The sequence below is a fragment of the Streptomyces candidus genome, from assembly GCF_014207445.1.
Taxonomy (GTDB): domain Bacteria; phylum Actinomycetota; class Actinomycetes; order Streptomycetales; family Streptomycetaceae; genus Streptomyces; species Streptomyces candidus.
The window spans coordinates 57672-113790 of the sequence record NZ_JACHEM010000009.1; the positions used below are offsets into that span (position 1 = coordinate 57672).

Here is a 56119-nt window from a genome sequence, read left to right on the forward strand (position 1 = left end):
CGGCTCCTTGGTCCTGGTCCAGGGCCTCATGGCGGTCCTCTTCGTCCAGTGCGTGCTCCTGATGCACTGCCTGAACCGCGGTCTCGCCCACCGGCTGCACGGCGCCCCCGCCCCGTGGCGCTCCGCCCTGGTGTCGGTGGCGCTGGGCGCGGTGGTGGTGACCTCGGCACTGACCCTCCAGGCCACCGGCGGGCTCGCCGCGCGGAACGACAACGGTTCCGCGCTGTCCATGCTTCTCTTCTACGGCCTGATCCCCACGATGATGTCCGTGTACGCCCTGTCGAGGGTCCGGTGGCTCATCCTGGGGACCGCCGTGGCGGCCGCGGTGGTGGGCTCCGCGGCGGGACTGGCGACGGGCCGCCCCGAACCCGCGGCCGTGACGGTGGTCTCCGTGCTGCTGGCGGGCGTGTTCTGCCTGATCACCTATCGCTCGTCGCTCTGGTACATGGCGATGATCTGGGAACTCGACCGGGCCCGGGACACCGCGGCCCGCCTCGCGGTCGCGGAGGAGCGGCTGCGGTTCGGCCGGGACCTGCACGACGTGATGGGGCGCAACCTGGCGGTCATCGCGCTGAAGAGCGAGCTCGCCATGCAGCTCGCCCGGCGCGGCCGGCCGGAGGCGGCCGAGCAGATGGCCGAGGTGCAGCGGATCGCGCAGGAGTCGCAGCGCGAGGTGCGGGAGGTCGTACGGGGGTACCGGGAGGCCGACCTGCGCAACGAGATCGAAGGGGCGCGCGGAGTGCTGGCCGCGGCCGGCATCACGTGCACGGTGGCCGACGCACCGGCCGCCGGTCTGCCCGCGGGGGTGCAGTCCGCGCTCGGCTGGGTCGTCCGCGAGACCACCACCAACGTCCTGCGGCACGGCAACCCGAAGAGCTGCGCGCTGCGCCTCACCTCGGACGGGGTCGGCGCGGTCCTGGTCGTCGAGAACGACGGGGCTACGGCCGGGGCCACCGTCGGTGCGACCGGCTCCGGTCTGGCCGGGCTGCGCGAGCGGCTCGCCGCCGTGGGCGGCACGCTGGCCGCGGGGGCGACCGGCGACGGCATGTTCCGGGTGACGGCCGTCGTGCCGCTGAGCGCACCGGACGAACCCGCTCCCCCCGACGGAGGGAAGACCGGCCACATGAGCCCGCAGCACGCACAGCCGCCCGCGCCCGCCACCGGCGCGAAGTTCCTGAAGCTCCCCGGCCGCCCGAAGGCCGGTGCCGCGTGAGTGCCGTGCGCATCCTGCTCGCCGACGACGAACACCTCATCCGGGGAGCGCTCGCCGCGCTGCTGGCCCTGGAGGACGACCTGGAGGTGGTGGCCGAGGCGGCCACCGGGAACGAGGCGCTGGCGATGGCGCTCCAGCACCGGCCCGACATCGCCGTGCTGGACCTGCAGATGCCGGGGCTGGACGGTGTGGCGGTGGCCACACGACTGCGGACCGACGTGCCGGACTGCCGGACCATGATCGTGACCAGTCACGGGCTGCCCGGCCATCTGAAGCGGGCGCTCGCGGCGGGTGTGCGGGGGTTCGTGCCCAAGACGGTGAGCGCCCAGCGACTGGCCGAGATCATCCGTACCGTACGGGCCGGAAACCGTTATGTGGACCCGGAGTTGGCGGCCGACGCCATCGCGGCCGGGGACTCGCCGCTGACCGTGCGGGAGGCGGAGGTGCTGGAGCTGGCCGCGCACGGGGCGCCGATCGCGGAGATCGCCGCGCGGGCGGCGCTGAGCCAGGGCACCGTACGGAACTACCTGTCGTCGGCGGCGTCGAAGCTGGGGGCGGAGAACCGTCATACGGCGGTGCGTCTCGCACGGGAGCGCGGTTGGGTATAGTTGTTCTCGCGCCACGGCGCAGCGCGGACGTAGCTCAGTTGGTAGAGCGCAACCTTGCCAAGGTTGAGGTCGCCAGTTCGAACCTGGTCGTCCGCTCCGTCCGAGAAGGCCCCGGTCATGACGACCGGGGCCTTCTTCGTGCCCGCTACGACCAGGTCAGGCCGGTCAGCCGCTCGTACGCCTCGACGTACTTGGCGCGGGAGGCGTCCACGATCTCCTGCGGGAGGGCGGGCGGCGGGCTGTCGGACCCGGGGTCCCAGCCGGAGGCGTCCGAGGTCAGCCAGTCGCGGATGAACTGCTTGTCGAAGGACGGCTGCGCGCGGCCCGGCTCCCAGCTGCTCGCCGGCCAGAACCGCGAGGAGTCCGGGGTGAGGACCTCGTCGGCGATGACGAGGCGGTCCTGGCCGTCGGCCACCGTCTCGTACCCGAACTCGAACTTGGTGTCCGCGAGGACGATGCCCCGGTCGCGGGCGATGTCGCGGGCCCGGCCGTACACGGCGAGGGTCGTCTGGCGCAGCAGGGCGGCGGTCTCCGCGCCGACCTGGCGGGCGACCTCCTCGTAGCTCACGTTCTCGTCGTGGTCGCCGACGGCCGCCTTGGTGGCGGGCGTGAAGATCGGGCCGGGCAGTTCCGAGCCGTTGACCAGGCCCTCGGGCAGGGCGAGACCGCAGACCGTGCGGGACTCGCGGTACTCGACGAGACCGGAGCCCGTCAGGTAGCCGCGTGCCACGCACTCGACGGGGACCATGCGCAGCGACTTGCAGACCAGGGTGCGGCCCGCCCAGTCGGCCGGGGCGCCCGCCGGGACGTCGGTGGACAGGACGTGGTGCGGGACGAGGTCCTGGAGCTGGTCGAACCACCACAGCGACAGCTGGGTGAGAATGCGCCCCTTGTCGGGGATGACGCTGGGCAGCACCCAGTCGTAGGCGCTGGTGCGGTCGCTGGCGACCATCACGAGGTCGCCCGCCTCGTTCCGGTACAGGTCGCGCACCTTGCCGGTGTGCAGATGTACCAGGCCCGGCACCTGCTGGGGCTCGGGCTTTACTACGAATCCGGACACGGTTCCTCCCCGTGGTTATGGCCGATCGAGCACGATTCTCCCGTACGGGAGGGGGAAAGACCCGGTCAGGGTGGGGTCCGCCCGCCCGGGGCCCGTGCGGTCGCCTCCCGGGGGAAGGATCAGGTGCCCTTGGCGATGCGGTCCAGGAGGTTCGCCGTCGCCTTCTGGATGCGGGAGTCGACGTGACCGGGACGGTCCAGCGCCGGGGACCAGGCGAAGGTTCCCGACGCGAAGACGAGTGCCCCGCTGGGCGCGCGATACAGCGACGTCTCCTGGTGACGTAGCGCACCTTCGCTGTCCCGGTAGGGGGAGTGCGCGAGCAGGATGCGGCCGCAGTGCGGGGGGAGGGCGGTGCGCGGGAAGTAACGGTCGGCCTCGCCCGCGACCAGGCCCTCGATCTCGTCGCCCTCGCCGGCGCCGGAGTTCTCCCACAGCCAGTGCTCCGCGTTGCGCACGACGAGTGCGCTGGGCTCGGGGACCCGCCCCGCGTACTGGATGCCCAGCAGCTGCTGCTCGGGCCTGTCCACCTCGCGCCACAGCGCCGCTTTTCCGGGGGCGCGGCGCTTGTGGCAGGTCAGCAGGCGGTCGGGGACGCCGGAGGGCGAGGGTGCGAGGTCGACCTGCCAGTACATGGTGTTGGCGGAGAGGAAGACCAGGGAGGTGCCCTCGTCGCGGGCGCGCTCGGCGGCCCGTCGCATGGGCACCGACCAGTACTCGTCGTGGCCGGGAAAGATCAGGCCCCGGTAGCGGGTGGTGTCGATGCGGCCGGCGTGCAGGTCGCGGGCGTCGGCGTAGGCGAGGTCGTAGCCGTACCGCTCGGCCCAGCGGATGAAGTCGTAGGCGTGCCCGACGTGCAGGGGCAGGCCCTGGCCCGCGTACGGCCGGTCGAAGGAGACGGTGGTGGCCGCGTCCTCCTCGCCGAGGAGGCGCCCCCGCTCGTCCCAGGCGTGGTAGAGGCTGGCGCCGGTCCGGCCGTCCTCCGGGTAGAGGTTGTACGCCTGCCAGGTGATGTCGGGCATCAGGAGCAGGTAGTCGGCGGGGCGGTCGTCGCGGACCGTGAACGGGATGTGCGAGCGGTGGCCGTCCGCGCTGGTCAGCACGGCGACGTACGCGCCGAGGCTCCAGTACTCGGGGATCTGCAGCCGCCAGGACTGCCACCAGTGGTGGCACGAGACCGTGCGGTCGGCGGCCAGCGGGGCGGGCTGGACGATGCCGGACAGCCGGGGGCTGGTGTCCACCTTGGTGGCGCCGGCGCCGCTGTAGTGGCCGATCCGGTAGACGTACACGGAGAATTCCTGCGGCGGGTTGACCGTGACGTGGAAGTCGACGGACCCGCCGGGGGAGACCGATCCGGACGAGGTGAAGCCCTTGATCTGGCAGTTCACGTCGTCGGCCGTACGGGGCCCGGAGGTGCGGCGCGGCTGTGGGACCCGGGCGCCGGTGGCCGGGTCCAGCTCCGCGTACCAGGGGACGACCGCGCCTTCCTCGTCCAGGTACTGGTCGCCGCCGCGCAGCCACGGCAGCGGGCCCTGGCCGAACGGATCCGAGACGGCGTGCGCGAGCGCCCCCGAGTCCCAGCGAATCTGCTCCGACCCCACGTCACATCCCTCCCTCGGTCCCCCGAGAAAACTCCGGTTTCCCGGAGCCACAGGGGTGCAGCACCTGTCAGCTCCAGGACCCCAGCACATCACATAACGCGCTCACTCCGTCACCGTTCGTCGCGAATTGGCGTGAAACGGAACCGGGTACTCCGTTCGTGGGACCTGTCGGCGGGTCTGCGGCGGCACGCGGACACGGTGTGCTCAACGGAGCTCATACCAGCCGCACCGGCTTCTCCGGTCGTACACCGACCGCGGCCAGCCAGCCGCGCAGCGGGACCGGATCGCCGTCCTCCACCAGGCTGAGAACGGGCCCGGTGAGGTCGGAGCGGCGCTTGCCGCCGACGAGCAGGGAGGGCCCGTCGAGCCAGTCCAGGCCGGGGGCCGCGCCCGCGGTGTCCACCGCCGCACAGCAGACCATCGCGGTGACGTGGTCGGCGAGCAGGTCGCGCCCGGTGCGCGGCGGCTGGATCGGGAAGACCGGCAGCGGGCCCTCCGCCCAGGCCCCGCTGTCCTCCCGGCCCCCGCCGACAGGCACGGGCACGGCCGGCGGTGCGGCGGCCTCGTCGCGGGCGGCCTCGGCGGCGATACCGGCGGCGAGGGCGTCGGTGCGCTCCTCGTCGGGGCGGCCGTCGTCGGGGCCGGGGGCCTCGGTCAGCGGCACGGGAGCGGCGGCGAGGTGGTCCAGGACGCGGGCCAGCGTGGGGCTGCCGGCGGCGGGCGTACGGTCGCGGCCGGTGCCGTCGTGCCGGGAGCCGGCACCGACGGTGTCCAGAGCGTCCAGGACGCGGTGCAGCCGGGCGGCCTCGGTACGCCATTTCCGGTCGACGACTTCCTCGGGGTACGCCTGCCAGTCGACCGGGGACCAGTCGGGGCCCGGGGTGGCCGGGCCGCCGTGGAACAGCCGGGCGGCCAGCAGCGAGATGGTCCCGTCCACGGTGCCGGGCTCCTCCAGGAGGTCGCAGGCGGGGCGCTCGCCGAGCCGGGACGCGAACTCGTTGGCGAGGCGGTCGCGGCGGGACAGCTCGGTGAGGGCGGAGACCACGCCGGCGTCGAGCCGGGAGGGCCAGCGGCCCATCCGCCAGGCGGGCAGCGCGACCCGGGTCAGCAGCCGGTCCCAGCCCGCGTAGGCGAGGCCGACCTGCTCCTGGGCGACGATCCGCAGCCCATAGTCCACCGCCCGTGCGCGCTCGGACGCGGCTGCGGCGACGCCCCGTTCCAGCTGCGTGATGTGCTCGCGGCAAGCGACGAGCAGGAGCCGGGAGATCCGTCCCAGGGGTGCCAGCGCGATACGCCGTACGACACCACGGCCGGGCTCCGCGGTCACCGCGACGGCCGCGTCCAGGCCCCGCACGAAACGACGGGCGGCGGCTATGTCGGGGTGCGCGGCGGGGCCCGTACCGGCGACGACCGGGGCGAGGACGGCCCGCAGCTCGGCGACGCGCATCCACCACAGGAAGGGCGAGCCGATCACCAGAACGGGGGCTGGGGCGCCGGGCCCGCTGCGTATGGACTCACCGGCTACTGCTCCCCCGGCGAGGGGCTCCGCGCCTGTGACGGACGGTCCACCGGCGACGACTGCGCTCCCGGCGGCCGGGTGCGAGCGGTCCTCCAGCCAGCTGTCGCAGTCGGGAGTCAGGGCTATCGCGGACGGGGCGGGCACCTCCAGCCGCTCCGCCAGGTCCCGCACCAGCCGGTACAGGTCGGGGGCGGACGACTCGGACAGCTCCACGGTCGGCGTCACGGCTGGCCGCGCACGCACGATCACCGCGGAGACCACCAGGGCGACCAGCAGCACGACCAGCGCGACCCCGGACACCGCCCAACGGGCCGCGTCCCAGCCCGCGCCCGTCAGCCGCCCGGACGCGCCGCCGACCAGCAGCACGACGGCCACGGCGGCGGGCAGCAGGGACACGGCGAGCGCCCGGCTGCGCACCCGCAGCACGGCGAGCGCCCTGGCCCGCGCGGCCTGCGCACCCTGTTCCGCACCCAGGACGTCCGGGGCGCGCGGCGCACTGCCGGGTCCCCTACCGGAGCCGGGAACTGCTCCGGAGCCGGACCCTGTTCCAGAACCGGACCGAGAACCGGGGCCAGTGGAACTGGCACCGGAGTCAGACACACCGGACACGACCGGATTCACCCCCTCTGCCCTGCGACGGGTTGTTCATGCCCCCACTGTGGCACCCGCCTCTGACATCGCAATGTCGGTGGGCCAAGTGCCGGAACGCCTGCGCGGCACCCTAGTTGGGGCTTCGGCACCCGTCATCCGGATGGGCGAGCCGTCACCCGATGGAATGGCTTTGGGTAAAGGTGCTGGCTTCTGGGGTGAACCCCGGAACGGGATACGGGGCGGGGGGGAGAGGGCACGGGACGCGCAACCGGCGGAAGCGCATGCGGGTGGGCCGGACGTGCGACCGGGGCCGAACACGTGGGGGTGGCAGCCGGCATGGGGGGGTGGGAGCCGGTGCATCGGTGGCGCCGGACGGGTGCGAACCGGGGCCGGGCACGCCGAACAGCCGGAGCCCGACCGGGCTCCGGCTGCTCTCACCCGCTGTCCCCGCCGCTTCCTGACGGGGCTCCTGCTCAGCCCTGCGGGGCCCGCGCGTCCGCCGCCGCCTTCGCCGCGATGTCGGTGCGGTGCTGCGAGCCGTCGAGCCTGATGCGCTCCACCGCCCGGTACGCCCGCTCGCGGGCCACCGTCAGGTCGGCGCCCGTGGCCGTCACCGACAGCACTCGGCCACCGGCGCTCAGCACCGCGCCCGAGGCGTCCTGCTGGGTGCCCGCGTGCAGGACGTACGCCTCGGGACCGTCCTGGGCGGCCACCTCGTCGAGGCCCTCGATCCGGTCGCCGGTGCGCGGGGTGCCGGGGTAGTTGTGCGAGGCGACGACGACCGTGACGGCCGCCTCGTCGCGCCAGGCCAGCGGGGGCTGGACGTCCAGAGTGCCGTTGGCCGCGCCGAGCAGCACGCCCGCGAGAGGCGTACGGAGGCGGGCGAGGACGACCTGGGTCTCGGGGTCGCCGAAGCGGGCGTTGAACTCGATGACCCGCACCCCCCGGCCGGTCATCGCCAGTCCCGCGTACAACAGCCCGGAGAACGGCGTGCCGCGCCGCCGCAGTTCGTCGACGGTCGGCTGGAGAACGGACTCCATGACCTCGTCGACGAGCTTGGGGTCGGCCCAGGGCAGCGGCGAATACGCGCCCATGCCTCCGGTGTTGGGGCCTTCGTCGCCGTCCAGGGCCCGCTTGAAGTCCTGTGCGGGCTGCAGCGGAAGGACGGTGACGCCGTCCGTGATCGCGAAGAGCGACACCTCGGGCCCGTCCAGGAACTCCTCGATGACGACCCGTTCGCAGGCGAGCGCGTGCGCCCGCGCCTGAGCGACGTCGTCGGTCACGACGACGCCCTTGCCCGCCGCGAGGCCGTCGTCCTTGACGACGTACGGGGCCCCGAACGCGGCCAGTGCGGAGTCGATCTCCTCCGGCGTCGTACAGACGTAGCTGCGTGCGGTGGGCACACCGGCCGCGGCCATCACGTCCTTGGCGAACGCCTTGGAGCCTTCCAGTTCGGCCGCCTCCTTGGACGGCCCGAAGCACGGGATCCCGGCTTCGCGCACGGCGTCGGCGACCCCCGCGACGAGCGGGGCCTCCGGGCCCACGACGACGAGACCGGCGTCGAGTTCGGTGGCGAGGCGCGCCACGGCGGCCCCGTCGAGGGCATCGACCGGGTGCAGCTCCGCCACTTCTGCGATGCCGGCGTTGCCGGGGGCGCAGTAGAGGGCGGTGACGTCGGGGTCGAGGGACAGAGAGCGGCACAGGGCGTGTTCGCGGGCGCCGCCGCCGATGACGAGGACCTTCACGGGGTGCAGCCTAGAGCCTGTACGAAGACCGGAACGCACGGGGCTGGAGATCCTGCCGACGCAGAGCCGGATCATCCTTTGTCGTTTACTACGACAAAGGCCCGGTGAGGGGGCCTCTGACGCCTCGCGCCGGACGCGCCCGCGTCAGATCGGCCGACCGGTGTCACGCGGCCGACCGGTGTCACGCGGCCGACCGGCCCGCGTCGGACCGCGAGGACAGCCGGGTCGAGTACCCTCCCCGCGACCTGCGTCACGCCTACCGGCCGGATGCGGCGTGACGCTTCCCGGCCGACCGCGTCACCTCCCCAGCCCACCCGCGCTACGCGTCCCCAGCGGCCCGCGCTACTCGTTCACGTACTCCTCGACAACAGTCGCTCCCAGTTCCCGCACGATCAGGTCGTGCCCGGACAGCGCCGAGTCGACGAGATCCGGGTCGTCGTCCTCCGGCATGTCGTCCTCGACGGACACCGACTGCCGCTGCACGGCATCGGGACGCGACGGCGTCTCAGCAGCGGACGGGCGCCCCTGGTACTGCCCCTGCGAGGGCTGTGCGGGCGCCTGCGGTACCGCTGCGCCCGACTGCGTCGGGGCTCCTCCGCCGTCCCCCTGCGGGGGCGCCGCTCGATGAGGCCGGGGTGCGGCCGGGGCCGGAGTCGGAGGGGACGCGGGAGCACCTCCGTAACCGCCGCCGCCACTGTTCCCACCGCCGAAGCCGCCACCGCCGCCGAAACCACCGCCGCCGTAACCCCCGGGAGGACCGGTGGGCTGGCCGCCTCCGCCGCCGTTCGCGTCGACGACGGACTCGATCCGCCACTGCACCTGGAAGGATTCGGCCAGGACCTGCTTCAGCACGTCCTCACTGCCGCTGCTGGCGAAGTTGTCGCGGGCGCCGGCGTTGATGAACCCCACCTGCAGGGTGGTTCCGTCGAAACCGACGACCTGGGCGTTCTGGCTGAGCAGGATCCAGGTGAACCGGCGCTTGTTCTTGACCGCCTCCAGGATCCCGGGCCACATGTTCTGCACCTGGGCGGCGCCCTGCGCGGCGGCCGCGCTGGGACCCGCCGCCGGAGAGGGAGCAGCGGCGGGGGCCTGCGGCTGACCCGGCCGCGGCGCGACGGGCTCGGGCCGGCCCTGCCCCGGAGCGGACGCGGTGGGCCACCCGCCGGGCCGGCGGGCGGGGGCCGCGGGTGTCTCGGCGGCCGGCGCGGGCGGGGTCGGGGCGTGAGCGGCCGGCGCCCGGGAAACCGGAGCCTCGGGGACGGCTGTCCGAGCGGGCGGCGCCTGGGCAGCCACGGGGGCCGGAGCCACCGGCCCAGCAGGCGCCGCGGGAGCACCGGAAGCAGAAGCCACCGGGGAAGCGGAAGCAGCAGGGGCGACCCCGTGTCCACCCCCCGCACCCATCCCGGGCGCACCCCCCGGCATGGGTGCCGCGTGCGCCTCGGGCCCGGGCACATACCCCGTCGCGGGCATTCCCGGCATCGCTCCGCCGGGAACGAATCCGCCCCCGGCGGGGCCACTGCGCTCCAACCGGTCCAGCCGCGCCTGTACGGAACGCTCGTCGTCGAAGGCCGCGGGCAGCAGCACTCGCGCGCAGATCAGCTCCAGTTGCAGCCGGGGCGAGGTCGCCCCGCGCATTTCGGTCAGCCCGGTGTTCACCAGGTCCGCAGCCCGGCTCAGCTCTGCGGCACCGAAGACGGACGCCTGTGCCTGCATCCGTTCGACCACGTCGACGGGGGCGTCGATGAGCCCCTTCTCCCCCGCGTCCGGCACCGCCGCCAGGATCACCAGGTCCCGCAACCGCTCCAGCAGGTCCGCCACGAACCTGCGCGGGTCGTTACCGCCCTCGATCACCCGGTCCACGACCTCGAAGGCCGCGGCCCCGTCCTGCGAAGCGAACGCGTCCACCACCGAGTCGAGGAGCGACCCGTCGGTGTAGCCGAGCAGGGCGGTCGCCATGGCGTACGTCACACCGTCCTCGGCCGCACCCGCCAGCAACTGGTCCATCACGGACATCGAGTCACGCACGGAACCGGCCCCCGCCCGCACGACCAGCGGCAGCACCCCGTCCTCGACCGGAATGCCCTCCTTCCCGCACACCTCGCCGAGGTAGTCCCGGAGCGTGCCCGGCGGCACGAGCCGGAACGGGTAGTGGTGCGTCCTCGACCGGATCGTCCCGATGACCTTATCGGGCTCGGTGGTCGCGAAGATGAACTTCAGGTGCTCCGGCGGCTCCTCGACCACCTTCAGCAGGGCGTTGAAGCCCGCCGAGGTGACCATGTGTGCCTCGTCGATGATGTAGATCTTGTACCGGCTGCCGGCCGGCCCGAAGAACGCCTTCTCCCGCAGGTCGCGCGCGTCGTCCACACCACCGTGCGAGGCGGCGTCGATCTCGATCACGTCGATGGACCCGCGGCCGTTGCGCGCCAGGTCCTGACAGGACTGGCACTCCCCGCACGGGGTGGGCGTCGGCCCCTGCTCACAGTTGAGACAACGCGCCAGGATGCGCGCGCTGGTCGTCTTTCCACAACCCCGCGGCCCGCTGAACAGGTACGCGTGGTTGACCCGGTTGTTCCGCAGGGCCTGCATCAGCGGGGCAGTGACATGCTCCTGCCCGATGACCTCGGCGAACGACTCGGGGCGATAGCGGCGGTACAGCGCAAGGGACGACACACATACGAGGTTATCGGGACCCACTGACAACCGGCCCCGCCCCGGCCCGGAGGGCACCTCCCCGGGAACGCAAAGACCCCCCACGCACCCGCCAGAGCCAACCTACCCTTGCTGCCTTCCGGCCCTGGGGGAGTTCAGTCAGATAGCGCCACGTGAGGGGCTGATGCCCACCCTAGCCGATCCCCTCCCCCCAAATCGACCCGCCCCCACCTGCACATCCCCCGAACCCCCTCTCGAACCCCCGCCCGCCGAACACGGTCGCAAGCACTCCCCAACGTCTTGTATTGTTTGCGGCGGAGGATTCGCCTAGTGGCCTAGGGCGCACGCTTGGAAAGCGTGTTGGGGGCAACCCCTCACGAGTTCGAATCTCGTATCCTCCGCCGGCCAGAGGCCCGGACCAGTTCGATGGTCCGGGCCTCTGTCGTTCCCGGGGCCCGTCCGCGATCCCGACGGTGCGACTCAGACACAGCCCCGCCCGGGCTCCGCCGTGCAGGCGGCGACCGGTCGCGCGCCGTCTCCGGCCGGTACCGGCGCTGCGGGGACCCCGGAGGGGGATACGGGGGCTGGCACCACCTCTGATCGGCCGGGCGGCACCATCCTCATCGGACGCCGGTTCCGGGATCGTTCTTCTCATCAGCACGGAACGTTGCGAAACGTCCCCACCGCGATGATTCGAGGCCCGCCATGACCACCGTCTCCCTCTCCTCCCCCGCTCCTGCGGAGGCCGCGCCCGTCGGCGGCTTCCTCCGCGCGCCGTTCGCCGCCGCCACGTACCGGGAGATCGGGTACGTGCTCACCTCGTTGCCGGTGGCGGTCGTGGGGTTCGCCTTCGCCGTGTCGATGTCCGCGGCGGGGGCCGGGCTTCTCGTCACCGTCCTCGGGCTGCCGGTGCTGGCCGCGATGCTGGCCGGGGCGCGCGGACTCGGCGCAGCCGAACGCGGCAGGGCTCGGCACGGGCTCGGACTGACCGTGGAGGGGCCGGAGCCGGTGGCACGGGCGGAGCGGCGCGGTTTCTTCGCGGCGATGGCCAACCGGCTGGTGGACGCGGCCGGCTGGAAGGCGCTGCTGTTCCAGGTACTGATGTTCCCGTGGCGCGTCTTCAGCTTCGTGACGACGGTGACCGTCTGGTCCGTGGGCTGGGCGGTCGCGCTGCTGCCCGCGTACAACTGGGTCTTCGCCCGGTACGTCGACGGCTGGACCGGCTACCGGGTGTACGACTTCACCTCCGGCGGCGTCCGGCACACGTACGACGTCACCTCGCCCGTCCAGCTCGCCGCGGTGTCCTTGGTGGGGCTCGCGATCGTCGTCCTCACCCCGAAGGTGGTGCGCGCCCTGACGAGCGTGGACCGGGCGGCGGTGCGGGGGCTGCTCGGACGGTGAGCGCACCCGGGGTGGAGCGCGGGGCCCTGACCCGGCGACTCCGGTCCGGGCCCCGCGTTCCGGGCCGGGCGGGCCCGCCTGGCGTCCGGTCCTTCGGCCGCCCCGTCCCGGGTGCCCGCCCGCCTGCGCCGTACGGGTGCACGGCGAAGGGGCGGGGAGGACCGGTTCCGGTCCTCCCCGCCCCGTGCCGTGCGGCGGGCGTCATTGCGCGGTGCTGTGGGCCGTGCGCCGTGGGCCGCTCTGCGGCGGCTTCAGCTCGGCGGCCCGCGGCCGTCCCCAGGCGTCGGCCCGCAGGGCAGGCCCTGGTGTCGGGCGCAGGTGTCGGGCCCCGGTGGCTCGCCGCCGTCCCCGGGTCAGGCCTGGGTGTCCGCCTTGCGGCGGCGGACGACGAAGACCGCGCCGGCGCCGAGTGCGATCGCCGCGCCGGCCGTGAGGGCGAGCTGCGAGGTGCCGGAGGCACCGGTCGCGGCGAGGTTGCCGGAGGCGTCCGTGGTGACCGGGGTGGTGGACCGGCCGCCCTGCGGGAGGATGACCTCGGTGGTGTCCTTCACCTTGCCGGGCTTGGACTCGGTGACCTTGCCGGGCTTGCTGCCCGCCGCGAGGATCGAGAAGTTGTACTCCCTGAGGTCGTTGCCACCGCAGGAGCCGTCGGTGTTCCAGTAGTCACCGGCGACGAAGCCGTAGCCGTCGGCCGCCGGGGCCTTGGCGTCGACGATCAGCCGCAGCTTCAGGTCGGCGGACGCGCCGTCCTTCAGGTGGGTGATGGTGCCCGCGTACGAAGCTGCCTCGACGTCCTTGAAGGAGTTCGAGCCGGCCGGGGCGGCCTGGAGGCGCAGCAGCGAATCGACTTCGCCGGAGCCGGACTTCGGGTCGGCGAAGACGGCGGCGAACGGCTGGACCTCGTCGAGTTCCTTGCCGGTGCCGTTGGTGACGCGGAGGGTGAAGTTCACCGTCGTACCGGCGACGACCTTCGACGGCAGGCCGTTGAGGGTGGTGGTGAGGGAGCTGTCGACGACGCACTCGTCGTCCTCGCCCGGCTCGACGGGCGGTTTGGTCGGGTCCACCGGGGGCTTCGTCGGCTCCACCGGCGGCTTCGTCGGGTTGACGGGGGGCTGGGTCGGGTCGGGCTTGGCGGCCTCGGCCTCGGCGGCCTTCAGCGCCTTGTCGGCGAGGTCCTTGGCCGTCTTGGCGGTCTCCAGGGCAGTCGCGGCAGTACCGAGCTTGCGGACCGCCTCGACCCGGGCGTCGTCGTTGGCCTTCACGGCGACCCGGTAGGCGCTGTCGGCCGTCTCCTTGGCGGTGGCCGCCTCGGCGGCCGCGGACTGCGCGTCCTTCACGGCCTTCTCGGCTTCGGCCTTCGCCTCGTCGGTGGCGTCGGTGTCCTTGTTGAGCTTCTCCAGCGCGGCCTCGGCCCCGGCGAGCTTCTCGTCGGCGGCCGTCTTCAGGCCGACGGCGGTCTCGGCGGCCTTCTTCGCCTCGTCGGCCTTCAGCTTCAGCGGTGCCGTGTCGGACACGGCCGCCTCCACGGCGGCGGTGGCGGTCCGGTGGGCGGCTACGGCGGCGTCGTAGGCCTTCTGCGCCTCCGCGGCGGCCTCGGCGAGCTTCTTCAGCTCGGCCTCGGTCGGCTTGGCCTGCTGCCCCTGTGCCTGGGCGAGCGTCGTCGGGTCGGCGGCGAACGCCTGACCGGCCGACAGGAGCAGTACGGGCGTGGTGACGGCGGCGGCCACGGCCGTCGCGAGCATGCGGCGAATCTTCACGCGAGCCTTTTCTTCTAACGGTGAGCGGTCCGAAGCGGACCGGAAGCACGTGGGAGAGCGAAAGAGTGGGGCGCCGCTGCGGAGCCCTGCTCACGCGGGCGGCTGCTCGGAGATCGTACGGCCGGGCAAGGAGCCGGCGTAGGGAGATTCCACACGCGGTGACCGAACGGCGGGACAACCCGCGCACCGAACGCGGACGTTCCGGTCAGTTGCCCGCGGGCCTGCCGGTTTCTCTGTGAGGTGTTTCACAAACGGAAGCGCGGGCGGGTGGCAGCGGAAGGGCCGCAGCGCCCGGTCGAGGCCGGCGCCGGTGAGGTCGCCGAACGCCGCCGGACGCGGGCGCCACGGGGTCGAGGCCGGGGAAGGTGGCCGGCTGGCCCCGCCGGCCCTCCGCCAGACCTCCCACCCGCACGCCAGGTGCCGAACACGACCCCGCGCACCCGCACGCCCGGTGTCACGCAGAACTCCGCACACGCACCCCCGGTACCGCACGCCAACTCCGTGCACGCGCGCCCCGGGTGACTCAGGGGCGCCATTCGGCTGCCGCCGCGGGCGGTCGGAGTGACACGTATCGACACTCAGGCCCACGAGTTACGACGCAACCATTCCCAGAAGCCTCAAGAATCGCTAACTTCCCCTCACATTTGTTCGCACCGAGAGGACTCCTGTGAACGCTTCATCCCGCAGTCGCAGAGCCGTGGCAGCCGTCGCATCCCTGGCGATCGCCACCCCCCTCCTGCTCGCCGCCGCATCTCCCGCCACCGCACAGCGCGGCGGCCCGAACGCGGGCAAGGAGGCCGCCAAACTGGCGAAGAAGCTGGTGAACGACTCCTCAGGCCCGGGGGCCTACCAGCACCTGAAGCAGTTCCAGGCGATAGCCGACTCGGCGGGCGGCAACCGTGCCGCGGGCTCGCTCGGCCACGACGCGTCCGGCGCGTACGTCTTCAGCCTGTTGAAGAAGGCGGGCTACGACGTTCATTACGAGGCGTTCGAGTTCACGTCCATCGTGACGCAGGCCGAGAAGCTGTCGGTGGTCACGCCCGCTCCGCGCGACGTGAAGATCATCGCGATGTCGTACACGAAGTCCACCCCGGCCGGCGGCCTGAACGCGGCGGTCGCGGCCGTACCCGTGGACGCCACCACGGGCTGCGAGGCGGAGGACTACGCTGCCGGATTCGCCGGAAAGATCGCCCTGATCAAGCGCGGCGGCTGCAGCTTCGCGCAGAAGCAGGCGACGGCGGCGACGGCGGGCGCAGCCGCCGCGATCATCTACAACAACGAGGCGGGCGACCTCAACGGCACCCTCGGCAGCCCCGAGGACGGCAAGATCCCGACCGGCGGCATCTCCCAGGCAGACGGCGAGGCGCTGGCCGCCGATGTCGCCAAGGGTCCGGTCACGGTCAACCTGGACATCCGCCAGTCGCAGTCCAAGAAGACCACCCGGAACGTCATCGCGGAGACCAAGGGCGGCAACGCCGCCAACACGGTCATGCTCGGCGCGCACCTGGACTCGGTCGCCGAGGGCCCGGGCATCAACGACAACGCGTCGGGTTCGGCGGGCCTCATCGAGGTCGCCCTCAAGCTCGCCAAGGCCACCAAGAACGGCAAGCAGCCCGCCAACAAGGTCCGGTTCGCCTGGTGGTCCGCGGAGGAGCTTGGCCTGCTCGGCGCCGAGGACTACGTCGCCAAGCTCACCCCCGAGCAGCGCGCGAAGATCAAGCTGTACCTCAACTTCGACATGATCGCCTCGCCGAACTTCGGCCAGTTCGTGTACGACGGCGACGACTCGGACGGCGTCGGCGCGGGCCCCGGCCCGGAGGGCTCGGCCCAGCTGGAGAGGGACATCACCGACTTCCTCGACAGCAAGAAGTTCCCGCACGAGGGCACCGACTTCAGCGGTCGCTCCGACTACGGCCCGTTCATCGAGGTCGGCATCCCGTCGGGCGGCACATTCACCGGCGCCGAGGGCATAAAGACGCCGGCGCAGGCCGCGAAGTTCGGCGGCGAGGCGGGTGTCGCGTACGACAAGTGCTACCACTCGAAGTGCGACGACATCACGAACATCAACCAGAAGGCGCTCGACATCAACGTCGACGTCATCGCCAACGCGGTCGGCACCTACGCGCACGACCTGAGCTCGCTCGGCAAGCCGGTCGTCTCCAAGCCCACCACGGGCGGCGACAGCGGCTCGGGAGGCCACTCGGGCCACGGGCACGACGCGCTGACGTCGTAACGCACGAGGGACTGTCGGGCGGTGGCACGACCCGGGGCTTCCCCGCGGCCGGGCCACCGCCCGCGCTCCCGCCGCAGCACGGTGTCGAACCGCTGCGGCGCAGGACAGCGCACGGAGGCTCCCAGGCACGACGTCGACCGCCGGCGCCGGCAGGCCCGGCGAGTGGCCCCTGCGCCCTCCCTCCGGCTTCTGCCCTCGGCTGCTCCCCACGGTTTCCCGCGTGGGCTTTTCGCCGTGGCTTCTCCCCCTACGCGACCGCTGCCGCCGCTCCCGCCGACCGGGCCGGGCACAGGTCGAAATGGCTGATCCGGCAGGTGTCCGCCGGTATGGCCGACCCCAGGTTGACGGCCGTCCCGTCACCCGCGATCCGCCACCGCTTACCGGCCGGAACGGACCCGACAGCGCGCTCGCCCGGCTCGATCAGGATCCACTTCCCGCGCACCGTCCGATGCCACTCGGCCGACGCCCCGCACCGCTTGCACGAGGTGCCGCCGGAGGTGCGCGGGTCGGGAACCGCCCTCAACTGCCGCGCAGCCGTACCCAGTTCGATCGCCGCCACCGCCAGCACCTCCGCCAGCGGCACCGGATCCCGGCCGCCGTCGGCCCGCGCGCACGACGCGCACACGGCTCGCCCCAGTACCGACCGCCACCTGCCGTGCGGCCCACCGCACGCGTCACATCCGTACGAAGCAACCATGACCCCCACCCGCAAACCGTGTCGTTTACAGCTGACACCGAGAATGCTTCCACAGGGGTCTGACAATCAGTCCTGCGAACTGCATCCGCCCAGGTCAGAGGCGTGGGTGCGGCTTCGGTACGGTTCCGCTCCCCGCTCCGGCACGCCGGTCGCCGTGCGCACAGGGCCCCACTTCTCGGTACCGTTTCCCGCCTGCCTATGCTCAACTCATGGCGGAAACGGCCCAGTTCGAGACGCACCGCGCGCATCTGCGCGCCGTGGCCTACCGCATCACCGGCTCGGTCTCCGACGCCGAGGACGCGGTGCAGGAGGCCTGGTTGCGCTGGCACGCGCTCGACGACGGGACCGCCGACAACCCCCGCGCGTACCTCACCACCACCGTCAGTCGCATCTGTTACGACCAGCTGACCTCGGCCCGCGCCCGCCGCGAGCGCTACGTCGGGCCCTGGCTGCCCGAGCCACTGGTCGCCGCGCCCGCCGCCGACGGGCCCGAGGAACGCGCCACCCTCGACGAGTCCGTCAGTACGGCCGTGCTCGCCCTCCTGGAGACCCTCACCCCCGCCCAGCGCACCGCGTTCGTGCTGCACGACGTCTTCGACGTGCCGTTCCCGGAGATCGCCGAGGCGCTGGGCAAGTCACCGGCGGCGGTCCGGCAGCTCGCGTCGCAGGCACGCAAGCACGTACGGGACGGCAAGCCGCGCCGCACCGTCGACCGCGCCGAGCACCGGCGGGCCGTGGACTCCTTCCTCGCCGCGGTCACCGGTGGAGCCGACCTCGACGCGCTGCTCACCGTCCTCGATCCGCAGGTCGTGTGGCGTTCCGACGGCGGCGGCGTCGTCACCGCCGCCCGCAAGCCGCTTGTCGGAGCGGAACGGGTCGCACAGTTCACCGGGCGCCTGTACCGCGACTTCGGCGCGGGGACCATGCGCCTGCTGCCGTACGAGGTCAACGGCGCGCCCGGACTGATCCTGGACGCGAGTGCGGACGGCTGGACGGGAGCGTTCTCCTTCACCGTCGGCGCGGACGGCCGGATCACCGGCATCGACGTCGTCGTCAACCCGGAGAAGCTCCGTCACCTGGACATCCCGGCGATGTGAGGGGTGCCGGCCCGAACGCGGGTGCACGGTCCCGACCGCGCGTCGCAGGAACGGGGCCGTGTTTCACGTGAAACACGGCCGAGCCGGCCTCTGTTTCTACTCGCCCGCGTGCGCCTCGCGCACCGCCGCGATGTCGATCTTCTTCATCGCGTACAGCGCCTTCGTCGCCCGGGTCGCCTTCGCACCGTCCTCGTCAGCGATGAGTTCGGTCACCTCCTTGGGCGCGACCTGCCAGGACACACCGAACCTGTCCTTCAGCCATCCACAGGGGCCTTCCTCGCCCCCGTTCTCGGTGAGCCTGCTCCAGTAGTGGTCGGTCTCCGCCTGGTCGTCGGTCTCGATCACGAAGGAGACCGCCTCGTTGAACGTGAACTGCGGGCCGCCGTTCAGCGCCATGAACTTCTGGCCGTTCACCTCGAACTCGACGGTCAGGACCGAACCCGCAGGACCGGGCCCAGCCTCCGTGTAATGCAGGGTCTGTCCGCGCGAGCCGTCCTTGAAGACCGACAGGTAGAAGTCCGCCGCCTCCTGTGCCCGGCCGTCGAACCACAGGCAGGTGGTCAATCCGCGAGTACTCATCGTGTGCTCCTCACCGGAACCGCTAGCGGAACCAGAAGTGAATCCGTCTGCCAGGAAAGACTCCGGCCGCCCGCGAAACTCATCGCCGGAAGCACCGGCCCGTGCCCTCTCAGCGCCTTCGGCGCGATGTGCCGAAGATCGACCGGCTGATCTCCCGGCCGAGCTGCGTCCCGATCGACCGGGTGAGGGACTTGAACATCCCGCTGCCGACGACCTGTTCCAGCAACGACGGATCGGCACGCTCAGGGGGCGCCGTCCCCGCGGGCACCTCCGCCGGCGCCTGCAACTTCTCGTACGCCGATTCCCGGTCCACCGCCTGTGCGTAGCGCCCGTACAGCGGCGACGACCTGGCCGCCCGGTCCAGCTCGGTCTCCGCCACCGGCCCCATCAACGACTGCGGCGCCCGCATCCGTACGGCCGCCACGGGCGTCGGGGCGCCCCGCTCGCTCAGCACGGTGACGACCGCCTCGCCCGTGCCCAGGCCCGTCAGCACCTCCTCCAGCGCATACGGGGACCTCGGGAAGGTCTTCACCGTCGCCCGCAGCGCCTTCTCGTCGTCCGGCGTGAAGGCCCGCAGCGCGTGCTGCACCCGGTTGCCGAGCTGGGCCAGGACGTCCGCCGGGACGTCCTTGGGGGTCTGCGTCACGAAGAAGACACCCACCCCCTTCGAGCGGATCAGCCGCACCGTCTGGGTGATCGATTCCAGGAACGCCTTCGACGCCCCGTTGAACAGCAGATGCGCCTCGTCGAAGAAGAAGACGAGCTTCGGCCGGTCCAGGTCGCCGACCTCCGGCAGGTCGTGGAAGAGATCCGCGAGCAGCCACATCAGAAAGGTGGAGAAGAGCTGCGGATTCCGCTGCACGGCCGCCAGCTCCAGCACCGACACCAGTCCGCGCCCGTCCGGCGCCCGCCGCAGCAGTTCGTTCGTGTCGAACTCCGGCTCCCCGAAGAACTCCCCCGCCCCCTGCTGCTCGAACACGGTCAGCGCCCGCAGGATCACACCGGCCGTCACCGTCGACAGCCCGCCGATCCCCTTGAGCTCGGGTCTGCCCACGTCCGACACAAGGAACGCGACGACCGCCCGCAGGTCCTTCAGGTCGACGAGTTCGAGGCCCTTCCGGTCGGCGTAGTGGAAGATCAGTTCGAGCGACTGCTCCTGCGTCCGGTTGAGGCCGAGCACCTTCGACAGGAGTACGGGACCGAAGCTGGTGACCGTGGCGCGCAGCGGGATGCCGGGCCCGGTGCCGCCCAGCGCGTAGAACTCGCACGGGAAACCGGCCGCCGCCCACTGCTGTCCGACGGCCGCCGCCCGTTCCCGCACCTTCTCGTTCTCCTCGCCCGGGGCGGAGATCCCCGACACGTCGCCCTTCACGTCGGCGAGAAAGACCGGAACTCCCTGCGCGGACAGCTGTTCGGCGATCAGTTGCAGGGTCCTGGTCTTGCCCGTGCCGGTCGCGCCCGCGACGAGACCGTGCCGGTTCAGCATCGCGAGCGGGATGCGGATCTGTGCTTCCGGGAGGCACCTGCCGCCCCACAGCAGCGCCCCGAGATCCAGGGCGGGTCCGGTGAAGGCGTATCCCTCAGCCACGGTCTTCGCCCCGGAGCCCGAAGCGGAAGCCGAGGCAGGGGCCGACGCGGGCGCCGAAGCACTGCCCGGGTCACCGGAAGGGGTTACTCCGCTCATCGTTTGCTCCCGTTCTGGCGCTGGATACGACCTTTGCACCCCTGCCTCATGGCTGCGCCCGGAGCACCTCGCCCGGTAGGCTTTCCGTGTGATCTTCAAGCGCATCGGAAACGGCCGGCCGTACCCCGACCACGGCCGGGAAAGCACCCGCCAGTGGGCGGACGTCGCGCCGCGCCCGGTCCGCCTCGATCAGCTCGTCACGACCAAGGGGCAGCTGGACCTGGAGACCCTCCTCGCCGAGGACTCCACCTTCTACGGCGACCTCTTCGCACACGTCGTGAAGTGGCAGGGCGACCTCTACTTGGAGGACGGGCTGCACCGCGCCGTCCGCGCCGCGCTCCAGCAGCGCCAGGTGCTCCACGCGCGCGTCCTCGACCTCGGCTGACCCGGCCGGGCCGTCCACGTGACGGCCCGCTCGACCCGCCCGCGCGCGGCAGACCCCGCACCCGCCCGAGCCCCGGCCGGACCCCGCGCACCCGGCCGGACCCCCGCACCCGGTCGGCGCCGTGCCCCCGTGACCCGCCCCGTGCGGATCCGCCTCAGCCGGGACGACCACGCGCGGCCTTCCCTCACCCGACCGGACGACCGCGCGGTCGCCGGTCGTACGGCACTCGGGTGTCCCATTGGCCCTTTTGGGTCGGTCATTGACCCATTCGTTGATCATTTAGTACGCAAGTCGGCCGGACCGCACTACGCTGCGCCCATGAGCATGCTGACTCCCCCCGGCATGGGCGGAAAGTACCGCGTCACGGGTAACACCTACCCTCGGATGCGCCGCCCCCGTAACCGACGCCGGATCGTCCTCCTGGCGGTGGCCGCCGTCGCGGCCCTCGGTCTCGTCGGCTGGGGAACGCTGCAGCTCATCGACGTGTTCACGGGCGGTGAGAAGACGGCCGTCGCGCGGGGCAAGCAGCACGACTGCAAGCCCGCCACCACCGCACGGGCCGTCACCGCGGCCAAGCCGCCCAAGCCCTCCGACATCAAGGTCAACGTCTACAACGCGACCGCGCGCAGCGGTCTCGCCAAGCAGGTGGGCGAGGAGCTGAAGAAGCGCGGCTTCCAGGTCGTGAAGTTCGCCAACGCCCCCAAGGAGTACGACAAGAAGGTCAAGGGGGCCGCGCTGCTGATCGGCGCGCCCAAGTCCCTCGACGTCCAGCTCCCGGTCCTCGCCACCCAATTGAAGGGCGCCGAGAAGAAGGCCGACGCCCGCGCCGGGCAGGAGGTCGACCTGGTCATCGGCGACAAGTTCAAGTCCCTGGACGCCAAGAAGGACGCGGACACGGCGCTGGCCGCCCTGGCCAAGCCCGCCCCCGCGCCCTCCGGTGACAACTGCTAGAAGCTCGACGGCACCGGCCGCCCGGCACCTGCTCGGGCCCGACGCCGCGGCCCGGCACCTGCTCGGTCTCGGCGTCGGCCGCAGCTCCGCGCCGCCGCGACGGGTGTCCGCCGCTGCGGATGCCTAGTCCGCGGTGCCGTACATCCGGTCGCCCGCGTCGCCGAGGCCCGGCACGATGTAGCCGTTCTCGTTGAGCCGCTCGTCGACGGAAGCCGTCACGACCGTCACGGGCGTCCCCGCCAGCTCGCGCTCCATGACCTCGACGCCCTCGGGCGCGGCCAGCAGCACGACCGCGGTGACGTCGTCCGCACCACGCTTGATGAGCTCACGGATCGCGGCGACCAGGGTGCCGCCGGTGGCGAGCATCGGGTCCAGTACGTAGACCTGGCGGCCGGAGAGGTCCTCGGGCATCCGGGTCGCGTACGTCTCCGCCTGCAGGGTCTCCTCGTTGCGGATCATGCCGAGGAAGCCCACTTCGGCGGTGGGCAGCAGCCGCACCATCCCGTCGAGCATGCCGAGGCCGGCCCGCAGGATAGGGACGACCAGGGGGCGCGGGTGCGACAGCTTGACGCCCGTGGTCGGGGTGACCGGCGTCTCGATCTCGACCTGCTCGGTGCGCACGTCCCGGGTGGCCTCGTAGGCGAGCAGGGTGACCAGCTCGTCGGCGAGGCGCCGGAAGGTGGGGGAATCGGTGCGCTTGTCGCGCAGCGTGGTGAGTTTGTGCGCCACGAGAGGGTGGTCGACGACGTGTATCCGCATGTTTCCACAGTATCCGGACGTGCCGGGGGCGTGCCCGTCGCCGCCCTGCGGTCGCATCATCCCCGCATTCGGAGGGAAGGTGAAGGCGTACCCAGCCCCGCCTCACAGGGACGGTCCGCCCGATGACACAGCAGCCAGACCAGGACGTCGCACAGACCACCGCCCGGCAGACGGCGCAGTCGGCGGAGGAGAACGACGCGGCCCGCAGGCGCCGACGCGCCCAGTTCCTGCGCGAACTCAACGAGGCGAAGGAACTGCGCGACCGCGTCCAGCCGCGGCGGGCGCGGGCGGCCAGGATGCGGCAACAAATGCGGATGCGCACCTTCCGCTGGTAGCCGCCGCGCCCGCGGACGTTCCCGGGACACCCCGGAAAGCTGCACGGAAGCGGCGGGGAACGGGCGGGAAAGACGGGGGAAAAGCGCCCCCGTACGTCGTACCCGGCGGACTGATGCACGACGCAAGAGCCGAAGACCTCTCGCTCGGCCGCGGTTTCTGCCACGATTCCGAGTGGGCGGGGCCGAGCGGAGCACCGCTGAATCGTCACACCTCTGATCAGTGGGAGTCACGGTGTACATCGCCGCACTGCTCGCGCGCACCGAAGACGGTTGGCAAGCGAGCGACACAGAGCTCGACGACGTCGAAACGCTGTCGGATCTCGTCGAACTGGCCCGAGAGGGCTCGGTCGACGACGACACGGTGATCGTCTACATCGAGCAGGAGGACGCCTGGTTCGGCGTCGTCCGCACCGACGACCTGGAGGACCCGCGGATCTACGTCTCCGACGCAGCCGCCGCGGCCCGTTCCTCGTACGGGGAGATCCTCACCGACGAACTGCTCGGCGGGAACGGCGACGACGCCGCCGCCGACCTGGACGCGCTGGACCTCGACGGCACCGAGGACGGCGAAACCCCCGAGCGCACCGGCGAGGAGAGCGCCGGCGAACCGAGCGGCGAGGCGGCCGAGGGCCTCGCCCACGACAGCGGCCCCGCAGTCCCGGTCACGGCGGGCCCGGTCGGTGACCGGCAGATCCTGGCCGACCTGGGCCTGGGCGAGAAGCAGCTCCTGGGCCTGGACAGCGAGGCGCTGTCCGAGATCACGGACGCACTGGGCGCCGCGGAAATCCTGGAGGCAGTGCGCTAGTGCGGCACGTCGCGATTCCCGGACACGATCCGGAGCACGAGGCCGGGCAGTCCTCCGTACGAGGACACGACCCGGAGCACGATCCCGTACGGGATCCGTGGCGTACCACGATGACGCTCGCCCTGGCCGAGGCGGCAGCGGCGGCGGCGGCCGGGGACGTACCGGTCGGCGCCGTCCTGCTGTCCCCGGCCGGGGACGTGCTCGCGCTCGGGCACAACGAGCGTGAGCGGCACGGCGACCCCACCGCGCACGCCGAGGTGCTGGCGCTGCGCAGGGGTGCCCGGAAGCTCGGCGAGTGGCGCCTCCAGGGGTGCACGCTCGTCGTCACCCTGGAGCCGTGCACGATGTGCGCGGGCGCGATCCAGCAGTCGCGGATCGAGCGGGTGGTGTACGGGGCGCACGACCAGAAGGCGGGCGCCGCGGGATCGCTCTGGGACCTCCTGCGGGACCGGCGGCTCAACCACCGGCCCGAGGTGATCGCGGGGGTGCGGGAGGAGGAGTGCGCGGCGCAGCTGACGGCCTTCTTCCGGGACCGGCAGCCGGACCGGCGGACATGACTGCCGTCCGACCGGTGGGCGCGGCGGCCGGACCGGCGGGCGCGAGTTTCGAAGCACTGCCCGCGGTGGGCTAGACTCTGTCTCGGTAGCGTGTCCGAGTGGCCTAAGGAGCACGCCTCGAAAGCGTGTGATGGTGCAAGCTATCCGTGGGTTCAAATCCCACCGCTACCGCCATCGAAGAGCCCCTCCGGGAAACCGGAGGGGCTTTCTTCATGTCTCGGCGCCGAACGGGGTCCGTGAGCCTGGAACGGGTTGCGCCCGGAAGGGGCCCGGCGGCGCGGTGCGGGCTTGCGCGCGCGGAGCGGAGAGAGCGAGAACGCAGAGAGGGGGACGGGGGAAGCGGCACCGGGGGGACAAGCCGCTTCCCCCGATGAGAACGGGCCTCGGTGCCCGCGCCACGGTCGGGGGACCGCACGGCACGGACCCCGCCATGAGGCCTGTTCCTCGCCCGGGGGACTCCTGCCGGATCCCGCCGGGCTCACGGACGATCCTGCCCCTGCCGCAAGCGCGACATCCACGCCAAATGGCCCGTACCCAAGGGTCCTCGGTCCCTCGCGAAGGCGGGTGCGAGGGCGCGAGGGCCCGCTGGTCGAGCGCGTACCGCCACTTGAGTTGTGCGTCCGTACGGTTAGACTCTCGCGACTGCTCAGCGGGCCACAGGGGAGGGTCTGGGCGTGGACATCAAGAAGGCCATTCTGTACATTCTGATCGTTTTCGTGCTTTACACGATCATCGTCTCCCCGGAGAAGGCCGCCAACATGGTCGGGCTAGGCTTCCAGGGCCTGTCCGACGCGGCCCGTGGCATCGGCACGTTCATGACCAACCTGGTGAACTGACCAATCCGGTGGATCCTCCGGCCCGGAGAAGTGACCAGCCCGGTGAAGTGAGCCCGTCCGAGCAGCAGTAGGCCGCTCCTCTTCCCCAAGGAGTGCTCCGTGATCCGCCATCTGGTCCTGCTCAAGCTCAACGAAGGCGTCGACCGCGGCGAGCCGCGTGTGCAGGCCAGCGCGAGGGCCTTCGCCGAACTCGGCGCCGTCATCCCGGAGCTGGAGTTCTGGGAGTGCGCCTGGAACATCAGCGACCGTCCCATCGCGTACGACTTCGCCATCAACTCCGCGGTCGCGGACACCGACGCACTCACGCGTTACGTGGAGCACCCGGCTCACCAGGCCGCCGCCGCGCAGTGGCGCGAGTTCGCCACCTGGGTGATCGCCGACTACCCCTTCTAGTCGCCGGGCCACCGCCGTACCGGCCGTCGGCATCCCTGCCCGCGCCCACCGCCGGGCCCCCGGCCGACCGCAGAAACGCCCGACCCCGCATCTCCCCGATGCGGGGTTTTTGCGTATCTGCGCCCGATATTGCACACAACACGACGTTATGTGGTGCTTGCTTACGGTGCACATGTCTTGTGATGCTATGACCGCTTTTGACGGATGAATGAAACGAAGTGTCAACGTAGCGACCGAAAAAGGGGTGGCGTGCACTGTGCCGGCCAGTACTGCTCCGCAAGCGCCGCCCTCGCAGGGGACGTCCCCCGAAGGGGCCCCCACCGACGCCGCTCCCCCCGACGTCGTCCTCACCGAGACCCCGGAACGCATCCCCGGTGCCCCCGCCGCCCGCACCCGGGGGGCCGACACCCGGGCCCTCACCCAGGTCCTGTTCGGCCAGCTCAAGGGGCTCACCCCGGGCAGCCGCGAGCACGCCCGGGTACGGGCCGCCCTCATCGAGGCGAACCTTCCGCTCGTGCGGTACGCCGCCGCCCGCTTCCGCTCCCGCAACGAGCCCATGGAGGACGTCGTCCAGGTCGGCACCATCGGCCTGATCAACGCCATCGACCGGTTCGACCCGGACCGGGGTGTGCAGTTCCCGACCTTCGCGATGCCCACCGTCGTCGGCGAGATCAAGCGGTACTTCCGTGACAACGTGCGTACCGTGCACGTCCCCCGCCGCCTGCACGAGCTGTGGGTTCAGGTCAACGGAGCCACCGAGGACCTCACCACCGCGCACGGCCGCTCCCCCACGACCGCCGAGATCGCCGAACGGCTCAAGATCTCCGAGGAGGACGTGCTGGCCTGCATCGAAGCGGGACGCAGCTACCACGCCACCTCCCTCGAAGCCGCCCAGGAGGGCGACGGCCTGCCCGGCCTGCTCGACCGCCTCGGCTACGAGGACCCCGCACTGGCCGGAGTCGAGCACCGGGACCTCGTACGGCACCTGCTCGTCCAGCTCCCCGAGCGCGAGCAGCGGATCCTGATGCTGCGCTACTACAGCAATCTGACGCAGTCCCAGATCAGCGCCGAGCTGGGCGTCTCCCAGATGCACGTGTCGCGGTTGCTCGCCCGCAGCTTCGCGCGGCTGCGATCCGCAAATCGGATCGAGGCTTAATCCCCAGGGGTACACCCGGCCGAAAGCTGCTGGGGGAAGAAAAGCCGCACACCCCCTCTTTCCTGCATGTATTTGTCGACTTGGCGCTACAGCGCGTTGCCGACATGTGACATTCTGCTGGAACCGCGTTTGCCGCAGCTCCGCCTCCGGTATTCAGGTGGAGGCTGCTTCCTCCGACGGGAAGCGTCTGCCGCTACCGTCCGCGACCCTAAGAGGGGGTGGCATGTCCGTAGAACAGGGCAGTTCGAAGGTGCTCATCAAGGATGCGCCCGACATGCTCGACCATGCTCCGGTGATCCCTGCGATTCCGCTCCAGCCGGCGGCCGAGCAGGCAAAGCCCGCTCTGGCGGCGGCTGTTGACGGGCCGTCCGTTCAAGCAGCACCGGTCGTCACCCAGCCGGAAGCACTCGACACCCGTACGCTCTCCCGCTCCCTGTTCCTGCGGCTCGCCGTCCTCGAGAAGGACAGCCCGGAACGCACGTACGTCCGTGACACCCTCATCGAACTCAACCTCCCGCTCGTGCGGTACGCCGCCGCGCGCTTCCGCTCCCGCAACGAGCCGATGGAGGACATCGTCCAGGTCGGCACCATCGGCCTGATCAAGGCGATCGACCGCTTCGACTGCCAGCGCGGCGTGGAGTTCCCCACCTTCGCGATGCCGACCGTCGTGGGCGAGATCAAGCGCTTCTTCCGCGACACGTCGTGGTCGGTACGGGTGCCGCGCCGGCTCCAGGAGCTGCGACTGGCCCTCACCAAGGCCAGCGACGAGCTCGCGCAGAAACTGGACCGCTCGCCCACCGTGCCCGAACTCGCCGCGGTGCTCGGGGTGTCCGAGGACGACGTGGTCGACGGCCTCGCCGTGGGCAACGCGTACACGGCCTCGTCGCTGGACTCGCCCTCCCCGGAGGACGACGGCGGCGAGGGCTCCCTGGCGGACCGGCTCGGTTACGAGGACACGGCGCTCGAAGGCGTCGAGTACCGCGAGTCGTTGAAGCCGCTGCTGGCCAAACTGCCGCCGCGCGAGCGCCAGATCATCATGCTGCGGTTCTTCGCGAACATGACGCAGTCGCAGATCGGCGAGGAGGTCGGCATCTCCCAGATGCACGTCTCACGGCTGCTGACCCGCACCCTCTCCCAGCTCCGGGAAGGGCTGATCGCCGACTGACCCGGCGCCCCTCGGGCCGCCGAAGTCGCTGACCCCGTCTGCCGCATGACGAGGCGCCAGGCGGGCTGTCGCGATGTGACTCGGCGTGGACGGTGGGACTGGCGCGGGCCCGCCGTACCGCCCGAGGGCGAGCTGGACTTCGTACCGCCGCAGGCGTCCGACGCGCCTCACGACCTGGCCGTTCGGCATCCGTCGGCAACCCGCCCTCGCACAGCAGGGGTTGATGGTTGCGGGCCGTACGACGTCGGCCGCGTCCTTCGCGTCCGGCGGTACGTCGGCGGACGTCTCCCCCGGGCGCCGGCAGCGCTGCGGGCGGCCGTGGCGGAACAGCGCGTCCGGGAACGTCGGCGTTCTCGACACGCTGCATCGGCGCGTTCGGCGGGGCCGTGCACGTCGTCCAGCCGCCGCCCGGTCCGTGGACCGGACCGGGACCGTGACGTACACCGGGCGCGTGGACCCGGCGGGCGCCGCTGGGTATGCACAGGGACCCGCGAGGTCACCGCCGCCGGGTGCTGAAGAAAGCCGAAAGGTCAGCCGAGGGCGAGCCAGGCCACCGCGGCCAGTACGAGCACGACGGCGACGATGCCGATGATCAGCCCTGTCCTGGGACCCGACGCCTGTGCGGCCGGCTGGGAACGGCGCTGCTGCGCGGGCTCCTCGTCCACGAACGCGCGGAACATCTGCGTGCTGCCCGCCGGGTCGTAGTTGCCCTCGGGACCTTGGCCCTGGGGGGCCTGGGGGTTGTGTGCCATGCGCGAGACCCTAGCGAAGGTGGGGGCCCGAGCGACAGCCCAACCGCCCATATGTACTGAGCTGCGGCTTTACGCGGCCCCACGGACTCCTTGACCGACCGGTCACGGAGCCTTTTGGATTCCTTTGCCCCAGAGGCCCGAAATTAACTTGTCTGAAGCAACCATCTAGTCATACGGTTGCCTAAAGCAACAAGATGCCCCTCGGGGCGACAGCGTGGATCTGGACGTACAGCAGTTCCGGGAGGTGCCGTGGCCGCAAAGAGCCAGTACGAAGAGCTGGCCCGCCAGCTCAGTGCCATAGGTGCCGTGAAGAGAGGGCTCGCCCGCATCCTGCCCGTCGAGTGCCCGCCCGGCTCCGCCGCGGTACTCACCCTTCTCGAACGGCACGGCAACATGCGGCTCAGCCGGCTCGCCGAGCTCATGGCCATCGACATCTCGGTGACCAGTCGACATGTCGCCCATGTCGCCGAGCGTGGCTGGATCGGCCGCTCGCCCGACCCGGGCGACAAGCGGTCCCGCATCCTCCACCTCACCGATGCGGGGAGCGCCGTGCTGCACGAGCTCTCCCTGCGCACCACCGACGTCCTCGCCCACACCCTCGGGGACTGGTCCGACGACGAGGTCGGACAGCTCAACACCATGCTCGCCCGGCTGCGCGACAGCTTCGGCGACTGCCGCTCGTGGACCTCCGCACCGCACGACTGCGGCGCACTCGCCCCGTCGGGCGGCCCCCTCACGACTTCCGCGATACCCGCAACACCTGCGTAAAGGAAAAGGATTCAATTGGCTACGACCACACCGACCGGTGTGCGGGGCGGCCACGCCAAGCACGGAGCCCACCCGGCTCCTGCTCCCGACAGCGCCGCACCGATGACACACCGCCAGATCATGGAAGCCCTGGCGGGCCTCCTGCTCGGCATGTTCGTCGCGATGCTGTCGTCGACCATCGTGTCGAACGCCCTCCCCGAGATCATCCGCGACCTCGACGGCACCCAGTCCGCGTACACCTGGGTCGTCACGGCGGCGATGCTGTCGATGGCGGTCACCACCCCCATCTGGGGCAAGATGGCCGACCTCTTCAGCAAGAAGCTGCTCGTCCAGATATCCCTGGTGATCTTCGTGATCGGTTCGGCGCTGGCCGGCCTGTCGCAGAACACCGGGACCCTGATCGCCTTCCGTGTCCTGCAGGGCATCGGAACCGGTGGTCTGGTCGCGCTCTCCCAGATCGTCATCGCCGCGATGATCCCGCCGCGCGAGCGCGGCCGGTACTCCGGCTACATCGGCGCCACGTTCGCGGTCGCCACCGTGGGCGGCCCGCTGCTCGGCGGCGTCATCACCGACACCTCGTGGCTCGGCTGGCGCTGGTGCTTCTACGTAGGCGTGCCCTTCGCCGCCTTCGCGCTGATCATCCTCCAGAAGACGCTGCACCTCCCGGTGGTCAAGCGCAAGGTCAGGATCGACTGGCTCGGCGCGTTCTTCCTGGCCGCCTCCGCGTCGCTGCTGATGATCTGGGTGACCCTCGCGGGCGACAACTACGACTGGATCTCCTGGCAGACCTACGCCATGGTCGGCGGCTCGATCGTGCTCGCCGCGCTGTTCATCGTCGTCGAGACCAAGGCCGCCGAGCCGCTGATCCCGCTGCGCTTCTTCCGCAACCGCACGATCGCGCTGACCGCCGCGGCGAGCCTCTTCGTGGGTGTCGCGATGTTCGGTTCGACCGTCTTCCTGAGCCAGTACTTCCAGCTCGCCCGGGACAAGTCGCCGACGATGTCCGGCGTCATGACCATCCCGATGATCGCCGGCCTGTTCCTCTCCTCGACGATCTCCGGCGCGGTCATCACCAAGACCGGCCGCTGGAAGGGCTTCCTCGTCGGCGGCGGCGTCGGCCTGGTCGCGGGCCTCGGTCTGCTGTCCACCATCGCGTACGACACCGACTACTGGCAGGTCGCCATCTACATGGCGGTCCTCGGCCTCGGCCTCGGCATGATGATGCAGAACCTGGTGCTCGCCTCGCAGAACCAGGTCAAGCCGCAGGACCTCGGCTCGGCCAGCTCGCTGATCACCTTCACCCGCACCCTGGGCGGCACGCTCGGCGTCTCCGCACTCGGCGCGGTCCTCTCCACCCGGATCACGCACTACGTCGAGGACGGCCTGGAGAAGGCACACATCCAGCTCCCGCCCGGCAGCGCGGCCTCCGGCAACAGCATCCCCGACATGGACAAGCTGCCGGCCCCGCTGCGGACCGTCATGGAGAGCGCGTACGGCGACGGTGTCGCGGACCTGTTCCTCTACGCCGCCCCGATCGCCCTGCTCGGCCTGATCATGGTCGTCTTCGTCAAGGAGGTCGCCCTGAAGACCACGCACGACGGCGACATCCCCGCCACGGTCGCCACCGGCGCCCCGGCCGCGACCCCGGTCGAGGCCGCCGCCGGAGGCATGGGCACGGCCACCGCCGAGACCTTCGAGGACCGTACGAGGGAGGAGCAGACGATGCCCCTGCCCGCCACCCCGCCCACCGGGCGGACCCTGCACGGCACCGTGCGCACCGCCGAAGGCACCTCGGTGCGCGGCGCGGCCGTCACGCTGATCTCCCTCGCGGGACGCCAGCTCGGCCGTTCGGTGGCCCAGCCCGACGGGCGCTACGCCGTGGACGCCCCGAGCGCGGGCTCGTACGTGCTGATCGCCTCGGCGGACGGCTTCCAGCCGCAGGCGTCGACCGTGACCGTCGGCGACGAGCCGATGGCGTACGACATCCTGCTCTCCGGCACGAGCGGCCTGAGCGGTGCGGTGCGCAGCGCCGCCGACGGTACGGGCGTCCCGGACGCGATGGTCATCGTGACCGACGTGCGCGGCGACGTGCTGGCCACCGGCACGTCCGGACGGAACGGCGACTTCGCCTTCGGCGAGCTGGTCCCGGGGCCGGTCACCGTGGCGGTCAACGCGGCCGGGTTCCGGCCGATGGCCCTGCCGGTGGAAATCGGCGGCACGGGCATCACCCGGGTCGAGGCGGTCCTGCAGGCCGGGGCCCTGGTCCAGGGCACCGTACGGGCCGGCACCGCCCGCCGGCCGCTTCCGGACGCCCGCGTCACGCTCGTGGACGCGGCGGGCAACGTGGTCGCCACCTCCACGACCGGTGAGGACGGCGCGTACGCCTTCACCGACCTGGACACGGGCGAGTACACGGTCATCGCGACCGGCTACCCGCCGGTGGCGGGCAACCTGACGGTGGCGGGGCGCGGCGTGGACGCGCACGACATCGAACTCGCCCACCCCGGCGAGTAACGCACACCTCCGGCCCGGGGGCGCGTGCCGAGCGGAGGCGCGGCCCGGGGCCGGGGACGACGGGGCGGCAGGCAGGGGACGGCCTGCCGCCCCTTCTTCACTCCTCCGGTTCGAGATACGTACGAGACAGATGCAGGCAGGTATCGGTATGGGACTTCGCGCACAGGTACGGACCCGGGACGGCTGGGCCGTGCAGCACGCCGTGGTGACCGTCACCGACATGACCGGCACGCAGGTGCTGCGGGCCGCCGCCGACCCGGACGGGACGGTCACCGACGGCGCGGCGCTGCCGGCCGGCCCGTACACGGTCATCGTGACCGCCGTCGGCTACGCGCCCGTCGCCTCGACCGCGCTGGTCACGGCGGCCGGGCGGATCGACGCGGGCAACGTGGTGCTGACGCGGCAGGGCGGCGTGGAGCTTCCGCCGCCGGGGACGTGGGCCGTCGACCCCGTGCACTCGTCGGTCGGCGCGGTCGCCCAGCACCTGGGGATCTCCAGCGTGCGCGGGCGCTTCACGGAGTTCGCGGGGACGATCGAGATCGCCGAGGACGTGGCGAAGTCGCGGGTCGAGGCGGTCATCTCGGCCGGGTCGATCGACACCGGTAACGCGATGCGCGACGGGCACCTGAAGTCGCCCGACTTCCTGGACACGGACACCTACCCGCAGATCACCTACCGGAGTACCGGGCTGGTGCCGGCCGGTCCGGACCGGTGGACGGTCCAGGGGCAGCTGTCGCTGCACGGGGTCGTACGGGACGTGGATCTCGACCTCAGCTATCTCGGTACGGGACCGGACCCGTGGGGCGGCGTGCGGGCGGCGTTCCACGCCACGGCGGACCTGCGGCGGGACGACTTCGCGATGAACTACAACCAGGTGGTGCAGGCGGGGATCTCGGCGATCGGCGCGACGCTGAGGGTGGAGCTGGACATACAGGCGGTACAGGGGCAGCTCCCAAAGGGGTGAGGGGTTCCCGCATAGAGCCAGCCCCTCGTGCGACGGAGCCGCCCCCTCCCGTCGCCCCCTCGTGCCACGTCGCCGCCCCTCCCCGGTAGCCCTCTTGGGCGGCGGGGCCGCCCCCGGGGGCGGAACGGGCGGGCAAGGGGGCGGCCCCCACGCGGAGCGCGCACCCCCGGCCCCACGTCCCGCCCCCCAGGCACGCCCCGCCCCCCCCACGCCCCACGGGCGGGCGGCGCGCGGCCCCGCCGAGCGCGGTGGCTGAGCGAGGCCGGGGGGCGGCGCCGCCGCGTGAGGGCGAGGCCGCGCCGTCGCGCCGGGTTCAGCCGCGGTTGGCAAAGGCACCGGGTTTGGGCGGGCTGCCTCCGGTCTGCATCACCAGCTCCGCGCACAGCTCCCGCAACTTCACGTTCCGCCCCTGCGAAGCCTTCCGCAGGACGCCCAGCGCCTCGTCCGCCGGGCATCGCTGACGGGCCATCACGATGCCTATGGCCTGGTCGATGACATACCGGGATCGCATCGCCGCCCGCAGGTCCTCCGCCGCCTCCGCCTCCGCCTCGATGCGCTGCGCGACGGCGACCGCGCCCGCCGCCTGTTCGGAGAAGCGGCGGGCGATCTCCATGTCCTCCTGGAACGCCCTCGGTTTCCGCGAGTAGAGGTTGAGCGCCCCCACCGTGTTCCGCCGCACGTCGGGCGTGGAACGTCTGGGCGGATCCGCCACCCTCACCTGCACCGACAAGGGCGCCGCGAACACCGACCTGATGCCCTGGGCGGCGGCGAGCCGGGGGTAGGGTCCCCACCGCTGCTCGCTGAGCGTGTCGGCGACGTACATCTCGACACCCTTCTCCAGGCTGCACACGCACGGCCCGGCCTCCACGTCGTACTGGAGGGCGTCGAGCACCAGCGCCTCGCTGTCACTGGTCGCGGTCGTCACCAGTCGACCGCCCCTGTGCATCGTGACGCTGCACGAGTCGGCGCTGTCGACCATGCGCACCGCCTGCACTGTCAGTTCCTGGAGGAAGGAGTCCAGGCCCCGCCAGTCGGCGAGTGCGTCGTGCACCGAACCGAGGTCGAATCCGGTGTGCGGCGTGCTGGACCGCCCCGGGTCCGCGCCTACGTCAGTGGTGTCCGTCATGTCTCCGCTGGTGCCCCAGATCCGCCCGGAAACGCGGCTAAGAGACACACAATCGTCACACTGGGTCGCTGCACGTCCTCATTCGGGTCGCCCCCCGGCGGTCGCGTTGACGATGCGTGACGCGATGTCCCGCAGCTTGACGTTCCCCTTCTGCGAGGTGCGCACCAGCCGTTCGAAGGCCTGCGCGGCATCGATGTCGAGCCTGCCCATCAGGATGCCGGTGGCCTGTCCGATCACGTCGCGGGTGTGCATCGCCTCGGTCAGCTGTTCCTGTACGTCGGCGGCTTCGAGGGCGAGCCCGATGTGCGCCGCCACCAGCCGTCCCAGGCGAATCGTCTCGTCGCCGGCGAAGGCGTGCGGGGTCGCCGCGTGCAGGGTGAGCACGCTGAAGCGGTTGCGGTGGCCGCGCAGACGCAGGAAGAGCGCGGAACCGGACGACGCCGTGCCGACCGTACCGGCCGGGACGTCCCAACCGGCGGGCTCGTAGGCGTCGTCGGGGCCGGGGTTGCCGTCCGGGACCCGGAGGGCGGAGAGGTCGGCCACACGGGACACCGGGAACGACCACAGCTCCTCACCGGGCACCGGCAGCACGACCTCCGCGTCGCCGCCCCCGACCGTGTCGGCCAGAGCCCGGACCCGCCCGGAGCGTTCCACCAGGAAGAGGCCCGCGTGATCGGCCTCCGGGATCACGTCCCGGGCCAGCCGCACGGCGGCCCGCGCCGTCCCTTCGCGGCCCTCGGTCTCGTGCAGTTCGACCGCGAGGGAGGTCAGCAGCTCGGCCAGACCGAAGCCGGCCTGGGCATGGGAAATTTCGGGAATGTCGGACGCAGTCACCACGAACCTCTTCGGCGCGCACGGCCATGGACGCGACCGTGCCCGGGAGAGCTCCGCAGCACATTCCCGACTGCGAGCAAAGGACGAACAGACTCTATCCGTCCGTGTCGGCTTCTGTCCTGCGGTGAAGCCGTCACGGGCCGTCGTACCGATCACATGCCGGCCACTCGACCGGGCCGCACCGGCGTGGTCCAATGGAGGTCCCGGTCAGGAAGTGGCCCCACCGACCACGACGCGCACCGACTGGCGTCGGCCTCGGACAGGTGAGCGCTGTGCCCTTCCGTCTGACCCTGATCCTCCACGACGCACCCCACTGCACGCGGCGCTGCCTGCTGTTGGCCATGCCCGGCGAGATCGACCTGGCCAACTACGAGGAGCTGTACGCGGAGATGCGCGCCGCCGTGGACGCGCTGCACGCCCGTATCGACAGCCTCGTGCTGGACTTCACCGGCACGGCGTTCATGGACAGCCGCGGTGCACGCCTCGTCTCCGCGACGCGGGAGTATGCGGTGCGGTCGGGCGTCGCGGTGCGACTGGCGGCGGGCGGCACCCCGGAAACGGGCGGGGTGGCCTTGCGGGTGATCACCCTGACCGGTATCCGCAGGGACGTACCGGTGTACGGGACGGTGCTGGAGGCGGTGGAGGGGGTGGACGAACTGGGGCTGGAGCTGGGGGACGCGGGCGGCTGGTGAGGGCCGGCGGCGTACCGGTGCTCAGGACCGGGTCACCGGGCACGGGCCTACGCGCCCGCGTCCCCTGCCCGGTCGCCGCTCGTCGCCTCGATGCCCCGGATCAGTACGTCCAGTGCGTTGTCGAAGTCCCGCCCGTACATCTCAGCGACCGTGTCGCCGCCGCGCGCCTCCATCACCTCCGTGGAGTCGCGGAGCAGTTGCGACCCCGCCAGCTCTCCGGCGATCACACCCATCGCCTCCCGGTAGAACTCGTCCGCAGTGACGCCCGCCTCCGCCGCGAGCTGGTAGTACTGCGCCTCGCTGGTGGCGAATCCGTAGACGAACTGGAAGACGGCCGCCATCGTTCCACCCTGCCGCTCCTTCGGGACACCGGTCTTGCGCATCAGTCGCAGCGCGGCGTCGGAGAACGCCCGCATGCACGGCCCGATGTTGAGGAAGCGGCCCATCAGGGGTGCGGCCCAGGGGTGCCGTACAAGCATCTCTCGGTATCCGTGGGCGAGTTGGCGCAACTGTACGCGCCAGTCGGTGTCGTCCTCGGGGTCGGGGAGGTCGAGCTCCGCGGCCACGTGGTCGACGGCGAGTTCGAGGAGGTCGTCCTTGTTGGCCACATACCAGTAGACGGACATCGCGGTGACGTGCAGCTCGGCGGCAAGGCGGCGCATGGAGAACTTGGCGAGCCCGTCGGCGTCGAGAAGGGCGACCGTCGTGGCGGTGATCCGGTCACGGTCGAGGCCGGCGTCGGCCCCGCGGTCGGCGTCGGCGGCCCGGCGGCCCCTACCGGCGGCGGGTCGGTCGGCTCCGCGCCCGCTGCCGTCGGCGCTCCCGGCCCCGTCGTCGTCCCGGGGGCCTGCGTGGTGGCTTCCTCTGCCGTCCTTGCCCCCGCCGTCGGCGCCGCCTGCGCCGCCTGCGCCGCCCCTGGTCGCGCCGCCCCCACGAGGCGTCTTCTCGGCGAGCCACACGCTGCTCGGTCCGGGCTTCTTGACGCGGTCGGCCGCGGGCACCATGAGCCACTCTCCTCGGTTCTGCCCCGTCGGGCGGGACGACCGACGGGACGGCAGGCGGGACGGACCGTGTTGTTCCGGTTCGTCCCGCCCGATGGTATGCCGCGGACTACGCGGACGGTACGGGCACGGAGGGCCCTGCCTGCGGCGGAGCGGCGGAGGCCTTTCGTTCCGCCCGCCACAGCAGCAGCGCCGCGAGCAGCCCGCCCGTCAGTACCGCCGCCGCACCGACCAGCTGGCTGGTGTCCAGCCCCGCCGCGAACGCGTCCCGTACCTGTCGCCGCTCCCCTTCACCGTTCGCGGAAGCAAGCGCCGCGGGCAGCGACACCGCTCCGGCCGCCGCCGGGAAGAGCGCGGCGAACCGGGAGTTGAGGACCGCGCCGAGGACGGCGACGCCGAGTCCGTTGCCGAACTCCGCGAGCGTGCCGTTGACCCCGGCGCCCACCCCGGCCTTCGCCGGCGGGATCGCGCTCATGATGGCGTTGGCCATCGCGGGCCCTGCGAACGCGATACCCGCGCCCATCACCACCAGTCCCGCCAGCATCCCTTCGTAACTCCGGCCCCCGAGCAGCGCGATCCCCGCGAGCCCGGCCGCGATCAGCGTCATGCCGAGCGCGATCGTCCGGGGCGTGCCGAGCCCGCGAAGCAGCAGAGCACCCACTCCGACCACGTTGAGCACGACGACGCTGACAGCGAGCGGCGCGATGCGCAGTCCGGCCTCCAACGGCCCGAACCCGAGCACGAACTGGAGGTGCTGGGTGAGGAGGTAGAGCGATCCGCCCATGCCGAAGGCCACCAGGATCGACCCGGCGACCGCGCCGACGAAGCGCTCGTCGCGGAAGAAGTGCATGTCCAGCATGGGGTGTTCGATACGCAGTTCCCACAGGACGAAGGCGGCCAGGACGACCGCTCCGACACTCGCCGCGACCAGCACCTGCCCGGAGGCCCAGCCGTGCTCGGGCCCGGAGATGATCGCGTACACCACGGACGCCATTCCCACGGTGGACAGCAGCGCGCCGAGCAGGTCGGGCCGCTCCCCGGCCCCGCTTTTCGATTCCGGTACGAGGGCGAGGACGGCGACGAGGGCGAGCACCGCCACCGGAATGTTGATCAGGAAGATCGCACCCCACCAGAAGTGGTCGAGCACGAGCCCGCCGAGCAGGGGGCCGGCGGCGAATCCGAGGGAGCTGACGGTGGACCACAGCGCGATGGCCCGCACCCGCTCGTGCTCGTCGAAGACCTGGACGATCACGGCCAGGGTGGTCGTCATCAGCAGCGCTCCGCCGATCCCCATCCCCGCCCGCGCGGCGATGAGCTGGGCGGAGGTCTGGGCGAGGCCCGCCGCGAGCGAGCCGAACCCGAACAGCACGAGTCCGGCGGACAGCATCTTCTTACGCCCGTAACGGTCGGCGGAACTGCCGGCGGTGAGCAACAGCCCGGACTGGACGAGCGAGTACGCGTTGATCATCCACTGGATGTCGGCGCTGGAGGCGTGCAGTTCGGTGGTGAGGGAGGGGATCGCGACGTTCAGGACGGTGTTGTCGAGCAGCACGGTGAGCTGGGCGAGACAGATGACGCCGAGGATCAGCCAGCGCTGCGGGTGGTTGCCGCCGGGAAGCGGCGGGGCGGGCGTCTTCTCGGCGGTCGTCGCCGTCATCCGGGGGGCTCCTCTACGGTGTACGTCTTGGTTGCTGTACACCGTAGAAGAGACTGCTGTACGCCGTACAGCAGTTTTCCCGCGCGACGGCCCTGCGGAGCGCCCGGAGCCCTTCCCGGCGCAAAAAGCCATGGCGCCCGCAGCCCCCGAAACACCCTCACAGCCCCGGCGCCCACGCCCGAAGCATCCCTGAGACCCCTCGCTCCGAAGCTCACGCCTTCGGCATGATCGGGTACGCCGCCCGCGCCCCGAGACGACCGCCCCGAGGCTCACGCTCCGGCTTGATCAGGTGCCCCGCCCGAAGCTCCCCCCGAGACGACTCGGCCCGAAGCTCACGCCCCCGGCTTGATCAGGTACCCCGCCCCGCGCCGGGTGTGGATCATCGGCACCCTCCCCGCGTCGATCTTCTTGCGCAGGTACGAGATGTAGAGCTCGACCACATTGGCCCGCCCGCCGAAGTCGTAGTTCCACACCCGGTCGAGGATCTGCGCCTTGCTGAGCACCCGCACCGGGTTGCGCATCAGGAAGCGCAGCAGCTCGAACTCCGTTGCGGTGAGCCGTACTTCCACCTCGCCCCGCCACACCTCGTGACTGTCCTCGTCCAGGCGCAGATCCCCCACCACCAGTTCCGACGCGGGCCGCGCGAGCACGCGCCCACGCCGCTGCGCCGCGCTCCCGCCGGTTCTCCTGATCAGCCCTCGCAACCGCGCCACGACCTCCTCCATGCTGAACGGCTTGGTCACGACGTCGTCGCCGCCCGCGGTCAGTCCGGCGATACGGTCCTCCACCGAGTCCTTGGCCGTCAGGAACAGAACCGGAACCCCGGGCAGGTCCGCACGTATGCGCCGCAGTACGGCCGGCCCGTCCATGTCCGGAAGCAGCACGTCCAGCACCACGGCGTCCGGCCGGAACTCACGCGCCCCCCGTACCGCCGCCGCGCCGTCCCCGGCACTGAGCGTTAGCCACCCCTCGTACCGCAGCGCCCCGCACAACAAGTCGGCCAGCGATGCCTCGCCGTCCACCACCAGCACCCGCACCTCCTCGCCGCTGCCGGACCCGCTGGCGGCACGGTCGCGACTACCGCTGCGGGGACCCCCTCGCACACCGGCACGCCCCCTGCTCCCGGTGCTGCTGTGGGTACTTCTGTGTGTCTCGCCCGCCCCAGGTGCATTCGCTGTCCGCATACGGTCACCCTGGCCGGGATCGGTGAGAGCACCCTTTTCCGTCCCTGTGAATCCGCTGAGAAGCCGGCCCGCCCCGGGTGGACAACGACCCGTTCCGGACTCGCGGAATAGGTCCGCCGACCTCCCCGTTCCCCCCACATGACTTCCGACGCACCTGCCTCCCGCCACACCCGGACGTACGGCCTCCTCGGTATCTGGAGCGCCAGCCTCCGCCCGACCACCCCGAAGGGCCGACTCGAACTGACCGACGCGGTCACGGAGTTGGAGGACCTCGGTTACGGCACGGTGTGGTCCGGCGGGAGCCCGTCCCTGGACGACGCGGCACCGCTCCTCGAAGCGACGAGCCGGATCAAGGTCGCCACGGGCATCGTCAGCATCTGGGAGCACACGGCGGAGACGGTCGCGGCACGGATCGCCGACTTCGAGTCCCGCCACCCCGGCCGCTTCCTGCTCGGCCTGGGCGTGAGCCACGACGCGCTCGCCCCTCAGTACGCCCGCCCGTACGCGGCGATGGTCGCCTACCTGGACGCGCTCGACGCCGCCCCGGACGCCCTCCCCGCCGATCGCCGGGTCCTGGCCGCCCTGGGGCCGAAGATGCTGAACCTGGCCGCCGACCGCGCGGCGGGCGCCCATCCGTACCTCGTCACCCCGGAGCACACGGCGCAGGCACGCGAGGTGCTCGGCCCGGACGCGTTCCTCGCCCCGGAGCTGACGGTCGTCCTCGAACCCGACCTGGACCGGGCCCGCACGGTCGCCCGCACCATGCTCGGCTTCTACCTCACCCTCCCCAACTACACCAACAACCTCCTCCGCCTCGGCTTCACCGAAGCCGACTTCGAAAACAACGGCAGCGACCGCCTTCTCGACGCCCTCTTCGCACTGGGCGACGCGGATCGCGTACGGGCGAAGGCAGAGGAGTACTACGCGGCGGGCGCCGACCACCTGGCCCTCCAGGCCCTGCCGACGAACGAGGGACAGTCGGCCCTCCCCCGGGCGGAGTGGCGGGCGCTGGCCAAGGCACTGCTCTAGCCGGCACAGAACAGGACCGGAACACACACGGTGACGGACGCGGATTACGGACCCCTACGGTTCCGTATTCACCCGATTCCGAAAAGCCGGGCCCCGTTGCCGTAACAGACCGCCCGCAGCCATTCGTCCCCCAGCTGGAGCCGTTGCAGCGACTCCAGCTGGTGCAGGTATCCGTACGGGATGTTCGGGAAGTCACTCCCCAGCAGAACCCGTTCCCCCAGGTCCCGCAGTCGCCCCAAATCCGTTTTGGGGAACGGCGCCATCCGCTCGCTGAAGTCCGTGAACGCCATCGTCGTGTCGAGCCGCACCTCGGCGTACCGCTGAGCCAGGTCCAGAAAGTCGGCGTACTCCGGCATCCCCATGTGCGCCACGATCAGCCGAAGCCTCGGATGCCGCGCCAACAGTTCCCCGACGGGCCCCGGCCCGGTGAACTTCCCCGGCGCCGGCCCCGAGCCGCAATGCATCACCACCGGAACCCCGGCCTCCGCGAGCAGCCCCCACACCGGCTCAAGCAACGGGTCGTTGGGGTCGTAGGCCCCCACCTGCAAGTGCGCCTTGAAGACGCGGGCTCCGCCTTCCACAGCCCGTCGCACGTACGCCTCCACCCCGGCCTCCGGAAACAGGGTCGCCGTCCGCACACACCCCGGCGTACGCGCCGCGAACTGCCCGCCCCACCCGTTCAGCCACTCCGCCATGCCGGCCTTGTGCGGGTAGATCATCGAGGTGAACCGCACCACCCCGAACTCCCGCAACAGAGCGACCCGTTCCTCTTCCTCGCAGCGGTAGGTGATCGGCCACTCGACACCGGTCATCGGCCCGACGGCATCGAAGTACGCCCACACCTTCTCCAGCACCCGGCCGGGCATGAAGTGCGTATGCACATCCACCAATCCGGGAACCCCGAGCCGTCCCCAGAAGGCCCGTACCTGCGCTGCCTCATCTGCACTCGTCGTCATGCCGGGCACGGTACGTGCGCAGGACCGGTGGATGAAGTGGCGCGTTTTCCACAGGGGTTGAGCTGCGTTCTTGCGTGAAGTGTCTGCTCCATAGACGCTTCATTCAAGATCGAGCAACTTCCGGTACGAGAGGGCCCGAAGCCGCAACTTGGATTTGCGACTTCGGGCCCGTTTTTGAATCAGCTGCACGAGCACGTAAACCGGCGCACCGTCCGGCGCACAGCCAACTTGCCGGATGCACTGGTGCTTGATCAGCATCCGCAGGCAGGCGTGCACACGCGCCGTCGAGAGCCCCGTACGCGCCGCGATCTCTTCGAGCCGGTACCGCGCCTCGCCGCCAATCAGCGCCGGAACGATGAACGCCGCCACAGCGTGGACATCCTCGGTGACCACCAACTTCCGTCGCCGCCACACGTCGAGAAGCTCCTGCGGAGTGACCCCGGGCTCCCGACCGGCTTCCTGCCGCCGCGCACCGAGGGTGCCCAACGTCTGCGCGATCTGATGCAGCGCGTCTGCCATGGATTGCTGTGCCTGGCAGGTCTCCCGCTGGGCCCGCGCGATCTCCGTCAGCAGCTCATTGCTGCGACGCGCATGCCCGACACGCTCCGCCTGCATGGCCACCAACGCCTCGTCGGCCCGCAGGTTCCGCTCCTCCAACCGAACAATCGCGTCGATGACCTCGGGCGGCATGACGCACGCGGGGCCACCGGCCGGAACAAGCTGCTGTGCCGGGGCCGGTTCAAGGGAGTACGACCCGTCACGCTGGATGGTCGCGATGACCTCGGCCACCCACTTCTTGAATGGCTGGCACTCCGGTTTTGTGCAGCCGTTGACGAGGTTGATAAGCCCCTGGAGGTTCACCATCTTCATCGTCGTGCGCAGCCCGTGAGCTGCACCTTTACGCGCGGGGGCTAGTCCATAGCCCCCGGGTGCAATATCTCCGAGCAGCAGCTGGTTGCTGTCTTCGACGTGCCAACGGATCGCCTGCCGGGGATTCGAGTACCCCAAACCGCTGGCTACGTCCTTTGCTGGAAACCAGTGCGTCCCGTCCCGCAACGTCACCCGCCGGACACGTGCGCCCGTCGCCGCGTACACGAAGTCCCCGACCTCGATCGCGTCCGGCTTCCGCTCCGTCACCTCTTCCGGCGACCCATTCTCCTCCTCGTACATCGAGCATCACCTCCACCCCGGAAGTTGACACACGGGACAAACCAACTGGCCCGGAAAAAGCCCAAGTTCACCCGAAGGACTGCTCGGCTCTCTCATCCCGCCCCAGCGACAACCGCGCCGCGCCTCATCCCGCACCTCGCTCCACCCCTCAGAACAACCCCTCCTGCACCCCCGTCTCCGTCCCCTTCTCCACCCACTTCACCGGCACCGTCACCCCATCCCCCGTATCCCCCCGCTCCAGCCCCCACCCCGCCAGCAACCGACTGTCCACCACCACAGCACCCGGCGCTCCCGACGCCCCCGCGCTCTCCACCTCCAGATGCAGGTCCGGCCCCGCCACAGCCACCACCCGTCCGGCCACACTGCCCCCGGCCACCAGCTCGCGCACCACACCCGCCACGCCCCCGGCCGCCACCAACCCGTCCAGCCCGAACACCCCCGCATGATCGGCCACCTCGCAAGCCACCACCTCCAGCGCCTCCGGCCACCCCGCCAGACCCGCCGCCCGCGCGTGCAACGCCTCCACCTCGGCCGCGCGTTCCGCCGGCCCCGGCAACGCCGCCCGTATCGCCCGCTTCTTCGCGTACGGGATCCGGTCCGGCACCCCGAGCCCCGCCCGCAGCAACTCCTCGCACCTGCGCGCGGCCATCAGCGGCCCCCGTCCGAGCCGGCTGAACGCCACCGCTCCCTGCTCCAGCAGCCGGGCCGGCCCCCGGTCCTCCCGGGTGATCCCCACCTTGACCATCCCCGGCCCGAACCACGCCAGGTACACGGCGTAGGGACGCGGATCGTCGGCCATCGTGTCGGCCGCCACCGACCTCGACCGGTCCAGTCGCGCGCAGTCCGCACACTGCGCCTGGGTGGCCCTCCCCGCCACCGGCGCCGCGTACGGGCACGCGTTCCCCCGTACCCCCACGCACCGCCGCTCCCCGACCACCCGGAAGCCGATCTCCCGCCCGTAGGCGTTTCCGCCGCCCGGCGCGGCCCCGTACGACAACGGACTGACCGGGCCCGCCCCGGTGGCACCCGCGCCCGGCTCCCACCGCAGCGCCGGCTCTCCGCCCGCCCAGCCCACCCCCGCACTGCGCCACTGCCGTTCCATGCCCCCAGTGTGTCCCCCACCACTGACAACGCCCCGCCCCGACCGCGGGCCCCAGTCCCACCCGCACATGAAAGAAGCCCCCCGGACCATGTCCGGGGGGCTTCTCCGCTGTGCACTCGGCAGGATTCGAACCTGCAACCTTCTGATCCGTAGTGATCTGAAGGGCGTCCATGGGTTCCATGAGTTCCCCAGAGAACGACTCCAGACCAGGTCAGAGGGCCTCTGACCCGTCCCGCGCACCCAGTCTGTGAGACGCGCGTGAGATGGGCGGCGCCGCCCGGTGGTCGCACACCGGACGGCGCCTTGATCCCGACACCTTCTGATCAAGGAGTCCAGACCCATGCAAGAACCTACCCGTGCCCTGCGCACGGTGACGATCCAGACGGCCGACCACGGGGGCGTCACCTTCCCCGAGCCGGGATGGTGCCTCGGCGACCATGAGGTCGGCGGATACCGGGCCGATCTGTCCCACACGGGCCGTGAGGTTCAGCTCGACTACGACGACGAGGCCCTTCTCCTCGCGTCGTTCGTGCAGGACCCGTTCGCGACCCGCGGCCCCCGCACGGTGGGCCTGTACGTCGAGCAGACCGGCTTTTCCCGGACCCTGGACCCGGACGAGGTGGACCAGTTCGCGGACGCGCTCGTGAGCCACGCGACCGTCCTGCGCGCCCTTCCCCGGCAGCTCGCCGCTCTCCGTACCTGGGAGGGCCAGTGAAGCGGGACCCGCTCGAATGGGGCGCCCTCGTCGCCGTCCTCGTCGTGCTCGCCTCTGCGGAGTACGACCTCGCCCGGGCCTGCGGGTTCGGGACCTACGTCGCTGCCGGTGTGCCGGCCGCACTCGACATCTACGCCGTGCGCGCGCTGCGGGCCGGTCGTGACGTCCTAGTGGTCGTCGTCGCGCTCATCGCGGTGAACGCAGCCGCCCACCTCGTGACCGCGGAGCTGCTGCCGGTGAGTTGGCCGCTGGTGGTCGCCGTGTCGGCCATCGCGCCGCTCGTGCTGTGGCGGGTGCACTGCCTCGGCGACGGCCACCAGGCGCCCGCGCAGGACGTCCCCGAGGTGCTGCCGGAACCGATCTACGTCAAGCCGGAACCGGCCGATGCAGTCCCGGTTCCGCAGCCTGTCGACGAGGCCCCCAAGGTGCCCGTGCTCGGCCCATTCACGCCCGTCGGGGCGCTTCTCGCAGCATCGGCCGGAACCAACGGCGGAACCGGCACTGACCAGCCGGAACAGCGACAGGATTCCGTACCGGAACCGCGCCCGGAACCAGCGGAACCGGTGATCGGTTCCGGCGGAACTGGATCAAGTTCCGACGACGCTCCGGAGCTGCCCGCGGGGGTGTCTGCCGAGCACGTGATCACGGTGCGGACGTGGCTCGCGGTCGAGCCGGAACTCACCGGAACCGAGATCGGCAACCGGCTCGGCAAGAGCGACAGCTACGGGCGGCGCGTGAAGCGCGCGGCCGGGGCCCCGTCGTGATTACCGGCGCCCTGCTGGCCCTGTGCTTTCTGGTCTGCGCGCTGCTCGCCCTCGTCGGCCTGCTGCTCGTCGTGCCGCGCGACGTTCCCCCCATCACGGGGACGTGCGCGTTCGTCATCACCCTTGCGGCGCTCGCCGTCGCCATCCTCACCCGAGGCACCGCGTGAACCTTTTCGACTTCACCATCCCCACGTACACCGTCGTCTCTCTCGGCGGTGTCACCGTCGGTCTGTCGCTCCTCGGCTGGGAAATTGTCCAGTGGTGGCCGGGCCGGAAGCAGGCCATCAAGTTCAAGCACCTCGTACGCCTCGTTCCGTTCCTCCTCACGTGGGCTTACGGGATGCTCCTCGTCCTGTCCGCCGGCGGGCTGCTCGGCGCCGGTGCGGACTGGAGCATGTGGGGCACGTCGGAGATTGGTGACGCGGTCCTGAAGTACGGGTTCGGTAGCCCCACCCCGGACGTCACCCGCACCTCGTACCTCGTCCTCACGCCCGGCGGGCATGCGGTCGTGGCAATCGCGACCATGCTGCTCGTCGCGGTGTGGGTGAAGCGGCGCGGTTTCAACTTCATGATCCTGCGGGCGATCCTGTCCGGGATCAGCCTGGGTCTGGCGTCCGGCATCGCGGGCCTCGTCGGCTACGTCCTGTCGCCGGTGGTCTCCACCCTCGGGGACCTCGTCGTGGGGCTGCTGTGAAGGGCGTCGCGCCGGTCGTCGGCGCGTACGAGCGGCTCGTCCTCGGTACCGGTCTGCTGCTCCACGGGGCGGGGGACTGGCTCGCCCCGGCCGACTCGGGGACACGGTTCCTGACCCGTACCGGAGGGGTCGCGGGCGGTGTGCTGTTCGCCGGTCTGCTGCTGGAACGGGCGCCGCACCTCGTGTTCGTGGCACCGGTCGCGTGGGCGGTCGCCGCGTGGCGGGTGTCCGAATCGTCCGCCACTCCCCCACCGCTCCCGGAAACCCCTTCCGGTGACGTTTTCGCAGATGGGCCCGAGCGTCTCTCTCATGTCGAGTGGAGCCCGGAAGGGGTCCGGTGCACGCTGCACGTAGTGCGGGACGAGGTGAACGGACCGTGATCCGCACCCTGTTGACGGCGCTCGGCTACGAGCAACCGACGCTCCACTACTGCGTGAGCTGTGGCGGCCACTACCCGATCGGCCACTTCTGCCAGTGAGCGCACAGCGGCCCCCGATGACCGGAGACAGTTCACGGTCATCGGGGGCCTTCTGCTGCCCACGGTGGCGCACGCGCTCGTGCCCGTGGGCCTCGGCACGGCCGCGGTAGCACCTGGGGGAACATGCCGCGGCCGGCCAAGCTCGCGCGGGCGCCTGCCCTGTTGTGATCGCCGTCGGGCAGGCGCCCGGCCACGGGAACGGCGGCTCACGCCGGGCGGGCCGCCGCTCCCAGTCTTAGGACCGCCTCGCCCGTGACGGCCGAGGGGTGGGGCACTTGACGTGCCAGTACACCGTCATCGCTGCGGCGGAACCGGCGTCCACGGGGTACGTCGTGTGCTCCTCGCCCTGCTGGATGGGCTGCTGACATCTGCTGCAGAGTCTCGTCACGGCTTCCACTCCTCCTTGCATCCGGTGCACGACCACGCCTCGCAGTCGAGGTTGTGCGCCCCCTGTTGGCCGCGGGCGTACCCGACGTGGTGGGCGCCCGTCTCGCGGGTGAGAGTCACTCCGCACCACACGCACGCCCACCCGTGGCGCTGCGCGGGGACCAGGTCTACGGCGGCCGGTATCGCCCGCGTGGGGGGTGCGGCGACGGCTTCGGGGTGCGTCTTGCAGGCCCTCGGGAACCAGCGGCCCGACGAGTCCAGGCGGACCCGCTCACCGAGGTCGACGGCGGTTTCCGCACAGAGGGTGATTCCGCACAGGACGCAGTCCGCGCCGCGGAGCTGGCGTTGCGACAGGTTGTCAACGGAGGGGATGCGGGTTTCGGATGACCGTGATGTGTGCGCGTGAGTGGCCATGCACAGGACCGTAGGGAGACGCGTTTCTCAGGATCGGCCGTGTTTCTCGGTGTTTCTCACGTGCCCGTCACGGTTTCCCGATGTTGCTCACGCGCTCTCAAGCCCGGCCCCGGTGCGGGCGATGATGTGGTGTGCGGCCCGCCCGTCGACCGCCGCGGCGGCCAACGCGTCCCATACCTTCCGGTACAGGGCGATGTCCTCTGCCGAGTCGAGCCACATTTCCGCGTGCCAGGATTCGGCGATGACAAGCCGGTCGTCGTGTATCCAGAAGTCGTCACCGGACGCCACCCGCACATCGGCGGTGAGCGGGATGATGCCGAGCCGGACGGTAGAGAGACCGTTGACGGACATCAGACGGTCCAACTGGTCGGCCAGGATGCCCGGGGAGCACACACGGGCGTGCAGGGCCGCCTCCCCGATGAGCACGTGGTAGCGCTTGTCCTGCGCGTACAGCCCTTCCTGACGGCGCACACGGGACGACACCCCGGCTTCGATGTCGCGGACGGCCCCGTGGAGCTGGGCGTACCGGCCAAGCACGGAACGGGCGTATTCCGACGTCTGGAACACGCCGGGAATCACGGATGCGCTGAAGCCACGGAACACGCGGGTCCTCTCGTGCTGGGCGCCGAGCGCGTCTTGCACTGCCCGGTGTCCGCCGGCCAGTTGGCGCCGCCAGGAACGGTACGTCGACTCCAGTCCGGCGAGCCTGCCTTTCAGCTCGACGGCCAGTTCCGGGCGCCCGACCCCGCGCGCCCACGCGTCAAGGTCGACGGGCTTGGCAGTCTGCTTCCCGTTCTCCAGCTTGGACACCTTGGAGGGCGCCCACCCGCACTCTGCGGCCAGGCCGCGGACAGTGAGACCGCCCTCGGTGCGCAGCTCGCGTAGCCGCACTCCGAGGGCGTTCCGGGCCTGCTGAAAGTCGGTGCTCACATGGGGGAAGCTACCCGCCGGGCGAACTCCTCGTAACGGGTGGCGTGGTGCCAAGCTGCGTCCCGTGCCTGGCAGGCCCGCACGACGGCCGCCGGATCTTCCGTGAGTTCCATCCTGCGTTCGGCGTTGTCCCAGTTGAAGGCGGCCAGGACGCGGGAGTCGAACAGCCAGAAGTCGAAGTCAGGCAGCTGGAGTTGTTCGGCCTGGCCGCGGGTCATGTACCGGATGTCTTCGCCGGCGGCCAGGTTGTCGGGGGTGGTGGCCAGGAGGTACCGCTGGTTGTCGGTAGGCGGCTCGTCGATGAGGCGGACGCGTTCGATGCGCTTGCCCTGCCCGGTCTGTGCGCGGGCGTTGGCGAACCATGGCCCGTCGGTGTCCGGGGGCGGCTGGATGCCGTCGAGGAACCGGCGGTACTCGTCGGTGCCCGTGTCGGCCGCGTACTCCCGACGGGTCTCCAGCCGCCAGGCCGTGTGACGGAACCCGGTCTCGAAGAAGTCGACGATCCGGTGGGCGGATACGGCGTCCAGCAACGTCACTCCTTGGGCGCGAAGTTGACGAGGAGGGCGCGGTCGACGACGACGAGGGTTTCCCCGGAGAGCGGGTTGACCATCTGCGCGATGTCCTCGGGGTCCGCGATCTTCCCTTGAACCAGGACTTCACCGGTGTCGAGATCCTCATAGAGGGTGGGACACTCTCCGGTCTTCGAGTTGGTGCCGAGCATCCGTAGCCTGCGGGCCATGGGGTTCCCCTCTCGGTGGTGGCCGACCTGGTGACGGCTTGCCGAGAAGGTAGCGGGTGGAACGAGAAACACGACAGGGCACACGAAAGCGCCCGACCCTCACTACGAGGACCGGGCGCCGGGGTGGGTCTACGAGGCCGCGTCGAGACGGCCGATCGCGTCGTCCAGCGGTGACGACTGCGGGCCGACCACCAGTTGCCGGGCGAGCGAGTACGTGTGGTCAAGCGGGAGCCCGCGGGGGTGCGCGTCCGCGATGCGCCGTACAAGGCAGTGCAGGACCGGCCCCGGCTCCAGTGCCACGTGCCGCACGGTGCCGGTCTCCACACGGGAATTCGCGGGTGACCCGTCCCATCGGGCGGTGACGTCCGGGCGGCCGGGAGCGTCCCGTACGGCCGCTATGGAGAGCATCCGGGCGGCCTCGTCCACGGCGGCCGTCCGCGCCTCGCACGCGGCCACCAGGGACTCCAGCGCCTTACGTGCGGCAACGTACTGGGCCGCGATGTCGTCGAGGGTGTGCGCGTCGAGGAGCTGCTCCGCGCGGTCGATGGCCTCGGCACGCGCCCGGGTGGCGGCGGCCGTGCGGGCCTGCTCTGCCTTGCGGTCCGCGGCGTCCTTCCGCAGGCGTGCAAAGCGGCTGAGCCCGCGTGCCTGCTCGACCTGGTCCGCGGTCACGGCCTCGTCGCCGGACCGTACGCGCTCCTCCAGGGCGGCGAGCGTGCGGCCGGCCTCGGTCGTCTCCTGCGTCTGCATGGTCATGCTGCGCTCGCTTCCTGCGTGATCGGCTGGCGGTTCTGCCCGTACGCCTCACCGCGCGCGGCCTGGCCGAGGGCCTGCCACTCCTGCGGGGTGTACCGCAGTGCGTCCATGAGTCCCGGAACGCCGTCGGCCCTGTTCGGCACGGCGCCCGGCATGGTCGTCATGAGGTCCGCGGCCATCTGCCGGATGCCGCTCTGGCCCACCAGGGCGGCGGCCAGGGCGATACCCAGGAGTTCACCAGCGGGGGTCGCGACGGCGCGGCCCTGGCGGAGCGCCATCACGCTGACGGGCGACGTGTTCTGCGCCCGGAACCCGTACCGGTCGGACGGCCACGGAGTGTCGGGGCTCCAGCCCAGCTCACCATTCAGGGCCACGCCCGCGGCGGCGGTCTCGTGGATGGTCGCCTCGCGGTTAGCGGCGGCCTGCACGAGGGCCTCCACCGCGGCCATGACGCCCTTCACGGCGGTGATGAGCGGCTCTGTGGAGTCCTCGGCTACGAGGGCGCGGATGTTGTCCCCGGCGGCGGACGCACGGGCGTCCAGATCGGCAGCAACGGCCGAAGTGAGCTTCCGTTCCGCGGCCGTCACCCGCAAGTCGGCAAGGTCGGCCAACTCGCGCTGCTCGCCGATCTGCTCGGCGGTCACCGTCTCGTCGCCGGATCGGACCTGTTCGGCCAGGGCTTCGACGAGGGCGCGGGCCTGTTCTGCTTCCGTACGGGCGGTGTCGAGGGCGGCGCGGGCCGCGGCCGGCGTCACGCTGCACCCTTGCGGGCGGTGCGGGCCATGTGCGCCCCGACCTGGCGGCGGCGGACCTCGGAGAGGGTGAGCCATCCGGCGGTGCCGAACAGGGCGGCGTCCGCGTCGAGCTGCTGCTGATGTTCCTCGCGCGCGGGGCGGGCGGCCTCGTCCGCGGCGGCCTGTTGCTGGGTGTAGTGCGCGGCGAGTGCGCTATTCAGGTTCGGGCTGCGCTGCTGGTCCTGGCTTCCCACGGGGGTGCTCCTCGAATCGGTAGCGGTCGAGGTCGCGCCTGGTGGTGACCCAGTCCCGGCCGACTCGCCATGCATCGAGCCGGCCGGAACTCAGGAGATGCGTCGCCCAGCGCCTAGAGCACTGAAGGACGCTCGCAACCTCATGCGCCCCCACCATGTCGCCGTCTCCAACTTCGCTTCCTCGTGGGGAAGTCGGTTCGTCAGGGACGGGTACGGCACCCTGTGCGGCCCCGTGCAAGGCCCGCAGGAAGCTGCGGGCCTCAGGGGTGAGTGCACCCCCGTTCGTCCTCGTCTGGTCAGCCAGATAGAGGGTGGTCGCCGCGAACACGGTACTGACGAGGCGGGCGGGGACGAGGACCGCACCGTCGCCCCCGACCAGGTCCTCAGGCGGCATCCCGCGGCCGTTCCAGCGCGCTCAGGACGAACGGCCAGTCCGACGGGTACCAGACGGCCGTCTCGATGCCCTCGGGGAAGCGCTCCACGGGTGGCTGTGCGTCCGCGCGGCGGCGGCCGGTACGCAGCCACACCAGGAGCACGCGGTCGTTCTTCGTGAGGATCAGCGACGGGTCGGCGGTCCGCTTGTTGGCGGTGATCTGGTCGTACACCTGCCAGCCGCGGGACTGTGCCTTGCGGGTGACGCGGTCGTTCCATTCGAGTTGAGCGATACCGAGCTTCACGGGTGATCCCTTCGAGGTGGTGTCGCGTGCGCGCGCACGCGTGAGGAGGGTCGCGACCGGACGCGAGCGGAGAGAGGCTTCCTGCGCGCGCATACGCGCGGGAGTGCAGGAACCGGATCCCCCGCGGCCTGTCAGCGGGTATTGGCGGCGGCGCGGAAGGTGTCAGGCAGCGCGCTGACGTGGCCGTGGAGGACGGGGCACGTGTCGTCGTGCTCGATGCGGGCGTGCATGACTCCGGTGCCGTCGGTGGCGAGGTTGACGGCTTCGCCGTTGCAGTGACTACACCTGTAGTGGCTGACCATGGCGGCGAGGATCTCGGCACGTCCGGCAACAAGGTCTGTGCGGGCGGGCTGGCTCATGGGGCTCCGATCGGGGTGGACGAATGTGGACGTGGACAACGTGGACAACGTCCACAGGGGGGCGTCTCGCTTAACGCGAAAGAGAATTCATGTCCTTTTTGTTTATGTATGTAGTTATTCGGAGGCGGTGCGAGTGATCACGACGGGCGGGTGTGGACGGTGTCCACGTGTCCACACCCACCGACGTGTCCACGTCGTCAGTCCGTGACGGGACAGATCTTGTTGTCCTCGGTGAAGATCCATCCATTGGCCTCGGCGTCGTCGATCGCCTGCGTCAGGTATTGGCGGTCGCGGCTCGGGAAGGCGCGGTTCAGCTCCCCGTACGTGATCCCTCCGAGGCGGGACGCGTGCTTCTTGACGAGGCTGGCGCGGCGGAGGCGGGAACGGTCCACGTCGATCTTCGCCAGGTGCGAACGGACCTCGGTGTGCACCTTCGCGTCCTCGGCTGCTTGGCGCTCTGCCTCCGCTTCCCTGCGGGCTCGGGCCACCAAGCCGTCCCGCACGGCGCAGGACGTGGCCCACACGGTCTCGGCGAGTGACCAGTCCTCTTCGGTCACGGCGAACCGGTTCCCGTCGAGGAGCGCGAAGAGGGCGGCTACCTTGACCTTCATCAGGCCTGCGTGTCCGTCGAGTTCGGCTACTTCGACTTCCCCGCGGCCCCGGGCCACTTTCTCTTGCCAGAGCATCCGGCGGATGCGCTCGGGAAACGTCACTTCCACGGGGTCGGCCGGCTGCATCTGTCCGGGGTGCTTCGTGATCTCTCCGGGCCATTCCACGGGCTCGTCCGGGATGGACGGGTCAGCGGCCCATGCCCATAGGAACCGCTGCGGTGTGCCCGTACGGGCGTCGGCCAGCAGCGGCAGGGCGGTGCTCGGCTGGAAGCCCACCAGCAGGCCCATGCTGTACGACCCGGTGGCAACGAACCGAGTCCGTTCCTCCGACGCGTTGGTCTGGCCGAGGGCTTCCCCGACTGCGGCACGACGGATCGTCTCGGGCAGTACGGAGCCGGTCCGCATGGCCAGCGTGACGAGCGTTTCGCCCTCGTCGACGTAGACGTACAGGTTGTGGCGGACCTGCTTTCGCACGCGCTTCATGACCGGGTCGCCCTTGCTCGGGCCACGCTGGTAGATCTCGCCGGTGGGTTCCTCCACGGTGCCCATGAATGCCTCGGCGATACCCTCGCCGGTGCCGATCGGGAGGCCGTCCCGGAACTCCGGGTCATGGGCGGGCATGAGGACTCGCGACAGGGACGACCCGGAGGACTTCCCGGTGCCGGCCCCGCCCACAAGCGCGGCGAACAGGTTCAGGGAGGCGGGGCTGCCGATGCCGGTAACGGCCTTGATGTTGTGGGAGATCATCCCGGAGAGCCGGGCGAGCGTGGTGTAGAGGAGCACGTCCGCCGAACACGCGCGAGAGTGTGCTGCCTGGCGGATGTGGCGGAAGACAGGGCGGGCCTCGTAGAAGTCCGGGGGAAGCAGGCCCAACGGCGTCTGCGACTCGGTGGAAGCCTGCGGCGTCTCTTCGCGCGGCGCGGCTCCCCGCTCGGGTCCCAGCAGCGCTGAGAAGTCGTTGCGAACGTCTGTGCGGGCCACGGGGGGCCATGGGTGCCGGGGCTCGGCCATGCCCGCGCGGAGCCCTGAGTCGATGGTGGCGAGCGCGCGTCCTTCCGGGTGGTTGCCCGCGCGCGCTGCCGACATAAGGTCATGGCGGGCCTCGGCCTCGGTGAGCGCTCCTGCGCCCACCAACGTCCCCAGACTGAATGCGGCGGTGTTGATGACGTTGTTCTGGTCACCGTCCGGGGCTCCGGTGATCGCGTCGCATTCGGCTTGGACTGCCTTTCGGGTGTACGCGTCGTGGCGGTCCGCCGGGATGACGATGTTCGTCGCCGGTGCGCGCAACGGTCCGGGCCGCTCCTGCAACGCGGTCAGCAGCCATTCCGGGGCGGGGGCCGGCGGGCATTCCGCGTCTTCCAGGCTGTAGACGACCCCGGTCGCGTGGACCGAGCCGGGGCCGATGACGTAGGCGTTCCCGGCTCGTACGTCGCCGTCGAACTTGCCCTTGAGTGCACCGAGCCCGTTGCCGAGCTTGGCGCATGCCGGGGCCCAGTAGTAGTCGTGGTGGCCCTTGCCGGTGTGGACGCGCATGGTGGGCGTGTGTTCGTGCCCGAGGGCGTTGGCGACGTCTTCCAGGGCTCCGGGGCGGTCGCTGTCCATTACGAGGAGCTGCGCGCCGTCGGGGCCGGTGCACGGGCCGATGCTCACCCCGACGTTCCGGAGGCCCGCCCCGAAGATGCGTTGCACCTGCTTGTCGTCGCGGGTGTGTCCGGTGGTGAACGGAACGGCCGGATGCTTGCCACGGTCGGCGCAGGTCGCCGCGTCGTGTCCGCGGCCGATGCCGGTGCACTTCTCAGTGCCCGGGTGGTCCGCGGGGAAGACTGAGAAGCCGTGCCGTACGAGCCACAGTGCGCCGTTGAGCGGCGTCACGGCGGCGGCGGTGCTGTGCTCGGTCACGTGCTGCGCTCCATCTTGCGTTTCGCGACGTCCTCGGCGGTGGCAAGAACGTCGGCGATCCAGCGGCGGGCAGCGGCGCGGACGGCGTTCGCGCTCGGCTGCTCTTCGAAGCTGGCTCTGATTGATCCGAGGGTGAGTTCACGGCGGGCGCGTTCGCGGAGGAGCTGCGCCCGGAGTTCCTCGGGGGTGGGGATGGCCGGCCACTGACCGGGGAGACGCCCGGAGGCCCCCGACACCATGACGTCGGAGGCTCCGGGGCGGTGCACGGTCGTCACCGAGCGGCCTCGGCGTCGAGGGTGGCGAGGTGGTTCCGGAGTGCGCGCAGGCGGGGAATGAACTGTTCAAGGTCCGCGATCAGCCGGTCCGCACCGGCCACGTCCAGGTCGTCACCGCTGCTCGGCTCGGGGTAGACCGCGAGAACCGCGCCAGGGTGCGCGGGGTCGTCGCTGGTACAGATCTCGGCGGAGATCAGCGCACTCTTGGCCCCAACGCAGGTCACCGTGTACGACTCGGCGCCGGGGTCCAGCGGGTCACCGTCCGCGGCGTCAGCCATGTTCCGCACGTCGTGCGCGAACGCGTTGGCCCGAGCGGCGTACGCGCGGGCGGCGTCCGATGAGTAGAGCTGCCCGGTGCCGCACGAGGAGAGGGAGATCAGGGCCTCCCCGGTCACCTCGTCTACGTAGGGGACGGCGCGGAGCAGATCCGTGCCCCTCTGCTCGAACTCGGGCAGCGCCGGGAGGACCGCCTCCGAGGCGCTCACGGTCTGGCGTGCCTGGCCCTGGTGGACATCGCCGGGGAGTGAGGCCTCCTTGCACTCGACGCGAAGGTGAAGCAAGAGGCGGGCCTCGTCGAGACCGATCTGCCTGGGGTCGTAGGCCATGCGGACCTTGTCGTCGAACTCGCGGAACATCATCGGCACGCCCTCGTCCAGGTCCGCCTCCTCGATGTGCGCGACCTTCCGGGCGCGGTGCTCGGTGTGCTCGCGGGGCGTCTCGTCGTCGGCGAGGAACGCGGCGACAGTCGGGAAGTTCGCGTCGACGGACCGACGAACGGCCTCGTGCTTCGCAGCCTCGATCGCGCGGGCAATCGAGGTGGTGGCGCGGAGGGTGCGGCCGTACGGCGTGTAGGCGTGGTCGGCGTCGGCGAGCAGCTCGCCGAGCGGGGGTTCAGGTACGGCAAGCGCGGTGGTGATCTGCGTGGTGGCCGTGGCAGAGTTCATGGTGAAGCTCCTTCGGCGGCGGCGCATACGGGTTCACGGCCCGCGCCGCCGTTCGGCTATTCAGGGATGGATGGCAAGTGCTTCATGGCCCTCAGCTAGGCGTTGGCGCGCCTGCTGGGGGCCGCCTTCATGCGGCTTCGAGGAGACGGACGAGCGACGCCGTCACGACGCGCTTCCTGGCACCGAACGCCAAGATCCGCACGGGCGCCTCTCCGCGCTGGATCAGCGCGTACAACTGACTCCGGGAGATCCCGAGCGCAAGTGCTCCGCGGCTCACGTCAACGGTGGCCGGCCAGCTACGAACTTCCGTGAGCGTCGGCATAGCCCGCTGCGCGGAAGCCAACGAGGTTGCAGGGATGGACACTTCAGCTCCATTGGAAGCTTGGGGGTGACTGTCTTTCCATAGCTTCCAACGCCGTCGCCCGCTTGTCAATGATTCCGACCCCTGTCATGCTGGAGCTAACAACGGGAAGGGATGCCGTGAGGATCGAAGAAGTGATCGGCGCCAACGTGGCGCGGCTGCGGGACGGCAAGGAACTGTCTCAGAGCCAGCTCGGGGAGGCGCTCGCCGAGCACCTGGGCAAGCCCTGGAGCCGACAGGCCGTATCCGCTGCTGAGAAGGGGCGGAGGGCCTTCACGGCGGCTGACCTGCTCGCGCTCTCACGCACGCTCGACGTGTCCGTGCCGACCCTCTTCCTGCTGAAGGACTGGCGCGGGTCGAACGCAGTCGAGCTCGCGGACGGCATCAGCGTCAGCGCTGACGAATACCGGGACCGCATCCTTCACGACACCGACGCCCAAGGCGCCCTGACCTTCATGACGCATGCGGGAGTGCAGGAGCTCACACAAACACTTCTGCGCATGAAGACGGAACAACTCAAGGCCGGCGACCAAATCGACGGTCTGCTGTCAACGCTGTTCAACGTCTCCAAGGCAGTGGCCATCCTCTCCGAGACCGAGGAGATCA

Annotated in this window: 57 protein-coding genes, 3 tRNA genes and 1 other RNA gene (2 of these 61 only partly in view); 28 read left to right on the forward strand and 33 right to left on the reverse strand. The window is 71.1% G+C overall.

Annotated elements, in window-relative coordinates; translation table 11 throughout:
- The 3 genes from HNQ79_RS17995 to HNQ79_RS18005 form a co-directional block, all read left to right on the forward strand.
- On the forward strand, positions 1-1213 hold the 3' portion of the coding sequence (locus HNQ79_RS17995; protein WP_185032249.1) for a sensor histidine kinase. Its footprint begins 134 nt before the window's first position; the window shows 1213 of its 1347 coding nt (coding positions 135-1347); its start codon lies off the left edge, out of view; its stop codon occupies positions 1211-1213.
- Positions 1210-1821: a response regulator transcription factor gene (locus tag HNQ79_RS18000; RefSeq protein ID WP_185032250.1), complete on the forward strand. Its 612-nt coding sequence runs from the start codon at positions 1210-1212 to the stop codon at positions 1819-1821. The genes HNQ79_RS17995 and HNQ79_RS18000 overlap by 4 nt, the downstream gene beginning before the upstream one ends.
- A gap of 23 nt (positions 1822-1844) precedes the next feature.
- Positions 1845-1917: transfer RNA gene (locus HNQ79_RS18005), tRNA-Gly, on the forward strand.
- Positions 1918-1966: 49 nt separating this feature from the next.
- Here the strand turns inward: HNQ79_RS18005 and HNQ79_RS18010 are convergent.
- The 6 genes from HNQ79_RS18010 to ffs all read right to left on the reverse strand — a co-directional run bounded on the left by HNQ79_RS18010 (position 1967) and on the right by ffs (position 11169).
- A complete protein-coding gene (locus tag HNQ79_RS18010; protein WP_185032251.1) occupies positions 1967-2881 on the reverse strand; it encodes a phosphoribosylaminoimidazolesuccinocarboxamide synthase in 915 nt (304 codons plus the stop codon).
- 119 nt (positions 2882-3000) lie between these two features.
- Positions 3001-4479, reverse strand: coding sequence for a N,N-dimethylformamidase beta subunit family domain-containing protein (locus HNQ79_RS18015; protein ID WP_185032252.1), 1479 nt, complete (start codon positions 4477-4479; stop codon positions 3001-3003).
- 214 nt (positions 4480-4693) lie between these two features.
- Positions 4694-6472, reverse strand: coding sequence for a hypothetical protein (locus HNQ79_RS18020; RefSeq protein WP_185032666.1), 1779 nt, complete (start codon positions 6470-6472; stop codon positions 4694-4696).
- A gap of 590 nt (positions 6473-7062) precedes the next feature.
- Positions 7063-8334 carry a phosphoribosylamine--glycine ligase gene (gene purD, locus HNQ79_RS18025; RefSeq protein WP_185032254.1) on the reverse strand — a complete coding sequence of 424 codons (1272 nt, stop codon included), beginning with the start codon at positions 8332-8334 and terminating at the stop codon, positions 7063-7065.
- Between the two features lie 342 nt (positions 8335-8676).
- Positions 8677-11004, reverse strand: a complete 2328-nt coding sequence (locus HNQ79_RS18030) for a DNA polymerase III subunit gamma and tau (protein ID WP_185032256.1) — start codon at positions 11002-11004, stop codon at positions 8677-8679.
- A gap of 68 nt (positions 11005-11072) precedes the next feature.
- Positions 11073-11169: signal recognition particle sRNA small type (gene ffs / locus HNQ79_RS18035), an RNA gene on the reverse strand.
- 130 nt (positions 11170-11299) lie between these two features.
- On the opposite strand from ffs, the gene HNQ79_RS18040 reads away from it, so the two are divergent.
- A tRNA-Ser gene (locus HNQ79_RS18040) sits at positions 11300-11384 on the forward strand.
- A gap of 304 nt (positions 11385-11688) precedes the next feature.
- Positions 11689-12384, forward strand: coding sequence for a sensor domain-containing protein (locus HNQ79_RS18045; protein ID WP_185032258.1), 696 nt, complete (start codon positions 11689-11691; stop codon positions 12382-12384).
- Positions 12385-12737: 353 nt separating this feature from the next.
- Here the strand turns inward: HNQ79_RS18045 and HNQ79_RS18050 are convergent, their stop codons facing one another.
- Complete coding sequence (locus tag HNQ79_RS18050) at positions 12738-14141, reverse strand: LPXTG cell wall anchor domain-containing protein (protein ID WP_185032260.1); 1404 nt, start codon at positions 14139-14141, stop codon at positions 12738-12740.
- A gap of 697 nt (positions 14142-14838) precedes the next feature.
- Here HNQ79_RS18050 and HNQ79_RS18055 point away from each other — a divergent pair.
- A complete protein-coding gene (locus HNQ79_RS18055; RefSeq protein ID WP_185032262.1) occupies positions 14839-16374 on the forward strand; it encodes a M28 family metallopeptidase in 1536 nt (511 codons plus the stop codon).
- A 247-nt stretch (positions 16375-16621) separates the two neighbouring features.
- Here HNQ79_RS18055 and HNQ79_RS18060 read toward each other — a convergent pair whose 3' ends face one another.
- On the reverse strand, positions 16622-16999 hold the full coding sequence (locus HNQ79_RS18060; RefSeq protein WP_185032264.1) for a DUF6083 domain-containing protein: 378 nt from the start codon (positions 16997-16999) through the stop codon (positions 16622-16624).
- Between the two features lie 281 nt (positions 17000-17280).
- Between HNQ79_RS18060 and sigJ the strand changes: the two genes are divergently transcribed.
- Entirely contained in the window at positions 17281-18168 is an 888-nt protein-coding gene (sigJ, locus tag HNQ79_RS18065) for an RNA polymerase sigma factor SigJ (protein ID WP_185032266.1), read from the forward strand.
- A gap of 96 nt (positions 18169-18264) precedes the next feature.
- On the opposite strand, the gene HNQ79_RS18070 is transcribed toward sigJ, so the two are convergent.
- A complete protein-coding gene (locus HNQ79_RS18070) occupies positions 18265-18747 on the reverse strand; it encodes a VOC family protein (RefSeq protein ID WP_185032268.1) in 483 nt (160 codons plus the stop codon).
- Positions 18748-18856: 109 nt separating this feature from the next.
- A complete protein-coding gene (locus HNQ79_RS18075; protein WP_185032270.1) occupies positions 18857-20431 on the reverse strand; it encodes a helicase HerA-like domain-containing protein in 1575 nt (524 codons plus the stop codon).
- Between the two features lie 88 nt (positions 20432-20519).
- On the opposite strand from HNQ79_RS18075, the gene HNQ79_RS18080 reads away from it, so the two are divergent.
- Complete coding sequence (locus tag HNQ79_RS18080) at positions 20520-20816, forward strand: type II toxin-antitoxin system VapB family antitoxin (protein WP_096626547.1); 297 nt, start codon at positions 20520-20522, stop codon at positions 20814-20816.
- 318 nt (positions 20817-21134) lie between these two features.
- Positions 21135-21767 carry a LytR C-terminal domain-containing protein gene (locus HNQ79_RS18085; protein ID WP_185032272.1) on the forward strand — a complete coding sequence of 211 codons (633 nt, stop codon included), beginning with the start codon at positions 21135-21137 and terminating at the stop codon, positions 21765-21767.
- Positions 21768-21890: 123 nt separating this feature from the next.
- Here the strand turns inward: HNQ79_RS18085 and upp are convergent, their stop codons facing one another.
- Positions 21891-22526 carry a uracil phosphoribosyltransferase gene (upp, locus tag HNQ79_RS18090; protein WP_185032274.1) on the reverse strand — a complete coding sequence of 212 codons (636 nt, stop codon included), beginning with the start codon at positions 22524-22526 and terminating at the stop codon, positions 21891-21893.
- Between the two features lie 122 nt (positions 22527-22648).
- Here upp and HNQ79_RS18095 point away from each other — a divergent pair, with 122 nt between their 5' ends.
- The 8 genes from HNQ79_RS18095 to HNQ79_RS18130 all read left to right on the forward strand — a co-directional run bounded on the left by HNQ79_RS18095 (position 22649) and on the right by HNQ79_RS18130 (position 27773).
- A complete protein-coding gene (locus HNQ79_RS18095) occupies positions 22649-22861 on the forward strand; it encodes a hypothetical protein (RefSeq protein WP_185032276.1) in 213 nt (70 codons plus the stop codon).
- 232 nt (positions 22862-23093) lie between these two features.
- A complete protein-coding gene (locus HNQ79_RS18100) occupies positions 23094-23666 on the forward strand; it encodes a tRNA adenosine deaminase-associated protein (protein ID WP_185032278.1) in 573 nt (190 codons plus the stop codon).
- A gap of 110 nt (positions 23667-23776) precedes the next feature.
- Positions 23777-24223, forward strand: coding sequence for a tRNA adenosine(34) deaminase TadA (gene tadA, locus HNQ79_RS18105; RefSeq protein WP_185032668.1), 447 nt, complete (start codon positions 23777-23779; stop codon positions 24221-24223).
- 84 nt (positions 24224-24307) lie between these two features.
- Positions 24308-24397 (forward strand) — tRNA-Ser (locus tag HNQ79_RS18110).
- Positions 24398-24897: 500 nt separating this feature from the next.
- Complete coding sequence (locus HNQ79_RS18115) at positions 24898-25059, forward strand: hypothetical protein (protein WP_185032280.1); 162 nt, start codon at positions 24898-24900, stop codon at positions 25057-25059.
- 99 nt (positions 25060-25158) lie between these two features.
- Positions 25159-25452, forward strand: a complete 294-nt coding sequence (locus HNQ79_RS18120) for a Dabb family protein (RefSeq protein WP_185032282.1) — start codon at positions 25159-25161, stop codon at positions 25450-25452.
- A 256-nt stretch (positions 25453-25708) separates the two neighbouring features.
- Positions 25709-26608 (forward strand): RNA polymerase sigma factor SigF, encoded by a 900-nt coding sequence (locus HNQ79_RS18125; protein ID WP_373312482.1) that lies wholly within the window; start codon positions 25709-25711, stop codon positions 26606-26608.
- A 223-nt stretch (positions 26609-26831) separates the two neighbouring features.
- Complete coding sequence (locus HNQ79_RS18130) at positions 26832-27773, forward strand: RNA polymerase sigma factor SigF (protein ID WP_185032286.1); 942 nt, start codon at positions 26832-26834, stop codon at positions 27771-27773.
- Positions 27774-28303: 530 nt separating this feature from the next.
- On the opposite strand, the gene HNQ79_RS18135 is transcribed toward HNQ79_RS18130, so the two are convergent.
- Positions 28304-28525: a hypothetical protein gene (locus tag HNQ79_RS18135; protein WP_185032288.1), complete on the reverse strand. Its 222-nt coding sequence runs from the start codon at positions 28523-28525 to the stop codon at positions 28304-28306.
- A gap of 249 nt (positions 28526-28774) precedes the next feature.
- On the opposite strand from HNQ79_RS18135, the gene HNQ79_RS18140 reads away from it, so the two are divergent.
- From HNQ79_RS18140 to HNQ79_RS18150, 3 genes are all read left to right on the forward strand, one after another.
- Complete coding sequence (locus HNQ79_RS18140; protein ID WP_185032290.1) at positions 28775-29293, forward strand: MarR family winged helix-turn-helix transcriptional regulator; 519 nt, start codon at positions 28775-28777, stop codon at positions 29291-29293.
- Between the two features lie 102 nt (positions 29294-29395).
- On the forward strand, positions 29396-31807 hold the full coding sequence (locus HNQ79_RS18145; protein WP_506005051.1) for a DHA2 family efflux MFS transporter permease subunit: 2412 nt from the start codon (positions 29396-29398) through the stop codon (positions 31805-31807).
- 148 nt (positions 31808-31955) lie between these two features.
- Positions 31956-32771: a YceI family protein gene (locus HNQ79_RS18150; RefSeq protein ID WP_185032294.1), complete on the forward strand. Its 816-nt coding sequence runs from the start codon at positions 31956-31958 to the stop codon at positions 32769-32771.
- 313 nt (positions 32772-33084) lie between these two features.
- Here the strand turns inward: HNQ79_RS18150 and HNQ79_RS18155 are convergent, their stop codons facing one another.
- Positions 33085-33897: a GAF and ANTAR domain-containing protein gene (locus HNQ79_RS18155; protein ID WP_185032296.1), complete on the reverse strand. Its 813-nt coding sequence runs from the start codon at positions 33895-33897 to the stop codon at positions 33085-33087.
- A 78-nt stretch (positions 33898-33975) separates the two neighbouring features.
- Positions 33976-34731, reverse strand: a complete 756-nt coding sequence (locus HNQ79_RS18160) for an ANTAR domain-containing protein (RefSeq protein ID WP_185032298.1) — start codon at positions 34729-34731, stop codon at positions 33976-33978.
- Positions 34732-35003: 272 nt separating this feature from the next.
- Here HNQ79_RS18160 and HNQ79_RS18165 point away from each other — a divergent pair, with 272 nt between their 5' ends.
- Positions 35004-35423 (forward strand): STAS domain-containing protein, encoded by a 420-nt coding sequence (locus HNQ79_RS18165; RefSeq protein ID WP_185032300.1) that lies wholly within the window; start codon positions 35004-35006, stop codon positions 35421-35423.
- Between the two features lie 47 nt (positions 35424-35470).
- Here HNQ79_RS18165 and HNQ79_RS18170 read toward each other — a convergent pair whose 3' ends face one another.
- The 3 genes from HNQ79_RS18170 to HNQ79_RS18180 form a co-directional block, all read right to left on the reverse strand.
- On the reverse strand, positions 35471-36427 hold the full coding sequence (locus tag HNQ79_RS18170) for a TetR/AcrR family transcriptional regulator (protein WP_185032302.1): 957 nt from the start codon (positions 36425-36427) through the stop codon (positions 35471-35473).
- A 106-nt stretch (positions 36428-36533) separates the two neighbouring features.
- On the reverse strand, positions 36534-38081 hold the full coding sequence (locus HNQ79_RS18175) for an MFS transporter (RefSeq protein WP_185032304.1): 1548 nt from the start codon (positions 38079-38081) through the stop codon (positions 36534-36536).
- Between the two features lie 332 nt (positions 38082-38413).
- A complete protein-coding gene (locus HNQ79_RS18180; protein ID WP_185032306.1) occupies positions 38414-39265 on the reverse strand; it encodes a response regulator transcription factor in 852 nt (283 codons plus the stop codon).
- 138 nt (positions 39266-39403) lie between these two features.
- Here HNQ79_RS18180 and HNQ79_RS18185 point away from each other — a divergent pair, with 138 nt between their 5' ends.
- Entirely contained in the window at positions 39404-40294 is an 891-nt protein-coding gene (locus HNQ79_RS18185) for an LLM class F420-dependent oxidoreductase (protein WP_185032308.1), read from the forward strand.
- Positions 40295-40362: 68 nt separating this feature from the next.
- Here the strand turns inward: HNQ79_RS18185 and HNQ79_RS18190 are convergent, their stop codons facing one another.
- The 3 genes from HNQ79_RS18190 to HNQ79_RS18200 all read right to left on the reverse strand — a co-directional run bounded on the left by HNQ79_RS18190 (position 40363) and on the right by HNQ79_RS18200 (position 43522).
- Positions 40363-41250: an amidohydrolase family protein gene (locus tag HNQ79_RS18190; protein ID WP_185032310.1), complete on the reverse strand. Its 888-nt coding sequence runs from the start codon at positions 41248-41250 to the stop codon at positions 40363-40365.
- A 99-nt stretch (positions 41251-41349) separates the two neighbouring features.
- Positions 41350-42420, reverse strand: coding sequence for a BRO-N domain-containing protein (locus tag HNQ79_RS18195; protein ID WP_185032312.1), 1071 nt, complete (start codon positions 42418-42420; stop codon positions 41350-41352).
- Between the two features lie 148 nt (positions 42421-42568).
- The gene (locus tag HNQ79_RS18200; RefSeq protein ID WP_185032314.1) at positions 42569-43522 is read right to left on the reverse strand and encodes a DUF2797 domain-containing protein; all 954 of its coding nucleotides are present in this window, start codon (positions 43520-43522) and stop codon (positions 42569-42571) included.
- Between the two features lie 340 nt (positions 43523-43862).
- Here HNQ79_RS18200 and HNQ79_RS18205 point away from each other — a divergent pair, with 340 nt between their 5' ends.
- From HNQ79_RS18205 to HNQ79_RS18225, 5 genes are read left to right on the forward strand one after another with little or no spacing between them, the layout of a single operon-like run.
- On the forward strand, positions 43863-44237 hold the full coding sequence (locus HNQ79_RS18205; protein ID WP_185032316.1) for a DUF6907 domain-containing protein: 375 nt from the start codon (positions 43863-43865) through the stop codon (positions 44235-44237).
- The gene (locus tag HNQ79_RS18210; protein ID WP_185032317.1) at positions 44234-45001 is read left to right on the forward strand and encodes a hypothetical protein; all 768 of its coding nucleotides are present in this window, start codon (positions 44234-44236) and stop codon (positions 44999-45001) included. The genes HNQ79_RS18205 and HNQ79_RS18210 overlap by 4 nt, the downstream gene beginning before the upstream one ends.
- Positions 44998-45168 (forward strand): hypothetical protein, encoded by a 171-nt coding sequence (locus HNQ79_RS18215; RefSeq protein WP_185032720.1) that lies wholly within the window; start codon positions 44998-45000, stop codon positions 45166-45168. The genes HNQ79_RS18210 and HNQ79_RS18215 overlap by 4 nt, the downstream gene beginning before the upstream one ends.
- Positions 45165-45695 (forward strand): hypothetical protein, encoded by a 531-nt coding sequence (locus HNQ79_RS18220; RefSeq protein ID WP_185032319.1) that lies wholly within the window; start codon positions 45165-45167, stop codon positions 45693-45695. The genes HNQ79_RS18215 and HNQ79_RS18220 overlap by 4 nt, the downstream gene beginning before the upstream one ends.
- On the forward strand, positions 45692-46075 hold the full coding sequence (locus HNQ79_RS18225) for a hypothetical protein (RefSeq protein WP_185032322.1): 384 nt from the start codon (positions 45692-45694) through the stop codon (positions 46073-46075). Before HNQ79_RS18220 ends, HNQ79_RS18225 begins: the two co-directional genes overlap by 4 nt.
- Positions 46076-46557: 482 nt before the next feature.
- On the opposite strand, the gene HNQ79_RS18230 is transcribed toward HNQ79_RS18225, so the two are convergent.
- The 13 genes from HNQ79_RS18230 to HNQ79_RS18290 all read right to left on the reverse strand — a co-directional run bounded on the left by HNQ79_RS18230 (position 46558) and on the right by HNQ79_RS18290 (position 55429).
- Positions 46558-46974 carry a hypothetical protein gene (locus tag HNQ79_RS18230; protein ID WP_185032324.1) on the reverse strand — a complete coding sequence of 139 codons (417 nt, stop codon included), beginning with the start codon at positions 46972-46974 and terminating at the stop codon, positions 46558-46560.
- An 87-nt stretch (positions 46975-47061) separates the two neighbouring features.
- Positions 47062-47904, reverse strand: a complete 843-nt coding sequence (locus HNQ79_RS18235) for a helix-turn-helix domain-containing protein (protein WP_185032326.1) — start codon at positions 47902-47904, stop codon at positions 47062-47064.
- Positions 47901-48434 (reverse strand): DUF6879 family protein, encoded by a 534-nt coding sequence (locus tag HNQ79_RS18240; RefSeq protein WP_185032328.1) that lies wholly within the window; start codon positions 48432-48434, stop codon positions 47901-47903. Before HNQ79_RS18240 ends, HNQ79_RS18235 begins: the two co-directional genes overlap by 4 nt.
- Positions 48435-48436: 2 nt before the next feature.
- Positions 48437-48643 carry a hypothetical protein gene (locus HNQ79_RS18245; protein WP_185032330.1) on the reverse strand — a complete coding sequence of 69 codons (207 nt, stop codon included), beginning with the start codon at positions 48641-48643 and terminating at the stop codon, positions 48437-48439.
- Between the two features lie 129 nt (positions 48644-48772).
- A complete protein-coding gene (locus HNQ79_RS18250; protein ID WP_185032332.1) occupies positions 48773-49399 on the reverse strand; it encodes a hypothetical protein in 627 nt (208 codons plus the stop codon).
- Positions 49396-50154, reverse strand: coding sequence for a hypothetical protein (locus HNQ79_RS18255; RefSeq protein WP_185032334.1), 759 nt, complete (start codon positions 50152-50154; stop codon positions 49396-49398). Before HNQ79_RS18255 ends, HNQ79_RS18250 begins: the two co-directional genes overlap by 4 nt.
- Positions 50151-50387, reverse strand: coding sequence for a hypothetical protein (locus tag HNQ79_RS18260; RefSeq protein ID WP_185032336.1), 237 nt, complete (start codon positions 50385-50387; stop codon positions 50151-50153). The genes HNQ79_RS18255 and HNQ79_RS18260 overlap by 4 nt, the downstream gene beginning before the upstream one ends.
- 383 nt (positions 50388-50770) lie before the next feature.
- Positions 50771-51064, reverse strand: coding sequence for a hypothetical protein (locus HNQ79_RS18265; RefSeq protein ID WP_185032338.1), 294 nt, complete (start codon positions 51062-51064; stop codon positions 50771-50773).
- A gap of 131 nt (positions 51065-51195) precedes the next feature.
- Positions 51196-51423, reverse strand: a complete 228-nt coding sequence (locus HNQ79_RS18270; protein ID WP_185032340.1) for a hypothetical protein — start codon at positions 51421-51423, stop codon at positions 51196-51198.
- Positions 51424-51620: 197 nt separating this feature from the next.
- The gene (locus HNQ79_RS18275) at positions 51621-53933 is read right to left on the reverse strand and encodes a bifunctional DNA primase/polymerase (protein ID WP_185032341.1); all 2313 of its coding nucleotides are present in this window, start codon (positions 53931-53933) and stop codon (positions 51621-51623) included.
- Complete coding sequence (locus HNQ79_RS18280) at positions 53930-54208, reverse strand: hypothetical protein (RefSeq protein ID WP_229923249.1); 279 nt, start codon at positions 54206-54208, stop codon at positions 53930-53932. The genes HNQ79_RS18275 and HNQ79_RS18280 overlap by 4 nt, the downstream gene beginning before the upstream one ends.
- Positions 54205-55152: a DUF6907 domain-containing protein gene (locus HNQ79_RS18285; protein ID WP_185032343.1), complete on the reverse strand. Its 948-nt coding sequence runs from the start codon at positions 55150-55152 to the stop codon at positions 54205-54207. Before HNQ79_RS18285 ends, HNQ79_RS18280 begins: the two co-directional genes overlap by 4 nt.
- A gap of 127 nt (positions 55153-55279) precedes the next feature.
- On the reverse strand, positions 55280-55429 hold the full coding sequence (locus HNQ79_RS18290; protein ID WP_229923250.1) for a hypothetical protein: 150 nt from the start codon (positions 55427-55429) through the stop codon (positions 55280-55282).
- A gap of 203 nt (positions 55430-55632) precedes the next feature.
- Between HNQ79_RS18290 and HNQ79_RS18295 the strand changes: the two genes are divergently transcribed.
- Positions 55633-56119, forward strand: partial view of a helix-turn-helix transcriptional regulator gene (locus HNQ79_RS18295; protein ID WP_185032344.1) — the 5' portion only. It continues 89 nt past the right edge of the window; 487 of the gene's 576 nt are visible here — the first part of the coding sequence; the start codon lies at positions 55633-55635; its stop codon lies off the right edge, out of view.

Coding starts and splice junctions, on each gene's coding strand:
- HNQ79_RS18045 (WP_185032258.1), top strand. CDS start 11,689: ATGACCACCGTCTCCCTCTCCTCCCCCGCTCCTGCGGAGGCCGCGCCC.
- sigJ (WP_185032266.1), top strand. CDS start 17,281: ATGGCGGAAACGGCCCAGTTCGAGACGCACCGCGCGCATCTGCGCGCC.
- HNQ79_RS18070 (WP_185032268.1), bottom strand. CDS start 18,747: ATGAGTACTCGCGGATTGACCACCTGCCTGTGGTTCGACGGCCGGGCA.
- HNQ79_RS18075 (WP_185032270.1), bottom strand. CDS start 20,431: ATGAGCGGAGTAACCCCTTCCGGTGACCCGGGCAGTGCTTCGGCGCCC.
- HNQ79_RS18085 (WP_185032272.1), top strand. CDS start 21,135: ATGAGCATGCTGACTCCCCCCGGCATGGGCGGAAAGTACCGCGTCACG.
- upp (WP_185032274.1), bottom strand. CDS start 22,526: ATGCGGATACACGTCGTCGACCACCCTCTCGTGGCGCACAAACTCACC.
- HNQ79_RS18095 (WP_185032276.1), top strand. CDS start 22,649: ATGACACAGCAGCCAGACCAGGACGTCGCACAGACCACCGCCCGGCAG.
- tadA (WP_185032668.1), top strand. CDS start 23,777: ATGACGCTCGCCCTGGCCGAGGCGGCAGCGGCGGCGGCGGCCGGGGAC.
- HNQ79_RS18130 (WP_185032286.1), top strand. CDS start 26,832: ATGTCCGTAGAACAGGGCAGTTCGAAGGTGCTCATCAAGGATGCGCCC.
- HNQ79_RS18135 (WP_185032288.1), bottom strand. CDS start 28,525: ATGGCACACAACCCCCAGGCCCCCCAGGGCCAAGGTCCCGAGGGCAAC.
- HNQ79_RS18145 (WP_506005051.1), top strand. CDS start 29,396: ATGACACACCGCCAGATCATGGAAGCCCTGGCGGGCCTCCTGCTCGGC.
- HNQ79_RS18150 (WP_185032294.1), top strand. CDS start 31,956: ATGGGACTTCGCGCACAGGTACGGACCCGGGACGGCTGGGCCGTGCAG.
- HNQ79_RS18155 (WP_185032296.1), bottom strand. CDS start 33,897: ATGACGGACACCACTGACGTAGGCGCGGACCCGGGGCGGTCCAGCACG.
- HNQ79_RS18170 (WP_185032302.1), bottom strand. CDS start 36,427: ATGGTGCCCGCGGCCGACCGCGTCAAGAAGCCCGGACCGAGCAGCGTG.
- HNQ79_RS18175 (WP_185032304.1), bottom strand. CDS start 38,081: ATGACGGCGACGACCGCCGAGAAGACGCCCGCCCCGCCGCTTCCCGGC.
- HNQ79_RS18180 (WP_185032306.1), bottom strand. CDS start 39,265: ATGCGGACAGCGAATGCACCTGGGGCGGGCGAGACACACAGAAGTACC.
- HNQ79_RS18185 (WP_185032308.1), top strand. CDS start 39,404: ATGACTTCCGACGCACCTGCCTCCCGCCACACCCGGACGTACGGCCTC.
- HNQ79_RS18190 (WP_185032310.1), bottom strand. CDS start 41,250: ATGACGACGAGTGCAGATGAGGCAGCGCAGGTACGGGCCTTCTGGGGA.
- HNQ79_RS18195 (WP_185032312.1), bottom strand. CDS start 42,420: ATGTACGAGGAGGAGAATGGGTCGCCGGAAGAGGTGACGGAGCGGAAG.
- HNQ79_RS18200 (WP_185032314.1), bottom strand. CDS start 43,522: ATGGAACGGCAGTGGCGCAGTGCGGGGGTGGGCTGGGCGGGCGGAGAG.
- HNQ79_RS18205 (WP_185032316.1), top strand. CDS start 43,863: ATGCAAGAACCTACCCGTGCCCTGCGCACGGTGACGATCCAGACGGCC.
- HNQ79_RS18230 (WP_185032324.1), bottom strand. CDS start 46,974: ATGGCCACTCACGCGCACACATCACGGTCATCCGAAACCCGCATCCCC.
- HNQ79_RS18245 (WP_185032330.1), bottom strand. CDS start 48,643: ATGGCCCGCAGGCTACGGATGCTCGGCACCAACTCGAAGACCGGAGAG.
- HNQ79_RS18250 (WP_185032332.1), bottom strand. CDS start 49,399: ATGACCATGCAGACGCAGGAGACGACCGAGGCCGGCCGCACGCTCGCC.
- HNQ79_RS18270 (WP_185032340.1), bottom strand. CDS start 51,423: ATGAGCCAGCCCGCCCGCACAGACCTTGTTGCCGGACGTGCCGAGATC.
- HNQ79_RS18285 (WP_185032343.1), bottom strand. CDS start 55,152: ATGAACTCTGCCACGGCCACCACGCAGATCACCACCGCGCTTGCCGTA.